At 61.3% G+C, this 41,634-nt stretch carries 35 protein-coding genes, 4 tRNA genes and 1 pseudogene (1 of these 40 running past the window's edge); 18 read left to right on the top strand and 22 right to left on the bottom strand.

The annotated features are described in order from the left end of the window. The 3 genes from BN1121_RS16845 to tcdA all read left to right on the top strand — a co-directional run. Nucleotides 1-690: the 3' portion of a glycosyltransferase family 9 protein gene (locus tag BN1121_RS16845; protein WP_081606461.1), read on the top strand. 393 nt of this gene lie to the left of the window's left edge; only the last 690 of its 1,083 coding nucleotides appear in the window; its start codon lies off the left edge, out of view; it ends in the stop codon at nucleotides 688-690. Between the two features lie 204 nt (nucleotides 691-894). Next, complete coding sequence (locus BN1121_RS16850; RefSeq protein WP_081606462.1) at nucleotides 895-2,094, top strand: 3-deoxy-D-manno-octulosonic acid transferase; 1,200 nt, start codon at nucleotides 895-897, stop codon at nucleotides 2,092-2,094. 70 nt (nucleotides 2,095-2,164) lie between these two features. Continuing rightward, on the top strand, nucleotides 2,165-2,980 hold the full coding sequence (gene tcdA / locus BN1121_RS16855; protein WP_005356321.1) for a tRNA cyclic N6-threonylcarbamoyladenosine(37) synthase TcdA: 816 nt from the start codon (nucleotides 2,165-2,167) through the stop codon (nucleotides 2,978-2,980). Between the two features lie 48 nt (nucleotides 2,981-3,028). On the opposite strand, the gene BN1121_RS16860 is transcribed toward tcdA, so the two are convergent. Together BN1121_RS16860 and BN1121_RS16865 are read right to left on the bottom strand one after the other, a co-directional pair. Then, the gene (locus BN1121_RS16860; protein ID WP_005356320.1) at nucleotides 3,029-3,454 is read right to left on the bottom strand and encodes a SufE family protein; all 426 of its coding nucleotides are present in this window, start codon (nucleotides 3,452-3,454) and stop codon (nucleotides 3,029-3,031) included. Then, entirely contained in the window at nucleotides 3,454-4,668 is a 1,215-nt protein-coding gene (locus BN1121_RS16865) for an aminotransferase class V-fold PLP-dependent enzyme (protein WP_005356311.1), read from the bottom strand. Before BN1121_RS16865 ends, BN1121_RS16860 begins: the two co-directional genes overlap by 1 nt. A gap of 128 nt (nucleotides 4,669-4,796) precedes the next feature. Between BN1121_RS16865 and rep the strand changes: the two genes are divergently transcribed. Continuing rightward, a complete protein-coding gene (gene rep / locus BN1121_RS16870) occupies nucleotides 4,797-6,809 on the top strand; it encodes a DNA helicase Rep (RefSeq protein ID WP_005356310.1) in 2,013 nt (670 codons plus the stop codon). Here rep and BN1121_RS16875 read toward each other — a convergent pair. The 5 genes and pseudogenes from BN1121_RS16875 to BN1121_RS16895 form a co-directional block, all read right to left on the bottom strand. Next, nucleotides 6,806-9,088: a putative bifunctional diguanylate cyclase/phosphodiesterase gene (locus BN1121_RS16875; RefSeq protein WP_005356309.1), complete on the bottom strand. Its 2,283-nt coding sequence runs from the start codon at nucleotides 9,086-9,088 to the stop codon at nucleotides 6,806-6,808. The two genes, rep and BN1121_RS16875, sit on opposite strands and share 4 nt — an antisense overlap. 85 nt (nucleotides 9,089-9,173) lie before the next feature. Then, the gene (locus BN1121_RS16880; protein WP_043157815.1) at nucleotides 9,174-9,629 is read right to left on the bottom strand and encodes a c-type cytochrome; all 456 of its coding nucleotides are present in this window, start codon (nucleotides 9,627-9,629) and stop codon (nucleotides 9,174-9,176) included. A 154-nt stretch (nucleotides 9,630-9,783) separates the two neighbouring features. Beyond that, a pseudogene (locus BN1121_RS16885) lies at nucleotides 9,784-12,866 on the bottom strand (multidrug efflux RND transporter permease subunit). Nucleotides 12,867-12,881: 15 nt separating this feature from the next. Then, nucleotides 12,882-14,015, bottom strand: a complete 1,134-nt coding sequence (locus BN1121_RS16890; RefSeq protein WP_005356307.1) for an efflux RND transporter periplasmic adaptor subunit — start codon at nucleotides 14,013-14,015, stop codon at nucleotides 12,882-12,884. Between the two features lie 24 nt (nucleotides 14,016-14,039). Then, nucleotides 14,040-14,597, bottom strand: a complete 558-nt coding sequence (locus BN1121_RS16895; protein WP_005356306.1) for a TetR/AcrR family transcriptional regulator — start codon at nucleotides 14,595-14,597, stop codon at nucleotides 14,040-14,042. Between the two features lie 219 nt (nucleotides 14,598-14,816). On the opposite strand from BN1121_RS16895, the gene BN1121_RS16900 reads away from it, so the two are divergent. The 7 genes from BN1121_RS16900 (at nucleotide 14,817) to BN1121_RS16930 (ending at nucleotide 18,411) form a co-directional block, all read left to right on the top strand. Further along, nucleotides 14,817-14,893: transfer RNA gene (locus BN1121_RS16900), tRNA-Arg, on the top strand. Between the two features lie 52 nt (nucleotides 14,894-14,945). After that, nucleotides 14,946-15,021, top strand: a tRNA-His gene (locus BN1121_RS16905). A gap of 20 nt (nucleotides 15,022-15,041) precedes the next feature. Continuing rightward, nucleotides 15,042-15,127, top strand: a tRNA-Leu gene (locus BN1121_RS16910). Between the two features lie 46 nt (nucleotides 15,128-15,173). Further along, nucleotides 15,174-15,250 (top strand) — tRNA-Pro (locus BN1121_RS16915). Nucleotides 15,251-15,422: 172 nt separating this feature from the next. Continuing rightward, the gene (locus tag BN1121_RS16920) at nucleotides 15,423-17,300 is read left to right on the top strand and encodes a methyl-accepting chemotaxis protein (protein WP_005356303.1); all 1,878 of its coding nucleotides are present in this window, start codon (nucleotides 15,423-15,425) and stop codon (nucleotides 17,298-17,300) included. A 101-nt stretch (nucleotides 17,301-17,401) separates the two neighbouring features. Continuing rightward, entirely contained in the window at nucleotides 17,402-17,875 is a 474-nt protein-coding gene (locus tag BN1121_RS16925; protein ID WP_081606460.1) for a ricin-type beta-trefoil lectin domain protein, read from the top strand. Continuing rightward, a complete protein-coding gene (locus BN1121_RS16930) occupies nucleotides 17,872-18,411 on the top strand; it encodes an RICIN domain-containing protein (protein ID WP_005356298.1) in 540 nt (179 codons plus the stop codon). Before BN1121_RS16925 ends, BN1121_RS16930 begins: the two co-directional genes overlap by 4 nt. Nucleotides 18,412-18,444: 33 nt before the next feature. Here the strand turns inward: BN1121_RS16930 and BN1121_RS16935 are convergent, their stop codons facing one another. The 8 genes from BN1121_RS16935 to BN1121_RS16970 form a co-directional block, all read right to left on the bottom strand. Further along, nucleotides 18,445-19,239, bottom strand: coding sequence for a Cof-type HAD-IIB family hydrolase (locus BN1121_RS16935; protein WP_005356297.1), 795 nt, complete (start codon nucleotides 19,237-19,239; stop codon nucleotides 18,445-18,447). Nucleotides 19,240-19,330: 91 nt separating this feature from the next. Next, nucleotides 19,331-20,359, bottom strand: a complete 1,029-nt coding sequence (locus BN1121_RS16940; RefSeq protein ID WP_005356295.1) for an alpha/beta fold hydrolase — start codon at nucleotides 20,357-20,359, stop codon at nucleotides 19,331-19,333. Then, nucleotides 20,356-21,018 (bottom strand): CatB-related O-acetyltransferase, encoded by a 663-nt coding sequence (locus BN1121_RS16945; RefSeq protein WP_005356284.1) that lies wholly within the window; start codon nucleotides 21,016-21,018, stop codon nucleotides 20,356-20,358. The genes BN1121_RS16940 and BN1121_RS16945 overlap by 4 nt, the downstream gene beginning before the upstream one ends. Then, nucleotides 21,018-21,749 carry a tRNA (guanosine(18)-2'-O)-methyltransferase TrmH gene (gene trmH, locus BN1121_RS16950; RefSeq protein WP_005356270.1) on the bottom strand — a complete coding sequence of 244 codons (732 nt, stop codon included), beginning with the start codon at nucleotides 21,747-21,749 and terminating at the stop codon, nucleotides 21,018-21,020. Before trmH ends, BN1121_RS16945 begins: the two co-directional genes overlap by 1 nt. A gap of 48 nt (nucleotides 21,750-21,797) precedes the next feature. Beyond that, a complete protein-coding gene (gene spoT / locus BN1121_RS16955) occupies nucleotides 21,798-23,915 on the bottom strand; it encodes a bifunctional GTP diphosphokinase/guanosine-3',5'-bis pyrophosphate 3'-pyrophosphohydrolase (protein WP_005356268.1) in 2,118 nt (705 codons plus the stop codon). A gap of 123 nt (nucleotides 23,916-24,038) precedes the next feature. Then, complete coding sequence (rpoZ, locus tag BN1121_RS16960; protein ID WP_005356265.1) at nucleotides 24,039-24,314, bottom strand: DNA-directed RNA polymerase subunit omega; 276 nt, start codon at nucleotides 24,312-24,314, stop codon at nucleotides 24,039-24,041. 49 nt (nucleotides 24,315-24,363) lie between these two features. Then, nucleotides 24,364-24,990 (bottom strand): guanylate kinase, encoded by a 627-nt coding sequence (gmk, locus tag BN1121_RS16965; protein WP_005356263.1) that lies wholly within the window; start codon nucleotides 24,988-24,990, stop codon nucleotides 24,364-24,366. A gap of 234 nt (nucleotides 24,991-25,224) precedes the next feature. Next, nucleotides 25,225-26,322, bottom strand: coding sequence for a glycosyltransferase family 9 protein (locus tag BN1121_RS16970; protein ID WP_081606459.1), 1,098 nt, complete (start codon nucleotides 26,320-26,322; stop codon nucleotides 25,225-25,227). Between the two features lie 83 nt (nucleotides 26,323-26,405). Here BN1121_RS16970 and BN1121_RS16975 point away from each other — a divergent pair, with 83 nt between their 5' ends. Further along, nucleotides 26,406-27,113 carry a 3-deoxy-D-manno-octulosonic acid kinase gene (locus BN1121_RS16975; protein WP_005356258.1) on the top strand — a complete coding sequence of 236 codons (708 nt, stop codon included), beginning with the start codon at nucleotides 26,406-26,408 and terminating at the stop codon, nucleotides 27,111-27,113. 77 nt (nucleotides 27,114-27,190) lie between these two features. Then, nucleotides 27,191-28,057, top strand: coding sequence for a sensor domain-containing diguanylate cyclase (locus BN1121_RS16980; RefSeq protein WP_043157813.1), 867 nt, complete (start codon nucleotides 27,191-27,193; stop codon nucleotides 28,055-28,057). On the opposite strand, the gene BN1121_RS16985 is transcribed toward BN1121_RS16980, so the two are convergent. Beyond that, nucleotides 28,038-28,892: a carboxylate/amino acid/amine transporter gene (locus tag BN1121_RS16985; protein ID WP_005356254.1), complete on the bottom strand. Its 855-nt coding sequence runs from the start codon at nucleotides 28,890-28,892 to the stop codon at nucleotides 28,038-28,040. The two genes, BN1121_RS16980 and BN1121_RS16985, sit on opposite strands and share 20 nt — an antisense overlap. A 37-nt stretch (nucleotides 28,893-28,929) precedes the next feature. Between BN1121_RS16985 and BN1121_RS16990 the strand changes: the two genes are divergently transcribed. Then, nucleotides 28,930-29,454 (top strand): DUF6314 family protein, encoded by a 525-nt coding sequence (locus tag BN1121_RS16990; RefSeq protein ID WP_005356253.1) that lies wholly within the window; start codon nucleotides 28,930-28,932, stop codon nucleotides 29,452-29,454. Between the two features lie 37 nt (nucleotides 29,455-29,491). Here BN1121_RS16990 and BN1121_RS20080 read toward each other — a convergent pair whose 3' ends face one another. Further along, nucleotides 29,492-29,659: a hypothetical protein gene (locus BN1121_RS20080; RefSeq protein ID WP_005356252.1), complete on the bottom strand. Its 168-nt coding sequence runs from the start codon at nucleotides 29,657-29,659 to the stop codon at nucleotides 29,492-29,494. After that, the gene (locus BN1121_RS16995; RefSeq protein ID WP_005356251.1) at nucleotides 29,644-30,540 is read right to left on the bottom strand and encodes a DMT family transporter; all 897 of its coding nucleotides are present in this window, start codon (nucleotides 30,538-30,540) and stop codon (nucleotides 29,644-29,646) included. The genes BN1121_RS20080 and BN1121_RS16995 overlap by 16 nt, the downstream gene beginning before the upstream one ends. A gap of 90 nt (nucleotides 30,541-30,630) precedes the next feature. On the opposite strand from BN1121_RS16995, the gene BN1121_RS17000 reads away from it, so the two are divergent. Further along, nucleotides 30,631-31,578 (top strand): LysR family transcriptional regulator, encoded by a 948-nt coding sequence (locus tag BN1121_RS17000; protein WP_005356250.1) that lies wholly within the window; start codon nucleotides 30,631-30,633, stop codon nucleotides 31,576-31,578. Here the strand turns inward: BN1121_RS17000 and trpS are convergent. Together trpS and BN1121_RS17010 are read right to left on the bottom strand one after the other, a co-directional pair. Continuing rightward, nucleotides 31,562-32,566, bottom strand: coding sequence for a tryptophan--tRNA ligase (gene trpS / locus BN1121_RS17005; RefSeq protein ID WP_005356249.1), 1,005 nt, complete (start codon nucleotides 32,564-32,566; stop codon nucleotides 31,562-31,564). The two genes, BN1121_RS17000 and trpS, sit on opposite strands and share 17 nt — an antisense overlap. 215 nt (nucleotides 32,567-32,781) lie before the next feature. Next, nucleotides 32,782-33,216 carry a universal stress protein gene (locus tag BN1121_RS17010; protein WP_005356248.1) on the bottom strand — a complete coding sequence of 145 codons (435 nt, stop codon included), beginning with the start codon at nucleotides 33,214-33,216 and terminating at the stop codon, nucleotides 32,782-32,784. A 327-nt stretch (nucleotides 33,217-33,543) separates the two neighbouring features. Between BN1121_RS17010 and fabV the strand changes: the two genes are divergently transcribed. The 3 genes from fabV to BN1121_RS17025 all read left to right on the top strand — a co-directional run bounded on the left by fabV (nucleotide 33,544) and on the right by BN1121_RS17025 (nucleotide 36,619). Beyond that, a complete protein-coding gene (fabV, locus tag BN1121_RS17015) occupies nucleotides 33,544-34,731 on the top strand; it encodes an enoyl-ACP reductase FabV (protein ID WP_005356245.1) in 1,188 nt (395 codons plus the stop codon). Between the two features lie 72 nt (nucleotides 34,732-34,803). Continuing rightward, nucleotides 34,804-35,334, top strand: a complete 531-nt coding sequence (gene ftnA / locus BN1121_RS17020; protein ID WP_005356242.1) for a non-heme ferritin — start codon at nucleotides 34,804-34,806, stop codon at nucleotides 35,332-35,334. Between the two features lie 100 nt (nucleotides 35,335-35,434). After that, nucleotides 35,435-36,619, top strand: a complete 1,185-nt coding sequence (locus BN1121_RS17025; RefSeq protein WP_005356240.1) for a BaiN/RdsA family NAD(P)/FAD-dependent oxidoreductase — start codon at nucleotides 35,435-35,437, stop codon at nucleotides 36,617-36,619. Nucleotides 36,620-36,622: 3 nt separating this feature from the next. Here BN1121_RS17025 and BN1121_RS17030 read toward each other — a convergent pair whose 3' ends face one another. Together BN1121_RS17030 and BN1121_RS20275 are read right to left on the bottom strand one after the other, a co-directional pair. Beyond that, a complete protein-coding gene (locus BN1121_RS17030) occupies nucleotides 36,623-38,134 on the bottom strand; it encodes a TolC family protein (RefSeq protein ID WP_005356238.1) in 1,512 nt (503 codons plus the stop codon). Between the two features lie 47 nt (nucleotides 38,135-38,181). Further along, on the bottom strand, nucleotides 38,182-41,634 hold a 3,453-nt coding region (locus tag BN1121_RS20275; RefSeq protein WP_156139408.1), incomplete at its 5' end, for a putative Ig domain-containing protein.

Here is a 41,634-nt window from a genome sequence, read left to right on the forward strand (position 1 = left end):
AACAGATTGAGAGCAGCGCATGTCATTGGTTTGGATGACCGTATGCGTCTGATTGACATCAAGCTGGGTAGAGCTTCTTTCGGACTTCATTTCGTTGATAAGTTCAAGCTGGCGCTTAATGAAATGGGGGTTGAATCCCCTGATTCATCTTATATCCTTCCTAAGGATGCCGATGCGATTCATACGATGTCAGAGTGGTGGCCAAATGAAGGGAGCACATTCTGTTTCAATCCTTTTGGCAGTGGTAATAGTCGCAAGATTTCCTGTGAGTTATCTGCAGCATTAATCGATGAGATGCTAAAGATTGATGGTGTTCAAATTGTTCTGTTGGCATCAGAAGATACGAGCGCTGAAGCGAATAAGATCGTTAATATGGTTGGGGAACGTCAGCGCTTGCATCTTTATGACGGAAGGACATCGCTGTCGATGCTGTTTTCTCAGCTCGAGTTGTGCTCCGGGGTGATTAGCGTCGACACGGCAACAGTACATATAGCATCGGGGCTGGGAAAGCCATTATTGGCTATATACAACAACAACCAAGATAACTATGGTGAGTGGCATCCCAATTCTGCTTTGGCAAGTGTGATATTTTCATCAGATGATACGAGAGAGGACGTAAACCTTCTCTCTCGAGAGAGATTTAGTGAACATTTCCATGCGTGGTATGAGCAGTATTTTAGTCAGAGATGAGGGTGCTCGTTAACTTTGCTGGTAGGACTCCAGTCTTTAAATACGATAAATATTGGCAACCTACATTGGATTTGCTGTTACTCACGTAATGATAAAGGGGACAGAATGCAGTTTGACTATCGATGGGGAGGGCTGTTTCTGACAGGACTGATTACATCAATCCTGTTCTTCTTGAATCAGCAGGTTTCTGGCGATCAGCTTCAAATGCTCTATAAGGGCTATCTGGGAGCTTACAATGGCATTTGGTTGAGCTATGGCAACGCCGCGAGTGCGGTGGGTAATGTTCCGGGGAGCCTCTCGGCCTGGTTGATCGGTGGCCCCTTGCTAGTGTGGGACTCGCCTTACGCCCCCATGTTGCTGCTGCTGGCCATGCGACTGGTCGGGTTCCTGCTGTTGGATGCCGTCATTCGGCAGGTGTTCGATGACAGGGTGCGGCTGCTTTTTCTGGTGCTTTGTTGGCTCAACCCCTGGTTCCAGTACGAGAGTCTGCTCTATAACCCCTCTTATCTCTTTCTCTTCTCGGCAATGCACTGTTGGTCGGCTTGGCATATGCGCGAGCGGGCTTCATTCTGGCATACGGTAGTCCATCTGCTGTCGATCGGAATGGCGATGCAGCTGCACTACTCCTGGCCCCTGTTGGCGGTGATCTCGGCCTACCTGTTCTGGCGTCGCGCTTTAAAGGTCAGTTGGAGCGGGGTCGTGGTGGCCGTGCTCCTTATCGGCGCATCCCTGATCCCCTATGCCATGGAGGTGATCAGCAATAGTCAGATCACCCAGAACGAGGACCCCGAAGCCCGTCAACGCTATATCGGTTGGGGGCTGGTCCATGTCTATCCGGTGCTGAAATCGGTGCTCTATTGGTTGCGCTACGGTTCTTGGCTGTTTGCCGGCAAACTGGTCAATGAAACTCAGTTTCTCTGGCTCTCCGGCAACGCCTATCTGCAGTTTGCGGCGGTATGGTTGTGGCGGGTCGCCATCTATGGCATCGGCTCGGCGACCGTAGTGCTGGCGGCGTACGCCAACTGGGATTTGTGGCGCACTTTGCGTCGGCGCCTGTGGCGTAGCGATCGTGCCCCGCTCGATGGGCAGAGCTGGCTCGGCCTCTATGCCATTGCGGCCTTGCTTGCCGTTTTGGTGAGCGCGGCGCTCTCTCCCATTATCTTCAACTACTGGCATCTGATGCTGATCTTCCCTTATGCCCTCTTCCCCGTGTTGCTGATGCTGGTGAAGTGGCGTGATGCCTACCCGCAGTGGCAGGCAAAGGTGCTGTGGGGGGCCATCGCCTTCTGTGTCGTGGTCAACCTGATTGCAGCCTGCGACAGCACCAAGTTCTCCTATAAGGCGGACTATAAGGGCCAAGTACTGGAGTACGTGCAGCAGCAGTTTGGCCGCACCACGCGCTGAGTTCGGCACGGGCGTGCATTGTGGTTATAATGCGCGCCCACTCCGTTTGGCCTTGTGCAAGGTGAGCAAGATGAACCCTGAGTATCAGCAACGCTTCGGCGGGATCGCCCGTCTCTACGGCCAGCCGGCCCTGGCCTCCTTCGCCCGTGCTCACGTCTGCGTGGTCGGCATCGGCGGGGTGGGCTCCTGGGCGGCCGAGGCACTGGCGCGTTCCGGCATCGGTCAGATCACCCTGATCGACATGGATGACATCTGCATCACCAACAGCAATCGCCAGATCCACGCCCTGCAGGGGAATGTGGGCCGCCTCAAGACCGAGGCCATGGCCGAGCGCATCCGCCTCATCAACCCGGATTGTCAGGTGACCGAGGTGGATGACTTCGTCACCGCCGACAACCTGGCCGAGCATATCCACGGCGGGTTTGATTACATCATCGACGCCATCGATTCGGTCAAGGCCAAGGTGGCGCTGATCGCGTTCTGCAAGCGGCGTAAGATCCCCATCATAGTCGCCGGCGGCGCCGGCGGTCAGATGGACCCGACCCAGGTGCAGGTGGCGGATTTGGCCAAGACCATCCAGGATCCCCTGGCTGCCAAGGTGCGCAGCGACCTGCGCCGGCTGCACAACTTCAGCAAGAACCCGGCCCGCAAGTTCGGGGTGGAGTGCGTCTTCTCCACCGAGCAGCTCAGCTACCCGGACGGCAGTGGCGGCGTCTGTCACGCCAAGGCGGCGAGCGACGGCACCATGAAGATGGATTGCGCCTCCGGCTTTGGTGCCGTGACACCGGTGACCGCCACCTTTGGCTTCGTGGCCGTCTCCCGGGTGCTCAAGAAGATCACCGAGCGCGGCGCCCGAGCCGACCAACCAGCTCCCGCCGCTGAATAACCGCGAGGGCAGATACAGAGAGGGCAGCCAATGGCTGCCCTCTCTGTATTAGCCGATCCGCTCGCTGATGGCCTGAACGATGGCGCGCAGCCCGTTGCCGCGCGAGGGGGATAGGTGTTTCTCCAGCCCCAGCTCGGCGAGGTAGGCCTCCATATCGAAGGCGCGGATCGCCGCGCCGCTCTGGTGGTTGAGGGCCGCCAGCACGATGACGACGAGGCCGCGCACGATGCGCGCGTCCGAGTCGCAGGCGAAGTGCCAGTGGCCGTCTTGCTCCTCGGCCAGCAGCCAGGCCTGGCTCTCGCAGCCGTGCAGGCGATGCTCCTCGGTCTGCCACTCGGCGGGCAAGGTGGGCAGCTGCTTGCCGAGCTGGATGATGAGGCGGTACTGGTTCTCCCAGCCCTGGGCAGCGGCAAAGGCGGCGCGGATGGCATCGGCGTCCGGCGTCTCGCCGATGGGGGTATAGGTCGCGAGCATCAGAAGAACTCCTCCAGCTTGTGGATGGCGCGGATCAGGGCGTCGACCTCTTCCCGGGTCGAGTAGCAGGCGAGCGACGCCCGCAGGGTGCCGCCGATCCCCAGGCTTTCCATCAGCGGCATGGCGCAGTGGTGGCCGACGCGCACAGCGACCCCCTGCAGGTCGAGCAGGGTGCCGGCGTCCTGGGGATGGACCTCATCGAGCAGGAAGGAGACGGCCCCGATCCGCTCCTTTGGCTCCCCCACCAGGCGCACGCCGGGGGTAGTCCGCAGCCGCTCGGCCAAGTAGTTGGTCAGCTCGTACTCGTGGGCGAGCAGAGCGTCCCTGTCCTGCTCTTGCAGGAAGTCGATGGCCGCTGCCAGGCTGACGGCGCCGGCGATGTGCGGGGTGCCTGCCTCGAACTTGAACGGCGGCTGGTTGAAGCTGGTGCCGGCGAAGCTCACCCGCTCTATCATCTCGCCGCCCCCCTGCCAGGGGGGCATTTTCTCGAGCAGATCGCGGCGCCCCCACAGGGCGCCGATACCGGTGGGGGCATACATCTTGTGGCCCGAGAAGGCGTAAAAATCGCAGCCGAGCCGCTGTACGTCCACTGGCAGGTGGGCGACCGCCTGGGCCCCGTCGATCAACACCAGGGCGCCGGCAGCCTTGGCCAACCGTGCCATCTCTGCCACCGGGTTAATGGTGCCGAGGGCGTTGGAGACCTGGCCGACGGCAACCAGCCGGGTGCGCGGGCCGAGCAGGGCCCGGTAGGCATCGAGGTCGATGTCACCGCGCGGGTCCAGGGGGATGGGGACGACCCGGGCGCCGCTGCGCTGCGCTGTCAGCTGCCAGGGGACAATATTGGCGTGGTGCTCGAGGGTGCTGACCAGGATCTCGTCGCCGGGCTTAAGGCTCTGCCCCCAGCTTTGGGCCACCAGGTTGATCGCCTCTGTGGTGCCGCGGGTCCAGATCACCTCGCGGCTGTCGGGGGCGTTGATAAAACGGGCCACCGTCTCACGGGCCGCCTCGAAGGCCGCCGTCGCCCGGGTGCTGAGTGCGTGAGAGGCCCGGTGCACATTGGCGTTGTCGCTCTGGTAAAACGCGCGCATGGCCTCCAGCACCGCCTCGGGCTTCTGGGTGGTGGCGGCGTTGTCCAGATAGACCAGGGGGTGGCCGTTGACCGACTGGTGCAGGGCCGGGAACTGGCGACGAAGCGTGGAAACGCAGAGACTCATGGCATGCTCGCAGGGACGAAAGGGGGCAACATGATCCTGAAAATAGCCGCAAAGCACAAGTTTGCAGCGGGAAAGCGCCCCTGCCTTTCTGCTACAATCTCGCCCCTCCTTGTGCAACGGAGTCCTTCATGAAGCTCAACCCCAATCAGAACGAAGCGGTCAAGTACGTATCCGGCCCCTGCCTGGTGTTGGCGGGAGCCGGCTCCGGCAAGACGCGCGTCATCACCAACAAGATCGCCTATCTGGTGCAGCAGTGTGGCTACAACGCTCGCAACATCGCCGCGGTCACCTTCACCAACAAGGCGGCCCGTGAAATGAAAGAGCGGGTGGGCCAGACCCTGGGCCGCAAGGAGGCGCGCGGCCTGATGGTCTCGACCTTCCATACCCTGGGGCTCGAGATCATCCGGCGCGAGCACAAGACCCTCAACCTCAAGGCCAACTTCTCCCTGTTCGACGATACGGATCAGCTGGCCCTGCTCAAAGAGCTGACCGAAGCCGAGCTCGACAATGACAAGGACCGGCTCTCGGCCCTTATCAGCCAGATCTCCAACTGGAAGAACGATCTGGTGTTGCCGGCGCGCGCCCTGCGTATCGCCCGCGGTCCTGACGAGGTGTTGATGGCCCAGCTCTACGAGCGCTATCACCGCCAGATGGTGGCCTACAACGCCCTCGATTTCGACGACCTCATCCTGATGCCGACCCTGCTGCTCAAGATGAACGACGAGGTGCGCACCCGCTGGCAGGCCAAGATCCGCTACTTGTTGGTGGACGAGTATCAGGACACCAACACCAGCCAGTACGAGTTGGTCAAACAGATCGTCGGCGAGCGGGCCCGCTTCACCGTGGTGGGGGACGACGACCAGTCGATCTACTCCTGGCGGGGGGCCAAGCCCCAGAACCTGGTGCTGCTGGGGGAGGACTTCCCCCATCTTCGCCTCATCAAGCTGGAGCAGAACTATCGCTCCAAGGGGCGCATCCTCAAGTGCGCCAACATACTGATCGCCAACAACCCCCACGTCTATGACAAGGCGCTCTTCTCCGAGCTCGACTACGGGGTGCCGGTGCGGGTGCTGTTTGCCAAGAACGAGGAGCACGAGGCGGAGCGTATTGCCGCCGAGCTGATGGGTCACAAGTTCATGAACCGCACCCGATTCAAGGACTACGCCATCCTCTACCGGGGCAACCACCAGTCACGCATCTTCGAGAAGGCGCTGATGACCAACCGTATCCCCTACAAGATTTCGGGGGGCACCTCGTTCTTCTCGCGCACCGAGATCAAGGACATCATGGCCTACCTCAAGCTGTTGGTGAATCCGGACGAGGACACGGCATTTCTGCGGGTGGTCAACCTGCCGCGCCGCGAAATCGGCCCCACCACGCTCGAAAAACTTGGCCAGTACGCCAACCAGCGTGGCAAGAGCCTGTTTGCCGCCAGTTTCGAGCTGGGGCTGGAGCAGCATCTCTCGGGGCGTGGCCTGGTGGCCCTGCGCGCCTTCACCGAGTGGCTGGTGCGCCTCGGGGACAATGCCGTGCGCGGCAACCCGGTCGAGGCGGTGCGCGACATGATCAAGGAGATCCACTACGAGGAGTGGCTCTACGAGACCTCACCCAGCCCCAGGGCGGCCGAGATGCGGATGCAGAACGTCTCGACCCTTTATCGCTGGATCACCGAGATGCTGGAAGGGGATGAGGTGGACGAGCCCATGACCCTGCCCCAGGTGGTCACCCGCCTCACCCTGCGCGACATGATGGAGCGCAACGAGGGGGAGGATGAGGTGGATCAGGTGCAGTTGATGACCCTGCACGCCTCCAAGGGGCTGGAGTTCCCCTATGTCTTCATGGTCGGCATGGAGGAAGGGCTGCTGCCCCACCAGACCAGCATCGACGAGGACAACGTGGAGGAGGAGCGGCGCCTGGCCTATGTGGGCATCACCCGGGCCCAGACCGAACTCACCTTCACCCTCTGCCGCGAGCGGCGCCAGTTTGGTGAGACGGTGCGACCGGAGCCGAGCCGCTTCCTGCTGGAGCTGCCTCAGGACGATCTGATGTGGGAAAACCAGAAGAAGGTGACGGCCGAGGAGCGGCAGATCAAGGGGCAAGTCGGGGTCGCTAACCTGCGCGCCTTGTTCAAGAAGGACTAACGCTTGACCGGAAACGGTCGTCCCAGCAGGGGCGGTATGTCGATGCCCTGCATGGGGGGGGCGATGAAGCGCCCCTGACCCAGTTCGCAACCCAACTCGACCAGTTTCTGGTACTCGGCCTGGTTTTCGATCCCCTCGACCACCAGATGGAACCCGAGATCCTGGCTGATGTCGCGCATGGCGCGGATCATCGCCAGATCCTTGGGGGACTGCAGCATGCGATGGGTAAAGCTGTCATCCACCTTGATGTAGTCCACCGGGTAGTGAAACAGGGCGTTGAGGGAAGAGAAGCCGGTGCCGAAGTCATCCAGGCTAATCTGAATGCCCCGGGCACGTAGCTCATGCAGTATGGTGAGCGTGTTGCCATCCTGCCTGGAGAGCTCCCGCTCGTTGAATTCGAACACCAGATATCGGGGTGAAAGCCCGCTCTCCTGTACTATGGTCAGCAGCTGCTCGACCTGCTCGCGGCTGGCCAGATGCTTGCCCGACAGGTTGAGGGCCACCTTGAACTTGATGGAGCCGATTTGCTCCAGCCAGTTGTTCAGCTGCTGGCAGGTGTGGCGCAGTATATGGCAGTCCAACTCGAGAATGAGCCCACACTGCTCGGCCAGCGGGATGAAGTCGAATGCATCCTTGAGCGCCCCCTCCGGGGTGAGCCAGCGGGCCATCACCTCCAGCCCTACCAGGCGGCTATCCTTGAGCCGGATCAGAGGCTGAAAATAGGGGATGATCCGCCGCTCCGTGAGCGCCTGCTTCAACTCATATTCCGGCGACAGCCATGCCTGGCTGCTGCACTCCTCCGAATAGACCACGATCCGGTTGCGCCCGTTGCGTTTGGCCTGGTACATGGCCAGATCTGCCTGGTGCAGCAGCTGACTGATGTCGCTGGTCTGCTCCGTGACCATGGCGACGCCAATGCTCATATGAATCGGCAGTTCGTTGCCGAGAATATGAAAAGGGGTTGAGTGACGCTCCATCAGGCGGTTGAGCACGGGGTTGATGCTCGCCTCATCCATGCTGTTATCCAGATAGATGACAAACTCGTCGCCCCCCAGTCGGGCCACCATGTCATTTTGACGAATGCAGGTGCTCAGCCGCAGGGCTAACTCCTTCAGTAGCAGGTCACCCACATGATGGCCCAGGCGATCGTTGATTGTCTTGAAATGGTCGATGTCGATGAAGATCAGGGTGAAGCCCGGACTCTTGTAGCGATGGAAGTGCTTCATCGACTGCTCCAGCCGGGTCATCAGGCAGGCCCGGTTGGGGAGACGGGTGAGGGGATCGTGCAGGGCATCGAACTGCAGCTTGCGCTCCAGCTCCTGATGGCGTTTGAGCTGCTTTTGCAGCCGCAGGTTGGCCTGGCGCAATTGAAGCAGACGCTGATTGAGGGTCTCTTCACTGTTGTAATCGACCAGCTGGTCGCGAATCCGCTGCAGCTCCATCACCATAGTGAGCTGCCCCTTGAGGAAATCGACCAGCAGCCTCTCGTCGGCTCCGGGAGGGGCCCTGCTGCTGAGCATCAGGTGGGCGAAGTAGGTTCGTTGCAGTCGTAGTGGATGGCTGGTCCAGAATAGCCCCTGCCGCTCGGCTTCGACCGGATGGTTGCGATGACACAGAGCCATCAACTCGGAGTCGGGGTGCTCACTGCGCTCCGGGTAGATGAGGTCGACCCCTCTCTCCTCGAGATGCAGCAAAATAAAATCCTGCACTCCCAGCATGAAACGGGCGGCCGCATCGAGCTGGGCATAGAGCGCCTGGGGCGGCAGGGTATTGGCCAGGCGCATGATGCGCGCCAGGCTTTCCACCTTCTGATGCCAGTCGGGTCGATGGTTGATGAAGGGAGAGGCCTCTTCACCGAGATGGGAGCCCGCCTGGGTTTCGCTCAGGCGATGGGCGAGGCACTCGAGCAGCAGGTGCAGGGTGGGTTGTTCGGCGGGTTCAGTTTTCGCCAACAGCCAGGTGATGGCGCCATTCTCGACGGGGAGCAGACACCATCCGGCATCTTCCTTGAGATGTAGCAGCATCTCCATCATGCGTTGGGGATCGGCTTTGACTTGCTCGCGCAGGGACGGGGGGAGACCGGATTCGTAGATCCATCGCAAGCCGGCGCTGCCATAACCGAGTAGCGCAAAATGGCTCAATGGACAGTAACCAGAGAGGCTGGCTCGCAGTTGTTCAAACTCGTCCGCAGTGGCCTGGGCCGGTGGCGGGAAGTTGAGAATAGATGACACCAGCGCCAACAGTGGCGTGGTGTGCTGCGTGCCTTGGGTATCGATCATCAAGGGTGCCCTGGTCTGTTGACCCTTTAAGCGTAGCCGGGCTCCCCGGAAGGGAAAGGGTCACCGAGGTGACCCGGATCATGACTCAGAGTTTGTCTGTCATGTAATGGATTGCGTTTTCGATCTCTTCATCGCTACAGGCGGCACAGGTACCGCGCGCAGGCATGGTGCCGTGGCTGCCGGTGAACCCTTCGATGGCGTGCTTGCGCAGGGTGTCGAAGCCCTGGGCGACACGCGGGTCCCAAGCGGCCTTATCGCCACGCTTGGGCGCGCCGGCGGCGCCGGTGTCGTGGCAAGCGAAGCAGGCGCCCTTGTAGACGGTTTCACCATCACGGGGGCCGGACGAGGCGCTGGCGGTCTGGTTTGCCGCCGGAGCTATGCCCTCCAGATCCTGGGCCGAGTAGACACTACCGACCGGCTTGGTGCGCTCGGCGATGGCCTCCGGTGACATATCCTGATTGGCGGCAAGGGCCGCGGTAGAAAGGCTGGCGGCGGTAATGCCGACGGCCAGCAGATAGCTCAGTTGTTTTAACACGCTCACATACTCCCAGCAGGCATTTATTATCCCTAGAAACGGCGTGATTATAACCGAACAGTTACAGCCATTTAAACGCTTGTGTGTGAAGTGTTAAGCAATCTCGGCATTAAAAAAGGGGAGCCTGGGCTCCCCTATGGTTTCGGTCGTATGCCGGAGGTTAGTGGCTTCCCGCCTTGGCCTTGGGCGGAATTGACTCGTCAAACTCCGGCAAGGGTTTGTGCTCCGAGGCCAGGTAGGTGTAGATGACCGGCAGCACGAACAGGGTGAAGAGGGTGCCGATGGCCAGCCCCGCCACGATGACGATACCTATGCTAAAGCGCTGGGCGGCGCCGGCGCCAGAGGCGTAGAGCAGCGGGATGAGACCGGCGATCATGGCCGCGGTAGTCATCAGGATCGGACGCAGACGCACCTTGGCGGCGGCCATCACGGCCTCCATCCGGTTGCGACCGTGCAGCAGCTGCTCCTCCTTGGCCACCTCGCAGATCAGGATGCCGTGCTTGGTAATCAGGCCAACCAGCGTGATGAGACCTACCTGAGAGTAGATGTTCATGGTCGCCGCGCCCCAGGCCAGGGCGATCAGGGCCCCGCTGATGGCGAGCGGTACCGACACCATGATGACCAGAGGGTCGCGAGCCGATTCGAACTGGATCGCCAGCACCAGGAAGATGATGGCCAGCGCCAGGGCGAAGGTGGCGTAGAGGGCGCTGCCTTCGGTGACGAACTGGCGTGCTTCGCCCATGTAGTCATAGCGATAGCCCTTGGGCAGCAGCTCCTCGGCCTTGGCATCGAGCCAGCCGATGGCCTCCCCCATGGTGGCACCCGGCATCAGTACGGCGCCTATGGTAGCCGAGTTGAGCTGGTTGAAGTGGGGCAGGGCACGAGGTTCACCAACCACCTCGATGGTGATGAGGCTGCCCAGAGGAATGGATTTCCCGTCTGCTGCCCGCACATAGTAACCCTTGATCGACTCGGGATTGAGGCGGTACTTGCGCTCCACCTGAGGGATCACCTCGTAGGAGCGGCCATCCAGGTCGATCCGGTTGACGTAGCCGTCAGCCATCATGGTTCCCAGCGTGATACCTATGTCCTGCATGGTGATGCCGTAGGCCCCGCCTTGTCCTTGTCGATCTTGATCTTCATGGTGGCGGAGTCGTAGTTCAGATCCAGGGTCGAGTAGACGAAGCGACCGCTCCCCTGTACCGCTGCCAGCATCTCGCTTGCCACCTGATAGAGGCTCTCGAAGTGGTTCGGCGTGGTGATGACGAACTGCACCGGCAGGCCGCTCGAGGCACCAGGAAGCTCGGGGAACTGGAAGGTGGTGATCGACATGCCGGGCACGTCCTGCACCAGTCCGGCGACCCGGTCCAATACCTCCTTCTGACTGGCGTCACGCTGGCTCCAGGGCACCATGGACGCGATGCCGAAGGCCTGGTTGGAGTCAAACACCCCGGAGAAGACCTGAGAGAAGGCCACTTCAGGTTGTTCGTCGAGCACCTTGTTCACCTGCTCCATGGTGCCCTGGATGTAGTCCAGGTTGGCGTTGGAGGGGGCGGTCCCCAGCACCGCCATCACCCCTTTATCCTCGCTCGGAGCCAGTTCGCTCGGGATGAACTTGAACAGCAGTGGCAGGCTGGCAAAGACGATGACGGCAAAGGTCACGATCACGATGCGCTTGTGCATGATGGCGTGCAGCATGGCGTCATAGCGGGCCGTCATGCGATCCAGCAGGTGGTGAACCTTGCTCTCGAACTTGCCCGGCGCCTCGTTGGCCTTGAGCATCTTGGAGCACATCATGGGTGAGAGGGTCAGTGCCACCACGCCGGAGACAAACACGGCACCCGCCAGGGTCAGGGCGAACTCCTTGAACAGGGATCCGGTGATCCCTCCCATCAGGGCGATCGGCGCGTACACGGCGGCCAGGGTCAGGGTCATGGCGATAACCGGGACGGCAATCTCGCGGGTGCCTATGATGGCGGCGCGGAACGGGTCCTCGCCCTCCTTGACGTGACGATCCACGTTCTCCAGCACCACGATGGCGTCATCCACCACCAGGCCGATGGCCAGCACCATGGCGAGCAGCGTCATCAGGTTGATGGAGAAGTCGAACATCTGCATCACCATCACCACGCCGATCAGGCTGAGGGGAATGGTGATGATGGGGATCAGTACGGCACGGAAGGAGCCGAGGAACAGGGTGATCACCACCAGAACGATGAGGGCCGCCTCGACGATGGTCTTGATAACCTCGTGGATCGACTCGTTGATCGCGACCGTGGAGTCATAGAGGACGTTGGACTCCATGGTGCTCGGCATGTTGCGCTTGAGCTCCGGCAGCAGCTCCAGCACATCGTGGGCGATGTTGATCGGGTTGGCGGTCGGCGCGGCGTTGACGGCCAGCACCACGGCCTCACGGCCGTTGGCGGTGGCGCGATAGACGTCGTGGCTCTTCTCCATGGTCACCCTGGCGATGTCGGCCAGGCGGATCACCTTGCTGTCGCGGGTGGCGACCACCAGGCGCTTGAGCTCCTCGGTATCATTGACCTGAGTCTCGGCGTTACCGTTGTAGAGGGTGAAATAGCCGATGGCCTGACCGGTGGCCGACTGATAGTTGTTGCTGTTGAGCACGCCCATCACGTCGGCGGCGGTCAGGTTGAAGGCCGCCATCTTGGCCGGATCCAGCCACACCCGCAGGGCGTACTTGGTGCCGCCGTACATGTCGACCTTGGAGACCCCGCCGACGGTGAAGAGCTGGGGCTTGATGACCCGCTCAAGATAGTCGGTGATCTGACTGGCGTTGAGCTCCGGACTGGTGAAGCCGATGTAAAGCACCGCCGTGGTCGAGCCGGTGGACATGGTGACCGAGGGGTCTTCCGACTCCTTCGGCAGTTGGGAGCGTACCGAGTTAACCTTGGCCAGAATATCGGACAGGGCAGCGTTCGGGTCGGTGTTGAGCTTCATGTATGCCGTGATGGTGGAGCTACCCAACTGGGTCGACGAGGTCATGAAGTCGATGTTGTCGGCCTGGGCGACGGCCTGCTCCAGTGGCTGGGTGATAAACCCCTGGATCAGGTCGGCACTGGCGCCGTAATAGCTGGTGCTGACCGTGACGACCGTGTTGGTCATCTCCGGGTACTCGCGCACCTGCATCTTGAAGATGGCCTGCAGTCCCAGCAGCGCGATCAGAAAACTGATCGAGATCGCCAGGATGGGGCGCTTGATGAATATGTCGGTAAAACGCATCTGTCTCTCCGCGTGTTACAGCATGGGGGTTTGTGTCGGGACAGCAAGCCCCTTGTCGTCCACGATCTTCACCCTGGCGCCGTTGCTCAAACGTACCTGGCCAGACATGACCACTTCGTCGCCGGCCTGGATGCCAGAGACCACATGGGCATCGTTACCCTTGCGCTCGTTTACCCTGACCACGACCTGCTCGGCCCGTTTGACCTTGACCGCGTTGCCTTCCTTGTCCTGTTCCTCGCTCTCGCGCACCACATAGACGTTTTCGCCGTAGAGGGTGAAAGAGATGGCTGTCTGGGGCAGCACTATCTGTTGCTCGATGGCGGGCAACAGGATGCTGGCGCGGGCAAACATGCCGGAGCGCAGCTGGCCATCGTTATTGGGGATGTCGGCTTGCACCTGGATCAGACCGCTCTGGTAGTTAACGGCGGGTTCGATGGCGCTGATATGACCCTTGAACGGGCGGCTCGGGTAGGAATCGACGTTGATCAGGATGGGCTGCTGCAGATGGATGCGGGAGATATCGGTCTGCGGCACGGTGAAGCGCAGGCGCATCACGCTGGTGTCCTCGAGACGCACTATGTCGTTACCCGGCTGCAGATACTGGCCGAGGAAGACGTTGCGCAGACCCACCACGCCGGCAAACGGGGCACGGACCTCACGGCGGGCGATGGTGGATTTCAGGCTCTCGATGTCCGCCAGCAGCGACTTGTAGGTGGCCTCGGAGTCATCCAGCTGATCCTGCGAGATAGAGCCCTTGGCCAATAGGTTGCGATAGCGCTCGTACTTGGCCTTGGCGGCGGGCAGCTTGGCCAGGGAGGCGCTCAAATTGGCCTTCTCGACGCTGGCATCCAGGCTCAACAGCAGCTGGTCGGCCTTGACGTTCTGACCCGACTCGAAGCTGATGGTATCTATGGTTCCCGACTGTTCGGTGGTGAGGGTCACCCCCTGATTGGGTTCGATAAAGCCGATCGCCTCTATGGTCGGTACCCAGGCCTCTGTAGTGACCTTGTGCACCGTCACCGGAAATTCGGGTTCTGGCCGGTTTGCCATGAAGTTGGCAATCATCTTCTGTTTGAACAGATTGAAACCGATCACGCTGCCAAACAGGGCCAGCGCGATGAGCAACATGATGCCCATCCACTTTTTCATGAGCTCTCACTCCTGGGGGTTAAGTTAAGGAACCAAAATGGCTCGCCAGCTGGCGAGAATGATCGTATTGATTTGCTGCTCGTTGATGCGGGGATCCTGCAGACGAGCCAGTTGGGCAATGTGTACCACCGAGTCCAGGCTCAAGGCGCTGAGCAGGCGCGGGGGCAGGTCGATAAACAGGCCCTGGATGCGCCCTTGTTCGAAGAAGTCGAGAATGGGTTGCCACAGGTCCCACACATCCAGCTCGATCTCGGGGTAGTTGGGGGAGGCCTCATACTGCGCCTTGCAGCGCAGGGCGTCGGGATCCTCGCTTAACACCCTGAACGCATTCAGCCAGAGTCGGCGGTACTGCTCGAAAGGGGGTTGGCTGGGGTCCTGGTCGGCCAGGATAATCGCCAACGCCTGAATATGGACGTGGCGGTGGAGCTGGCGCAACAGATCGTCTTTATCGCTGAAGTAGCGATAGATAGTTCCTGTTGCCACGGAGGCCTGTTTGGCTACCATAGACATGGAGAGCCCGTGAAAGCCCTTCTCTGCCAACAACTCCTGAGTGGCTTGAAAGATACGCTCGCGTTTGTCCATGATGCCAGCCTAGAATGAACGTTCATTCATTCTAGGTGGGGCGTCAAACATGTCAAGCCGTAACGAGGAGCGAAACTGAGTGTTCGGCGGCTATTTTGGCGGTTTTTGTCTATCGCGTGTGCGTTGTGTTGCAAAAAGCAGCAGTCGCATGAGTGAAAGAAAAAAAAGCTGGACAGGATAGGGGGGCGTCATTAATATTGCGCCCCGTTCGACAGCGTGGCGCCCGTAGCTCAGCTGGATAGAGCGCTGCCCTCCGGAGGCAGAGGTCACAGGTTCGAATCCTGTCGGGCGCGCCATTTATTTAGCGTGCCGTATTGCGGGTGAAGACGTTGTCGAATAACAGCAGTGGTGGTTGTAGCTCAGTTGGTAGAGTCCCGGATTGTGATTCCGGTTGTCGTGGGTTCGAGTCCCATCAGCCACCCCATTATTTTTGCTGTGCACTGTGCGAAGGTGGCGGAATTGGTAGACGCGCTAGCTTCAGGTGTTAGTGCCCCCCGGGCGTGAGGGTTCAAGTCCCTCTCTTCGCACCATATTTCTGATTGACCCTTAAGGGTCTTTTTGTTTATCTCTCTTCATCGGTGATTAGCGCAGTCTGGTAGCGCATCTGGTTTGGGACCAGAGGGTCAGAGGTTCGAATCCTCTATCACCGACCACTTCGTTGTAAAACCGGCTATCGAGGCCGGTTTTTTCGTTTTTACCCTTCCTTGCCTTGTTTCTGCTCCTGCCACATGTGGCTTCAAACGGACATGACTTAAATCTGTATTACGCTCAAATAGGTTTTCGGCAAGCCACACAAGCGTTGTGCAGTAGACAAGGAAGTTTTCTATGAAGATGTCCCACAAGATAGGGCTGGCGGCAGCCGGCATCCTCTTTCTGGCCATCAGTACCCTATCCTGGGTGCAGGTCAGTCAGGTCAAATCGACCATGAGTCATCAGGTGGAGGCAGACATCGGTGAGACCAGCGATGCGCTGGCTCGGCAGATCGAGAACTGGCTTGGCAGCAAGCTGGCTCTGATCGACATGATGTCGCAACAGATCGATGGCGAGTTTACCCCGGAGAGAATCCAGGCCACCTTCGATACTCCCTTGCTCAAGCAGGAGTTTCTGCTGATTTTTGGCGGGCTCGATAGCGACGGGAAGCGGATCACCAACAACCAGAGTTGGGATCCCCCCAACTGGGATGCCCGGCAGCGCCCCTGGTACGGGGTGGCCAAGGCCGGCAACCAGGCCATCTTGACCGAGCCCTATCCTGATGCAGCCAGTGGCGAGATCCTGATTTCGGCGGTGGCCAAGCTGACCAACAAGGGGCAGTTCATGGGAGCCTTTGGGGGCGATCTCAGCCTCAAGACGGTATCGGATGCGCTGAATACCGCCAGCTTCAATGGCGCCGGTTACGCCTTCCTGCTGGCTGGGAATGGCAATATCGTCTCCCATCCCGACAATCAGTGGAACGGTAAGAGTTATACCGAACTGCTGGGGGCGCGGGCACCGCTCGAGAAAAATTTTACGACCATAGAGCATGCCGGTCATGAGCTGATGCTCTCGTTTACCCCCCTGCGCAATCTGAAAGGGGTGGACTGGTATATCGGTGTCGTCCTCGATGCTGAGAAGGTCAATGCGGCGGCATCGGCGGTACAGGCCAGGGCGATGGTGGGTATTATCATCGGTGTTGTGGTCAGCCTGCTCCTGCTCGGGATGCTCACCAAGGCGCTGCTGCATCCTCTCGATGCCCTGAGTGGTTCGCTGCAAGAGATGAACCGGGGTGAGGGCGATTTGACCCGGCGCCTGCCGGATCGCAGCCAGGATGAGTTTGGTCTGGTTGCCCGGGAGTTCAACGGTTTTGTCGGTTATCTACAGGAACTCATCAGCGATGTGATGTTCAGTGCGACCCAGATAAAGGGCAGCTGCCAGCAGACATCGGACGAGGCGTATATGGCAGCCGACCGCCTGCAGCAACAGTTACAGGAGCTGGACCAGCTGGCGACGGCCATGAACGAGATGGCCTCGACCGCCAGCGAGGTGGCGCAGCATGCCCAGGCAGCAGCCCATGCCGCCAATGCCGCCAATGACGAGACCGAGCAGGGGGTCACTGTGGTATCTCGATCTACCTCGGCCATTCAGCGGCTTGCCGACGAGATGGAGCAGACCGGCGCTGCCGTGAATGATCTGGCCCGTTTCAGCCAAAATATCGAGTCAATTCTGTCGGTTATCACCAGTATCGCCGAGCAGACCAATCTGCTGGCCCTCAATGCGGCGATCGAAGCTGCACGAGCCGGGGAGTCTGGACGCGGGTTTGCCGTCGTGGCCGACGAGGTGCGCTCACTGGCCTCCCGTACCCAGCAGTCGACCCGCGAGATCCGCGAGATGATCGACCAACTTCAGGTGGGGGTGCGGCAGACCGAAGAGAAGATGCGGATGAGTCGTGACATCGCCAGCCAAACGGCCCAGGATGCTCAGGAAGCCAATGAGGTGTTGGGGCGGATCCGTGATGCGATCAGTCAGATCAACGACATGAACCTGCAGATTGCCGCCGCCGCCGAGGAGCAAAGCTCGACCACGGAGGAGATCAATCGCAACACCACCAACATTAGGGACATCAGCCAAGAGGTGTCGCAGGGGGCCGAGCAGCAGGCGCAGCACTGTCTCGCCATGACGCAGCAAATCGAGCAACAACTGGCTCTGTTGGGACGTTTCCGGGTCTAAACGGTCACGTTTGTTTACATTTCCTCCCTTGGTCCCGAGGGGGGAAATGATATAACTCAAGCTTTCCGGCATCGCGCCGGCGTGGTTCAGGCTTGATCATAATGACTACTACCTATCTTCGTTTTGGGATGAGCCTGGGCTCTTCCCTCATGTTGGCGGCCTGTGCCTGGCAGCCACCGACCCAGGATCTCGTAAATCCCTATCTACATGAAGGCGAGATCGTCGCACCGGCAGGGCCGAGTGTGCGGACCAGTGCCGGGTTTTGTCTCGAGCCATTGGCGCAGGGGGGCGTGGTGACCCAGCGCTGCTATAGTGACCCCGTGACACAACTGGTCTGGTGGCAGGGGCAGCTGCGTAGTGGTGAACGCTGTCTGGACCATAATGGCGGGCTCCTGAGGCTGACCCACTGCGATCAGGCCCTGCGTTGGGTCTGGCGTCTCGGTAGCCTGCAGGCGTCCAACACCAAGCAGTGCCTGGATGTAGCGGGTAATCGCAATCGAGAAGGTACACCGCTACGGCTGGCCGACTGTTACGGTGGTGCCAATCAGAATTTCTCGCTCGGGGAGGCAGGATGAAGCGTCCCTCTCCCTTGATTGCCGCTTGTCTTTCCCTTTCTCTGGGAGGGTGTCAGAGCCTGGATGCCAGTGATCTCTTGCTGGGGGCCGTGGTGGTCGGCGCCATCGGGGCCGCCGTTTATTACGATCAGAAGCAGGAGAAGAAGGATCGCCGTGAGCGAGAAAAGGGTGGCTCAATCGTCGCAAGCAACGGCAAGTGCCTCGATATCGCCGGCGGGGTGCGCCAGGGGAATCGGCTACAGCTATGGGAGTGCCACGGTGGAGAAAACCAGCGTTTTCGTCTCGACGGCGAGCGCGTGCGCGTGGGGGACAAGTGTCTCGATGTCGCGGGGGATCGGCGTGAACCGGGGGCCAGGGTGGTTGCCTGGGAATGCCACGACGGCAGTAACCAGCAGTGGCGGCGCGAGCGCGACCGGCTGATAAGCCGCAGCAGCGGCCTTTGCCTCGATGTCGCTCAGGGGCGAAATGACAACGGCACGCCGCTCATCCTGTGGCAGTGCCATGGCCGGGACAATCAGCGTTTTCGTTGGCAATAACGACAAGGGGAACCGCAGGGTTCCCCTTGTGCATTAGCGTGCGAAGCAGCGCTCGAGGTAGTGAGCGACCCCATCCTCGTCCGAGGTGAGGGTGCGCTGGTGGTGCGGCAGTGCGTTGAGAAGACGATCGTGGGCGTTGCCCATCACCACCCCGTGACCGACCATGCTGAGCATCTCGAAGTCGTTCATGCCGTCGCCAAAGGCGATGGCCTGCTCCAGGTTCAGGCCGTTTTGCTCCAGCACCGCCTTGACGGCACTCCCCTTGTTGACCTCGCCGTGCATCACTTCGAGGCAGTCGGGCAGGGAGAAGGTGACGTGCAGCAACTGGCCGTAGCGGGCCTTGAGACCTTGCTCGATCTCCACCAGCTTCTCATGCTCGCCGATATAGAACACCTTATTGACCCTATCGAGGGGGTGGCTGGCGAGATCCACCTTGCGGTAGCTGAAGCCCGACTCGTGATGGAATTGCAGCAGCCAGGGCATCTCTGCCTCGACCAGCCACTCCTCCCCGTAGTAAACGTTCAGGTGGATGTCGCTGTCGCGCTCCAGGGTGACCAGTTCGCGTGCGATGTCGGCTGCAATCGTCTGGTTGAATACCAACTGGTCTTGCTTGTCGTGGACCACGGCACCGTTGGAGGTGATGAGGTAGATATCGAGCCCCAGGGTGTCGCGAATGTGGCGCACGTCCACATAGTGGCGGCCTGTGGCCATCACGAACTTGACCCCTTGCTGCACCAGATTGTGCAGGGTGGCGCGAGTGCGTGCGGAGATCTGATGGGCACTGTTGAGCAGGGTTCCGTCGAGATCGGATACAACGACCTTATACATCATCACCTCGGGGTTACGAATGAAAGCGGGAGCAGTGTACAGCAACCGCTCCCGCCACCCCATTTATTTAGCAGCCCAAAAAATAGGCGGATTAGTAACGCCCGAGGAAGGTGAGCGTGGCCTGCAAGGCCGACTGGCGCAGCTCGTCGCGCTCGATGAAGAGCTCGTGCCAGGCGCCCTCGATACGCAGCGGTTTGCCACCCTCGCAGGGGGCGGTGTGGCAGAAGGTCTCTTGGGCTGCATTATCCACCACGCTGTCCTCACCCGCCTGCAGTAGCAGGAGCGGAGTCTTGATCTTGTCTGCCTCGGCGATGGCCTGTTCACCGGCCAGGATACCTTCACGGATCCAGTGGGCGGTGGCACCGCCCAGTTTCACCTCGGGGGTGCGCTCATACTGCTCGCGAAAAAGGCGGTAGCGCAGTGCACTGTGGGTCAGTTCGTTGTCGGTGAAGCCGTGATCGGTGTAGGGCCCCTGGCCGGGCCCATAGGGGGGTTCGCCAAACCAGCCACCGACCGTGTCTATGGTGCTTGCCAAGCCCTTGGCCAACCAGACCGGCAGGCCGCCCAGGTTGATGCCCATCATGGGTGAGGAGAGCACGGCGGCCTGAACGTCGTCAGGCCAACGCTCGAGATAGCGGGCCGAGATGGCGCCACCCATGGAGTGGGCCAGTATAAACACCTTGGCCGGTTGGTCTGCCTGTACAACCCGATCGTGGAAGGTTTTGAGATCCTCCACATAGTCTTCGAAGTGGGCCACGTAGCCTTTCTGGGGAGCGCCGAGCATTCTGCCGGAGCGGCCCTGGCCGCGGTGGTCGATGAGGTAGAGGCTGTAGCCCTGATTCCACAGATCCCAGGCTAGCTCCTGATACTTGAGATAGGTCTCGACTCGGCCGTTCACCACCATGATAGCGCGTTCACTACCCGGGTGGCGCAGCACGGCGTAGCGGATGGGCACCTTGTCTTTGCCGATAAACTCCCCCTCGCGAGCGTGCTCCTGCCAGAAGGTGGGCAAGACGTCACGGTGCAGGAGCTCGAGGCGGGTTTCGGAACTGAGGGGGGCGGTCACGGCGAATACTCCGGGGGTTAACAGGGTCAGCAGGAGCAACCAGCAGGGCTTCATGATGCCATCTCCGTTTGCCAGATATGGTACAGGTGGTCTATGTCGCCCGAGCAGAGGCTGGGCATGTGGTGGCGGATCTGCGTCAGCGGCCAGTCCCACCAGGCCATTTCCAGCAGCATGGCGATCTGCTCTTCGTCAAAGCGCGCGCGCAGCGGCGTGGCTGGGTTGCCGCCGACTAGGGTGTAGGGCGGCACATCCCGGGTAACCACGGCGCGGGAGGCGATGACGGCGCCATGACCAACAGTGATGCCGGGCATGATCATCGCCTCGGTACCGATCCAGACGTCATGGCCGATGCGGGTATCCCCCTTGCGCCGGAAGCCACTACGAGCCCCTTCGCCGAAGCGCTCGGCGTCGAACGGGAAGGTGGAGACCCAGTCCATGCGGTGCCCCTGATTGCCGGCGAGCAGGAAGGTGGCGCCCGAGCCGATCGAGCAGAACTTGCCGATGAGGAGGCGATCCACCTCACCCCACTGGCCACTCTCCCAAGCGGCGCGGGTCGAGCCGTCGCCCAGCAGGTAGCGCACGCAGTGATCCTCGAACGGCTTACCGTGGTAGTAGCCGGAGTAGTAGCTGTACTCACCGGCCTCGATATTGGGGTTGCTGAGGTGATCGCGGATCACCTGAGATTCGAGCCAGCTGCCAAACGGGTTGTCCATTACTCCTCCAGCGACTCTTCCTCGTCGTCCAGATGTGCCCAGCTGTCGCGGGTCATCTGTACCTTCTGCCACCAGGCCTCATCGGCCAGGATCTCTCCTTCGGGCCCGAGCTGGGGATAGGGGAGATCCTTTTGTTTGCAGATCCTGGCGAAGATGGGGTGCCCTCCCTCGAACAGGATGGCGTTCTGCTCCTCGGCCTCCAACGGGCAGCCACGGCTGTAGCAACCGGCCAGCTCACGCTGGCGCTGCGCCTCGTAGAGGATGGCGGCGGCGGCCACCGAGACGTTGAGGGATTGCACCATGCCAACCATGGGCACCACGATATGATGATCGGCCAGGGCCAGCGCCTCGTCGGTGATGCCGAACTTCTCCTGGCCAAACAGGATGGCAGTGGGCCTGGTGTAGTCGATGGCACGAAAGTCTACCGAGCTCTCGGATAGGTGGGTGGCCAGGATCTGCATGCCGCTGGCCTTGAGTTCGGCCACGGCGGTGTGAATGTCCTGATGCAGTTTCACATCGACCCAGTTCTGGCTGCCCCGGGCCGTGCCCTTGCGCTTGGCGATGCGCTTGCGTGGCCATACAGCGTGCACCCGGTGGATGCCAATGGCATCGGCGGTACGCACTATGGCCGCCAGGTTGTGGGGTTTGTGCACCTCTTCCAGACAGACGGTTAGGTCCAACTGACGCATTGCCAGCATGTCGGTGATGCGCTTGAAGCGTTCGGGGGTCATGGCTCTTCTCTTGTCTAAAGCAGCGGGCGGCTTGCGCCGCCCGTCTGGTCAATTTTTTTGCCGCCCCACGCGCAGCACGTCCGGCATGACCCGGATCTTGCGCATGATGTTGGCGAGATGGATGCGACTCTTGGTGGTGATGAGCAGGCTGACCAGGTAGACCCGTCCATCCTTCTCCTCGGTACTGATGCCGTGGATGTTGGCACCGGTCGCCGCGATGACGTTGGCCAGTTCGGCCAGGGCACCCTGGTGGTTGACGATCTCGATGTTGACGCCGGTCTTGAACTCCTGTTCCTGCTCCTTGTCCACTTCCCACTGAACCGGTAGGTACTTGTCCGGCTCCCTGCTGTAGCCCTTGATGTTGCGGCAGGTCTCCTGGTGGATCACCAGACCCTTGCCGGGGCTCACGTGGGCGATGATGGCGTCCCCGGGAATGGGGCGGCAGCAGTTGGCGAAGGTGACCAGCAGGCCGTCGGCCCCCTTGATCGGCATCTTCTTGTTATTGCTCTTGGGCTGCTCCTCGGGGGGCAGGGTGTCGCCCAGCATGCGGCGCGCCACCATGACGCTCATGGCGTTGCCGAGGCCGATATCGGCCAGCAGTCCCTGCAGGGAGTCATGTTTGGTGTCGGTGAGCACCTGCTTGACCCGCTCCTCTGGGATGTCCTCGATGTTCTTGGCGCCAAGAGCATGGTTGAGCAGGCGTCGGCCCAGCACGACCGACTCCTCGGTGCGCAGGTTCTTGAGGAACTGGCGGATCTTGGAGCGCGCCTTGGTGGTCACCACGAAGTTGAGCCAGGCCGCGTTGGGGCGGGCGCCGGGGGCCGTGATGATCTCGACCGTTTGGCCCGAGTGGAGCTGGCTGCTCAGCGGATAGGGGTGGCGGTCTACCCGGGCACCGACGCAGGAGTGGCCTATGTCGGTGTGCACTGTGTAGGCGAAGTCCACCGGAGTGGCGCCGGCGGGCAGCTCCATTATGCGGCCCTCGGGGGTGAAGACATAGATCTCGTCCGGGAACAGATCGGTCTTGACCCCTTCGATGAACTCAAACGAGCTGCCGGCACTCTGTTGCAGCTCGAGCAGGCTCTGCATCCAGCGCTGGGCACGGATCTGGGCCGTGGTGCCCGAGCTGTCACCGTCCTGTTTGTAGGTCCAGTGAGCGGCGACCCCCTTGTCGGCCATCTGGTCCATGAATTCGGTGCGGATCTGCACCTCTACCGGTACCCCGTGCGGCCCCACCAGAGAGGTGTGCAGGGATTGGTAACCGTTGGTCTTGGGGATGGCGATATAGTCTTTGAAGCGACCCGGACGCGGCTTGTAGAGGCTGTGCATCTGGCCCAGCACCCGGTAGCAGGTGTCGATGTCCTTCACCTTGACCCGGAAGGCGTAGATATCCATCACCTCGTGAAACTGCAGCTCCTTTTTCTCCATCTTGTTGTAGATGGAGAAGAGGTTCTTCTCGCGGCCGCTGACCTGGGCCTCAATGCCAGCCTCGCCGAGACGCCCTTCGATCTCGCTCTGGATCGACTCGATGATCTCGCGGCGGTTGCCGCGGGCGCGGCGCACCGATTCCCGCAACACCCGGGAGCGCATCGGGTAGAGCGCCTCGAAGCCGAGCTCTTCCAGCTCGTTCTTCATGGTGTGGATGCCGAGGCGGTTGGCGATGGGGGCGAAGATCTCGAGGGTTTCGCGGGCGATGCGGCGGCGCTTGTCCGGGCGTAGTGAGCCCAGGGTGCGCATGTTGTGAGTGCGATCGGCCAGCTTGATCAGGATGACCCGGATATCCTGGGTCATGGCCATCATCATCTTGCGGAAGTTTTCCGCCTGGGCCTCTTTGCGATCGCGAAACTTGAGCTTGTCGAGCTTTGAGACGCCGGCAACCAGCTCGGCCACGGCATCGCCAAAGTGCTCGGCCAGATCCTCTTTGGTGACCGGAGTATCCTCGATGACGTCGTGCAGCACGGCTGCCATCAGGGTTTCATGGTCGAGACGCATGTCACCCAGGATGCGGGCAACCGCCACCGGGTGGGTGATATAGGGTTCGCCACTGGAGCGCATCTGTCCCTGATGGGCATCCCGGGCCATCACATAGGCTTGCCTCAGCTTCTCCACCTGCTCGGACGGCAGATAGGAATTGGCTACTTCTTTAAGACTTTCAAATAGATACAAGGCAGCCCCACAAGCAGTTAGCGGTTATCCATGGCAGGGTGGTTGGGCTTGAGTGTGCGAGGTTTTTGATCGCTTGTAAATGGGGCAAGGGCCCTGAGATGGGCCCTTGCGAGGAGGGGTGGCTTAGCCGCGTCCCTCGGCGATGGCAGCAACGGCGGCCAATTCGGCGGCTTCCTGTTCCTGCTGCTCGTAGCGATCCTGGGCGTCCATGACCTGGTTGTTCACCAGACCTTGTTCGATCTCACGCAGGGCGATCACGGTCGGCTTGTCGTTCTCTTCGTCTACCAGGGGCTCTTTGCCTTGAACCGCGATCTGGCGGGCGCGGCGCGCGGCGACCAGCACCAGGTCAAAACGGTTACCCACCTGTTTTACAGCATCTTCTACAGTAACGCGTGCCATGCAGGACTCCAGTGTTTAAAAATGACGCAAAATAGTACTTGGTTTTAGCTTATTCCGCCAGTAGCTGTTGCAGCAACCCCTGCTGCGCCAACTGCTGGTTTGCCAGGGTCAGGCGCTGGCTCTCGAGGATGGCGCGCAGCTGAAACAGGGCCTGCTCGAAATCCTCGTTGATGATGACGTAGTCGTACTCGTTGTAGTGCACCATCTCGGCCGTGGCCTTGGCCATGCGGCCGGCAATGATCTCGGCGCTGTCCTGACCGCGACCGATGAGACGGCGCTCCAGTTCGGCCCGGCTCGGGGGCAGAATGAAGATAGACTTGGTGGGCATCAGCTCGCGGATCTGGCGAGCACCCTGCCAGTCGATATCGAGGAAGACGTCGATGCCCTGAGCCAGGCTGGCTTCAATCGCGGCACGAGAGGTGCCGTAGTAGTTGCCAAACACCTCGGCCCACTCCAGGAAATCGCCCCGCTCGATGAGCGCCTTGAACTGTTCCACCGGCACGAAGTGATAGTGCTGCCCGTCGACCTCGCCCGGACGCGGCGCCCGAGTGGTGTGTGAGACCGACAGCATCATATTGCCAGCCTCGTTGTGCTGGGTCAGCAGGGCGTTGATCAGGCTGGACTTACCCGCCCCGCTCGGGGAGGAGATGATGTAGAGGGTGCCTTGCTGCGCCATGGCTCACCGTGCTCCTGAAACAGATACTCTGGTTGTAGCAAACCCGGCGGTCATTTGCCCTATGAGGGGACTGCCACGCGGATCGACCAGGGGATATAAAGGGGGCGCAATTCTAGCAGAGTGGTGCGGATAAAAAAATGGCTGGAGTGACTCCAGCCATAGAAACAAATTGGCTTGCTGCGGGATCGCTCTCCACGCAAGGGCCATTCTCGCCATCCGCGATTGGGGTGGCTATCAGGTTATTTCTGACGGTTCATTCGGTTTAGCCGAAGGATCTTGTTGGGTCTTCAGCCACGTATCGAACACATCGACGACCCGTGCCGGGGGAATCAGTGCCATTGCCCTGGGATCCTTGAGGCGGGTCCGCCAGTCCAGTTGCTCCGGAGGGCGCCCGGTTTCCCGCTCGATGCACTCCCGATAGACGCTCACCACCCACTCCCGGCAGTGATAGGGGCCGGTACGCTCGGGGTTATGGTGGGCATAGAGGCCGATCACCGGGGTACCTGTGATGGTGGCCATATGGGCCGGCCCCGTATCCGGGGAAATCACCAGGCTAGCCTCGGCGATGAGAGCCAGCAGCTGGGGCAGCCGGGTCTGGCCCACCAGGTTGCTGGGCTGGGTGCGGCAGCGGGTCTGGATGTCGTGGGCGAGATCCCGCTCCAGCTGGGCGGGGCCGCCGCACAATAAGACCTGAAAGCCGCGTTCTGCGGCGTGGTCGGCCACGGCGGCATAGCCCTCTGCGGTCCAGTTCTTGAACGCCTTGCTGGCGGCGGCGCAGATGAGCAGGGTCGGTTTGGTCCCCAGCGTCTCTCGCGCCCAGGCTCGGTCCTGGGGGGCGATGGGCAGATCCCAGCTGGGCTGAGGGTCTACCACACCGAGCTCGCGGGCGAAGGCGAGAAAGCCGTCGAGCACATGGGGGGAGGTCGGCGAGGGGACCTTATGGTTGGTGAAGAGCCACTGGCCGTCGCTGGCCCGCGACCGGTCGAAGCCGAGTTTCACGTCGGCGCGGATGCCCAGGGTGGCGATGCTGGCCCTCAGGGCCGCCTGCAGATGAAGCAGGGCATCGAAGCGATGGCCCTTAAGCTGTTGCCAGAGCTTGCGATAGCCACGCCACCCCTCTTTCTTGTCGAAAGGAATGATCTCGACCCCGGGCAGATGGCTAAACAGGCTGGCCTCCAGCGTGCCGACAATCCAGGTGATGCGGGTCTCGGGCCAGGCGCGACGAATCGCGCCGATCAAGGCCAATGCGTGGCAGCAGTCACCGATGGCGGAGAGGCGCAGTATACACAGGGAGCGTGGGGGAGTCTGAAACAGCGGCATGGCGTGACGCATTTGGGGAAAAAGGGGTTTGCGGCATTATGCAAACTCCCCCCTGGATTGTAAAATCGCGCCGACTCATCAGCCGGAACCTAGCCATGCGTGTCGTCAATCATCACCGTCAGATCTGCTGGTATGCCGATCAGGTGTTTTCAGATCCCCATCCTCATCTCTTCGACCCTCAGTGGTGGCAGGCCCAGAAGGCGGTGATCGGCTCGTCCCAAGGGCGGGGCGTCACCTGGTTTGTGAAGCTCGATGGCAAGCACATGGTGCTGCGTCACTACTACCGTGGTGGCATGGTGGGCAAGTTGGTGCGCGATCGCTTCTGGTTTGAGGGGGTGGAGGGAAGTCGCGCCATGGCCGAGTTTGCCCTGCTCGATCGTCTGTGCGAGTTGGGTCTGCCGGTGCCTAGGCCCTATGCAGCTCGGGTGAGCCGCGGTGGCCCCTTCTATCGTGCCGATATCATTCTGGAGCGGATCCGCGGCGCCAAGGACCTGGTGGCGCTGCTCAAGAAAGAGGCCATCCCCAGAGAGACCTGGTTGCAGATAGGTGCCGTACTGCGCCGTTTCCACGATGCGGGCGTTTATCACGCCGATCTTAACAGCCACAACATCCTCATCGATCGGGATGGCAAGGTGTGGGTGATCGACTTTGACAAGGGCGCCATTCGGGCGCCAGGCTCCTGGCAGCAGGCCAATCTGGAGCGGTTGCTGCGCTCTTTTAACAAAGAGGCCGGACTCCATACCAGTTTCCATTGGGTGCCGGATAACTGGCAGAGTCTGATGGAGGGATATTCGAGGGGCTGAATGGCGCCCATTGCCCCCTTGTTGAGGGGGTGATAAATATGATGAGACATTGCCAGCTCCCCTCTGTGAGGTCGGTTATGAGTCCGCTTCATCTTCCCCTGATGCACGTGGTTAAGAGTCTCGATTTACACCATGCCTGGCAGGCGCTCGGTCTGTTACAGGCGGGCCTATGGCTCTGGGATCCCCAGAGTGGGCTGAAGCGAGATCCGGCCTGTCTGGCCCTGTTGGGCTTGGAGGGGGAGCCGCTGGATGATCTGAGCTGGGTCGACAGGGTGCATCCCGATGACAGTGCCTCTCTCATCGAGGCGCTCAACGGTTGCTTCTCGGGCAGCTTCCCCTCAATGCATCTGGAGTACCGTATTCTGCATCACGACGGACACTATGTGCGCGTCGAAGAGCGGGTGCAGCGTACCGGAGAGCAGCAGCTGTTGGGGGTGGTTCGCCTGTGTGCCCCTTTCCATTCCCGTCTCGACCCCGAGATGGAAACCGATCCCCTGACCGGCCTCGACAGCCGGATCCGTTTCGAGCAGCAACTGGCGGTGCGTCTGCATGAGCCACAGAATGCCCCGTTTTGCCTGTTGCGCTTTACCGTCGATCACAAAGCAAAGATCCAACAACTGTTTGGTGAGGCCGACTGCGACGCCATGTTGGCCAAGTTGGCCCGTCTGGTGCGCAACGAATTGGTGGGGGAGGAGCCCTTCGCCCGTTGGGATGAGGACTCCTTCATCCTTCTGCTACCCGGTGTCGAGCGCGAGAGCGCCCTCGCCATGGCCGAATTGCTGCGTTTGGCGATTGCCGATGCCAGTCTGTTGCCGGGCCGTCCGGTCACGGTGAGCTGTGGACTGGTGCAGTCCCAGGCGGGGGAGCAGATGGATCATCTGTTGGCGCGCCTGGCCGGTTGTCATGGTCAGGCACGCCGTGCATTCAACTCGGTCGTTGGTTAGCCGGTCGGCAGACCAGCAGGGAGAGGGCGATGACCAGTCCACCAAGGGTGAGGCGCAGCAGGTCGGTTCCCTGATTCCAGAGCAGCAGGTTGACGATGAGTCCAGCCGGGATCAGCGCATTGTTCATGATGGCGAGTACGCCGCTGCTGACCTGGGTTGCCCCCTTGTTCCACAGGAAGTAGCCGAGTCCCGAGGCACCGATCCCCAGCCATAGCAGGATCCCCCACTGTAGCCCGCTGGTGGGGTACTTGGGTTGCCCGAGTAGCAGCCAGGCAGGCAGGGCGACCGCCAGGGCTCCCAGATAGAACCAGCCGAAGACCCTCTGCTGCGGCAGGGGGCTCTGTTCTCGCGCCAGCAACACCTTGTAGCCGACCTGTCCCAGCGCAAAGCAGAGGTTGGCTCCCTGCACCACCAGAAATCCCAGCAGATAATTGCTCGTCAGACCGTTGAACCGGATGATGGCTGCACCGGCCACTGCCAGCACGGCCCCCCACAGGAAGCGGGGGTTGAAGCGTCGTTCCATCAGGTCATAGAGGGCGGTGACATAGAGAGGGGTGAAGATGGTGAAGATCAACACCTCGGGCACTGTGAGCAGCAGGAAGGAGTGATAGTAGAAGAGGTACATGACCCCGAGCTGAGTCGCCCCGAGAGCCATCAGCCGGAGGATGAAAGCGGGACGCAGTCCGCGCACCTTCAGGAAGGGGAGAAACACCAGGCTGGCCAGCACGATGCGGGTCAGCACCGAGAAGTAGGCATCCACCTGGCCGGCAAGATAGACGCCGATCAGGCTGAAGGAGAAGGCCCATAGCAGGGTCACGCCAACGAGATAATTCATGAGGATGAGAAGTGTTCAGTTGTAAAGGGTGGGCGGCATGATGACGGATGAGACGGAAGAGATCCACTCCCTGTGGTGCTGTTTGGCGCAGATCGCCTCATTTTCCTTCGAGGCGCGGCAGGGAGAGGGTTCCCGGACCGATTGGTCCGGCCAGGGACAGGGGGGCGTGACCCTGCTCCCCTGGCAGGGGGGGGTGAGATTTGAAGAAAGCGGACACTACACCACTCCCCATGGTCAGGTGCTGGCCATGAGCAACAGCTACGGTTGGCAACGGGGGGAGGCAGGCATCACCCTCTGTCACCTTCGCTTCGGCTCGCCGGTCCATCTGTTCGAGTTAAAGCCGATAGCGGCAGGAATATGGGAGAGCGATGAGCCTCACCAGTGTGGCGCTGATCGCTATCAGGCCAGGTTAGTGCGCCACGACGCCGGCTTCGATCTAAGCTGGCAGATCCATGGACCGCGTAAGAACGAGGCGTTGGCATACCGCTACCGGATCGCAGAGACAAAAAAGCCGGTGCAAGGCACCGGCGAAGGGACAATCGGAGGTTCAATCCCAAAATAAGGGGGTATGGCGACCCCCGTAAGCACACATGGAGTGTTCAGGTGCCACTGCCGATGGCGTAGTTGGCGATGGCCTGAAGCTTGGCGTCGAAGAACCAGGGCAGCAGGGTCATGGAGAAGCCGAGCAGCGCCGCGCTTCGCAGGCGATACTGGTAGGCCGCGATCAGCACCAGTCCGCCACACAGGCTGATCAGGATGCCTGACATAGGGACTCCTGTCGGGCCCGGCGCTGCTGGGCCCACTGGTTCATGGCGACGGAGCCGAGGATCAGGGCCAGGGCAACCCCTGTGGTCTGCTGAACCTGCTCACCCAGGAACAGGGCGCCGAGCAGGACGCCAAACAGGGGCACCAGATAGTTGCTGAAAGAGGCAAAGGTCGGGCCGGCCTTCTGGATCAGGGCCATGTAGAGGTAATAAACCAGGCCAGTGCAGAAGATCCCCAGGGTGACGACGGCACCCACCGTCTTTTCACTTGGCATGGCGAGGCTGGCCAGATCGGTGACGAAAGGAGCCGCCAGCAGCAGTTGCACGGCCGACGAGAGCAGGATGTTGCGAGCCACCACGACCGGATGATCCTTGGCGAAACGCTTGATCATCAGCAGGCCGATGGCGAAGCAGCTGGCGCCGAACAGGATGGCCAGGGAGCCAAGCAGGCCGGCATTCATCCCTTGGGAGAGCTTGGGCCAGAACAGCACCACCACGCCCACGAAGCCGAGCAGCACAGAGAGCAAGCCACCCTTGGTGATTCTCTCACCGCTGATTAACATGGGCGCCATCAAGATGGTTACGAACGGGATACATCCCATCACCACGGCGGCGATGGCACTGTCCACGTATTGTTGGCCCCAGGCCACCATGATGAAGGGGATGGTGGCATCGAGCAGGGCGATCAACATATAGGTGCGCCACGGGGTATGTTCGCTACGCAACTTCAGGAACCAGCAGAGCAGGCCCAGCGTGATGGTACCGCACAGGGCGCGACCGGCTGCGACCAGAATAGGGGGCAACTCGGTGACGGCCTGGTGCATGAAGATAAACTGGGATCCCCACAACAGGCCGATCGCCAGCAGAAGCAAATAACTGCGCATGATTGGTCTCCAATGAATAACGTGGGGATTCTAAGTAATTTGGTAGTATGTAAATAATGAATTGTCATCATCAATGTATGGCCAATATCGATGGAACCAGCCCTTACCCGCCTCGACCTTAATCTGCTCACCGTCTTCGATATCCTGATGCAGGAGCGCAATGTGACGCGCGCCGCCGAGCGGTTGCACCTCTCCCAGTCCACCGTCAGTCACTCCTTGGCGCGACTCAGGCAGGCCCTCGGCGATCCCCTCTTCGTGATGACCCGGCGCGAGATGGTGCCCACCGAACGTGCACGAGCGCTATCGGGGCCGGTTCGCAGTGCGTTGGCCATGCTGGAGCAGGGGTTGCGTCAGGCCGAGGGGTTTGACCCGGCGACGGCGCACCGGGTATTTCGCATCGCCGCCCCCGGCTCGGTGGAGCACGGACTCTTGCCCTCTGTGGTGGAGCGCTTGTGGCATCAGGCCCCCCATTGCCGGCTGGAGATGTGTGAACTGGCCGACAGTGACTATGAACGCGAGCTGGAGAAGGGTGAGCTGGATCTGGTGATCGGCTTCGCCGGGGCCAACCATCTCTCACCCCGGCTGTGGCAAGAGGAGTGGTTTTGTGATCCCCTGGTCTGCCTCTCACCGCTCGGCAGCCATCTGCCCGAGCAGGTCACGCCGTGCGATCTGGTGGCGCGGCCCCATATCCACACCTCCAGCTGGGGTCACAGTCAGGCCATGGTGGATCACTGGCTGGCGGATCAGGGTGTGGAGCGGGCCCTCGGGGTCAGGGTGCCAAGCTTTATGGCGGTGCCCCAGCTGATGGCGACCGGCCGCTATCTGGTGGTGGTGCCCGAGATGATAGGGCGTCACTTCTGCCGCTACTACCCATTGAGGATGCATCCCCTGGTACCCCCCATTCCTATTACCTACCTGATGGCCGGCCACCGTCTCACAACCCATGACAGCGCCATCAACTGGTTCAAGACGCTGCTGCACACCCTGGTGCGTGAGCGTCTCGGACCATCGGCGCTGGCCTTTAGGAAAAGTAGTTGAGCCCCATGGCGCGTTTCACATCGTGTAGCACACCGTCGGTGATGTTGCGTGCTTGTTCGGAACCTTGGCGCAGCAGACTCAGCAGTGCATCCTTATTGGCCATCGCCAGCTCGCGTCGCGCCCGCATCGGCGCCAGCAGTTCTTGCAGGCAGTCGTTGAGGATCTGCTTGCAGCGAATGTCGCCGACTCCTCCGCGTTGGTAGTGGGCCTTCAGTTCGGCAATCAGGGCGAGGTCCGGGTGGAAGGCATCAAGGTAGGTGAAAACGGCGTTGCCCTCGACCCGGCCGGGATCGCTGGCTCGCAGGTGATGGGGGTCTGTATACATCGAGAAGACCGCCTGACGCAGGGCGTCGGCATCCATGCCCAGGGTGATGGTGTTACCGAGGGACTTGGACATCTTGGCCTGGCCATCGAGCCCGGGTAGGCGCCCCTGATTGCCGAGGATCGGCTGGCATTCGATCAACACAGGTTCATCGACCATGGCGTTGAAGCGGCGCACGATTTCATTGGTCTGCTCCAGCATGGGGAGCTGATCCTCCCCCACCGGCACGTGGCTGGCGCGAAACGCGGTGATATCGGCCGCCTGGCTGACCGGGTAGACCAAGAAGCCTGCCGGCAGCGAACGCTCGAACCCCTTCTGCTGGATCTCGGCCTTGATCGTCGGATTGCGCTCGAGACGGGCGACGCTCACTAAATTCAGGTAGTACAGGGTCAGCTCGGGCAGGGCTGGCAGGGCACTCTGCAGGCAGAAGCTGGTGTGAGCCGGATCGAGACCGGCTGCCAGATAGTCGGCCATCACCTCGAGCACGTTGGCGGTGACGCTGGCGGGATTGTGGCCGTTGTCGGTGAGCGCCTGCAGATCGGCAATCATGACAAACTGGTGATAGTGGTGCTGTGCCTGGACACGCTGTCGGAGTGAGCCGACATAGTGGCCGATGTGCAAGGGGCCGGTGGGGCGATCGCCGGTCAGAATGGTGGGTTTTTGCATCTTGTCTCTCCTGTGGGGTGACCGGGAGACGAGTGGATGCACTAAGGGCGACTCGCCTCGCGGCGGTCACTCTGTTTCTGTTAAAAAAGGAAATAGAAAAGCGGTGCCGCCAGGTTAGAAGCGGCACCACCAGGAAGTCAGGGTGAAAACGGTCGTGTCCATGGGGTCAGACATTACGCTCGTCTGAACTGGCTGGCAAGCCAGTCGGGGGGCCATCACTTTTGCAAAGGAACGACCAGCAGATCGCACGGTACCGTGTTCATCAGTTGGCGTGCACTCGAGGTAAGCAGGCTCCAGAAGCTCTGGCGATGGCCACACACCAGCAGGTCGACCTGATAGTCGCGCACCGCCTGGTTGACCCGCTCGCTGAGATCGCCGCAGATCACCAGCTTCTTCTCGATGGGGAAGTCGACGGGAGCGAGGAAGGACTCCAGCTTCTCCTTGGCTTCGGCAATCACCTGATCCTGCACGTTGTCGATGTCGATATCGATCATCTCGGTGTAGAGATCCTTGAGATCCACGTCCACATAGATCACCGACAGCTTGGCCTGGTTGGAGCGGGCCCGATCCACGGCCTTCTCGATCACCTTGCGATTGTCCTCGGAGAGGTCGATGGCGGCGAGTACATGCTTGTAATAGGTACCAGTCATGGCTAACTCCCTGATTGCTGCAAAGCAGTCTCTTATGAAACTTGACCCTATTGTGCGCCTGTTAAGCCGTCATGACCATGGCCAATTCCGGTTGGGCCAGGGTTGTCGCATTTTTGACCGGCTTTTTGACGCCGGTCACAGTGGCCTCTTGTGGTCGGATCGGCGCGGGCATACCATGCCTCTGTGCTCCGCAATGGACACCAAACAATAAAAGCATCTGAATACCGCTTTAGGGAGCATTCGCTCCCTTTTGTTTTTCCTGCGGCAGGTCATGGCCTGCCCGCCTCGCTCGGTTATGCTGTGGACTCCACGCCAGAGGAGGCCGAGATGATCATTCAACCCCACATTCAGGGCTGTGTGGCCCGCAACTGTCACCCCCTGGGTTGCCGCGCCGCCGTGCACGAGCAGATCGAGCGCGTCCGCGCCACCGGTACCTTCGCGGGGCCAAAACGGGTACTGGTGATCGGCGCCTCCTCAGGATTTGGCCTCGCCTCTCGCATCGCGCTGACCTTCGGGTCCGGCGCAGACACCATCGGCATCTCCCTCGAGCGAGGCCCCTCCGAGAAAGGGTTAGGCAGTGCCGGCTGGTACAACAACATCTGGTTTCGCGAGGCCGCCGAAGAGGAGGGGCGGGTGGCCCTGAACCTGATCGGCGACGCCTTCTCCGATTCCATGCGCCAGCAGAGCATCATGGCTATCCGCGAGCGGCTCGGTCAGGTGGATCTGGTTGTCTACTCCCTAGCGAGCGCGCTGCGCATTCTGCCTGACGGCACTCAGGTGCGTTCCGTGCTCAAGAGCACAGGCAGTCCCTTCAGCGGCCTGGGCTATGACCTGGAGCACGATGCCCTGATCCCCCAGAGCCTGGACCCCGCCAGCGAACAGGAGATCCGAGACACCGTGAGCGTGATGGGGGGAGAGGATTGGCAGATCTGGATGCAGGCCCTGGCCGAGGCGGGTTGTCTCGCACACGGTGCCCAGACGGTGGCCTACTCCTATATAGGGCCCGAATCCACCTACCCCCTCTATCGGGATGGCACCATTGGCTATGCCAAGGAGCATCTGCACGCCAGCGCCGAGGCGATCAACCTGCAGCTGGCGGGGATGGGTGGTCACGCCTGGGTGGCGGTGTGCAAGGCGCTGGTGACCAAGGCGAGCGCCTTCATTCCGGTGCTTCCCGTCTATCTCGCCGTGCTGATGCAGGTGATGAAGGAGCGCGGCACCCACGAGGGGTGCATCGAGCAGATGATGCGCCTCTTCGGCGACAAGATGTACGGTGGCCGAGGGGTGCTAGCGGACGGTCACCGCCTGATCCGGATGGATGACTGGGAGCTGGATCCCCACACCCAGGCGGCGGTGGCTGCTCTCTGGGCACGGGTGACGCCGGAGAACTTCCGCACTCTGGGAGACTTTACCGGGCTGCGGCGCGACTTCCTCGCCCTCAATGGCTTTGGCCTGGCGGGGGTGGACTATCAGGCGCCGCTGGAGCCGTCATCCCTGTTGGCCCTGCACCCCTGATGGGCAAGATGACTTGATCCCACCCCGTCGATGGGAAACAATCGGCAACATATTACAAGCGGAGAGAGTGCCATGCTGGCCCAAGCCATGATCGACAAACTGAACGAGCAGATTAACCTGGAGTTCTACTCCTCCAACCTCTACCTGCAGATGAGTGCCTGGTGTGAGGACAAGGGGTTCGAAGGGGCCGCCACCTTCCTGCGCCAGCATGCGGTCGAGGAGCGCCAGCACATGGAGCGCCTGTTCACCTATGTGAGCGAGACCGGTGCCATGCCCAAGCTGGGTGCCATCGAGGCGCCGCCCCACGAGTTTGAATCCCTCGGCGCCGTGTTCCGTGCCACCCTGGAGCACGAGTTCCACATCACCAAGTGCATCAACGGTCTGGCACATGTGGCCTTCACCACCCAGGACTACTCCACCTTCCACTTCCTGCAATGGTACGTGGCCGAGCAGCATGAAGAAGAGAAGCTGTTCAAGAGCATCGTCGACCGCCTCAACCTGGTTGGTGAAGATGGCAAGGGTCTCTACTTCATCGACAAGGAGCTGGCCGAACTGGCCAAGGGCGGTACTCCGGCCAGCATCATGGATGCAGCCAGCGCCTGAGGCGTGGACACTTCTCGTCCAGCCAGTACAATAACGGCCCCTCGCGGGCCGTTTTTTATGGGCGCCGGCGGGACGTTTTTCTTTTGATGGGTGAACGATGATGAAGCAGGTGGATGTGGTGGTGATCGGGGCGGGAGCCTCGGGGCTGATGTGTGCGGCCCAGGCGGGCTATCGGGGCCGGCAGGTGCTGCTGCTCGACAACGCCAAGAAGCCGGGTCGCAAGATCCTCATCAGCGGGGGCGGGCGCTGCAACTTCACCAATGTACAGGCCAATCACCAGGCCTATCTCTGCGACAACCCCCACTTCTGCAAGTCGGCCCTGGCGCGTTTCACCGCCCAGGACTTCATCGATCTCGCCGATCGCCACGGGGTCAACTACCACGAGAAGACGCTCGGACAGCTCTTTTGCGATGAGAGCGCCAAAGAGATCGTCGATCTGCTGCTCACCGAGTGCGACTGGGCCGGGGTGACCCTGCAGACCCACACCGAGATCCTGGCCGTACACAAGGAGTCAGAAGGCTTTCGTCTCGAGACCAGCCAGGGGGAGGTGCGTTGTGCCTCCCTGGTGGTGGCCACCGGTGGCCTCTCCATGCCCAAGCTCGGTGCCACCCCGTTTGGTTATAGGCTGGCGGAGCAGTTCGGTCTCACCGTGCTGCCGACCCGTGCCGGTCTTGTCCCTTTCACCCTGCACCAGGCCGACAAGGAGGCGTTCGCCGATCTCTCCGGGGTCAGTCTGGAGGTCGAGGTGAGCGCCGAGGATGGCACCCGTTTTCGCGAGGCCATGCTGATCACCCACCGCGGCCTCTCCGGCCCGGCCATGTTGCAGATCTCCTCCTTCTGGCTGCCGGGACAGGCGCTATCCATCAACCTGCTGCCGGGGCGCGACATCGCCGCCACCCTGCAGGAGTGGGTCAGGGCCAACCCGGCCCAGGAGCTCAAGACGGTACTGGGGCGCGAGCTGCCCAAGCGCTTCGTCGAAAAGCTGGTCGAGCTGGGTCAGCTGACCAATAAGCCTCTGCGTCAGTACAACGGCCCTGAGCTGGCCGCCGTGGCCGAACTGCTCGGCCGCTGGACGGTGCGCCCCAACGGCACCGAGGGCTATCGTACCGCCGAGGTGACCCTGGGCGGGGTCGATACCGACGAGCTCTCCTCCAAGACCATGGAGGCGCGCAAGGTGCCGGGTCTCTACTTCGTCGGCGAGGTGGTAGATGTGACTGGCTGGCTCGGCGGCTACAACTTCCAGTGGGCCTGGGCCTCGGGTTGGGTCGCCGGCCAGTTCTGCTGAGGTTTACGAGGCGGGTTGCATGGCCTCAAACTTGCCATTATCCCAGGCCTGCTCGGTTTGGCTGAGCGTCTGTTCGATCGCGGACAGCGAGGCCGACGGCAGAGTCTTGGGCAGAGGATCGAGGCCCACTGTCACGAAGATCTGTCCGTAGGCGTTGCGCAGTTCGGCATAGGCGAGGTCTCGACGCAGTGAGGCGCTCAGGGCATTCAGCTCACCCTGGATCAGTTCCAGCTCCCCTATGCCGCCACTCTTGAAGCGGTTGCGAAGCTGATCTGCTATCTGACCGTCGAGAGACTGCAGCTCTGTGCTGGTGAGGAACTGGCGGTTGGCCTCGTTGAAGTTGGCGCGGGCTACATAGAGCTGGGCCAGTATGGCCATCGACATGGCCTGGCGTTTGGTCTCTGCGACCCGCTCACCCGCCTCGGCCGAAGCCTTGGCTGCCGGACCCGAGAAGAGATTGAACAGATTCCAGGTTACTTTGGCACCGGCATCGGCCCAGCTCTGATTGACGAGGAAGGAGTTGCTGTCGTAGTGGCCTCCCAGGGCGAACTCCAGTCCTGGCAACATACGAAGCATGGCCTTGCGGGTTTCTGCGGCGCTGATGCGGGTCTGGTAGTCCTGCTCTCTCAATTCGGGGCGGTTGATCAGGGCCGCCTGCTCCAACTGGGCAAAATCCAGATTCAGTGCCGGGATCGGCATCTCGGTCTCGCTCGGCAGAGCCAAGGTGTAGTCGGTGCCCAGCGGCAGGTTCATCAGGGTGGCCAGCTCAGTCTTGGCCAGTGACAGGGCCCGGCGCTGCTCCTCTAACTGGCGAGTCGCCTCGATCAGGGCGCGCTGATAGCTCAGTACTGTGATAGGGTCACCGACTCTTTCCTTGCTCATCTTCTGGCTTGTCTCACGCGCCATCTTGACCCGATCCAGCAGGGCGTCGATGCGCCCCAACAGACGTTCGGCCGCCACGGCACGCCAATAGGCGGAGCGCACATCCTGAATGACGGTTTGTACCACCTTGCGACGCCGCTCTTCCGCTATCCAGCGGCGATCGGCCTGCTGCTTGGCGGTGACATAGCTGACCCCGAAGTCCAATACGTTCCACACCATGTTCAGGTCGGCCACCCGGCGGTGACGGTCCTGCGAGGTAGAGGGTTCGAGTGACTGCAGCCCGCTATCGACGCTCTGGCTGCTCGAGGCACTGGTGTTATTGCGGCTCACGTAGCCGGCGTCCATGGCCAGTCGGGGCAACATATCGAAGCTGGCGAGATCGATCTGTTGCTGCGCCAGCGCTTCTTCCCGGATCTTGAGGCGACTCTCCAGGTTGTAGGTCAGGGCTCTGGCCATGGCTTCGTACAGAGTAATGGGTTTGCTGACGGGATCCTGGTCCTTGAACATGGCCGAAAGGTCGGCAGACACCCTCTGCTGACTCTGTTGTTGGCTAAAAGGATCGCTGCTGACGGCGCAGCCACCAAGCAGCAGGGTGGCTACGCTCAGGGCGAGCAGCGTGGGCACATGTGGCACTCTGAATGTCCTTATTGTCTTGCTGATGCGCATTGCTATTTCCCTCATTAACGCCCTTGCAGGGCCTGAGCCAGGGTCGTGGCCTGACTTCGTTCGGTTTCTTGTAGTGTCGCGAGTTGTTGGGTCAGGGTTGGCGAGGCCGCGCCAGTACCGAGAACCTGGCTCCAGCTGCCGCCACTGAAGAGTTCCAGTGGGCGGTGCTCTGACAAAGAGGAGGGCCAGTAAGCACTCACCCCATTGCTCTCAGCGCCGGTCCAGTTAAACCCTGTTTGTCCGCTGCCGGGGCTGCCATCCCGGTTGGTGCCGAAGACATTGGCCAGCGCGCTCGAATGGGACAGGGTGCCGGCGGCGAAGTTGACGCTGGTACTGCCCGCACTGGTTGTCAGCAAGGATTCGCTCGGCAGCAAAGCGTCTTGCTGAAATGGGGGTTGAGTCGTCAGGGGCTGTGTACTGAGGGGCGAGGAGTTTGTCTTGTCGTTGCCATCCGTCACCCTGAACTCTGGATCTCCCTGGGTCTGGCCCGACTGGGCGACAGTCAGGGTGAAGGTGCTGCTGGCACTGGTATTGGCGAGGTCAGTCGCGGTAACCCGGATGCTGAGGCTACCGACGTCCCCATTCGATGGTGTCCCCGAGAAGGTACCGGTGGCCGGATTGAAGCTGAGCCAGCCGGGCAGGGCAGATCCATCGGCCAGGGTGGCGCTGAGGGTCAGGCTGTCGCCAGCATCGACATCGCTGAAGCTGCCCGACGGTAATGAAACGCTGAACGGGGTGCCGCTGGTGGCGCTCTGGTTGGCGATGTTGCCGGCCGTGGGGGCGTCATTGGTGTTGACCACGGTGAGCACGAAGGTGCTGCTGACCGAGGCGTTGGCACTGTCGGTGGCGGTGACCCGGATGCTGATGTTGCCGACGTCCCCGTTGGCCGGGGTGCCGGAGAAGGTACCGGTGGCCGGGTTGAAGCTGAGCCAGCCGGGCATGGCAGAGCCGTCGGCCAGGGTGGCGCTGAGGGTCAGGCTGTCGCCGGCATCGACATCGGCGAAGGTGTTGGCCGGCAGGGTGAAGCTGAAGGCCGCGTCCTCGTTGACGCTCTGATTGGTGATGCTCCCTGCCGTGGGGGCATGATTGTCAGTCGTAACAGAGAGAACGAAGGTGCTGCTGGCACTGGCGTTAGCGAGGTCGGTGGCGGTGACCCGGATACTGATGCTGCCAACGTCCCCATGAGTCGGTGTGCCCGAGAAGGTGCCGTTGGTCGGGTTGAAACTGAGCCAGCCGGGCAGAGCGGAGCCGTCGGCCAGGGTGGCTCTCAGCACCAGACTGTCGCCGGCATCGACATCACTGAAACTGCCCGACGGTAATGGAAAGCTAAACGGGGTGCCGCTGGTGGCGTTCTGGCTGGCAATGCTGTTTGCCGTGGGGGCGTCATTGGTGTTGACCACGGTGAGAACAAAAGTGCTGCTGACCGTAGCGTTGGAGCGGTCGGTGGCGGTGACTCTGACGCCGATGTTGCCGACATCCCCGTTGGTTGGAGTGCCGGAGAAGGTGCCAGTGGCCGGGGTGAAGCTGAGCCAACCGGGCAGGGCTGAACCGTTGGCCAGGGTGGCGCTGAGCACCAGACTGTCACCGGGATCGTTGTCAGTGAAGGTGTTGGCCGGCAGGGTAAAGTTAAATACGGCGTCCTCACTGACACTTTGGTTGGCAATGCCAGAGGTTACGGGCGAGGTGTTGCTGGGGGCCACTGTGATGGTCAGGGTGTCGGTATCGGACTGGGCTCCACCACTGCCACTCGAGCCTTGGTCATTGGTCACTATTTGCAGGCTGGCTGCGCCTTGATAACCCGAAGTGGGGGTGAAAATCAGACCATTGAGCGCCGTGTTGATATCGGCCTGGCTACCGGTAAAAGTCATGCTGCCATCGCCGCTGCCGTCACCCAGTGTGAAGCTCAGGCCGGCAATGGTCGCCAGGGTCAGGGTCCCCTGACTGGCCGTCAAGGTGACCTGCAGCGACCCGGTCGCATCGGGGTCGCTCAGGCTGATCCCATTACCGTTGGCTGTGCTAAACACCAGTTGACCATTCTGCGGAGCAGTCTGGTTAGTCGGCAGGTTGTTGACCGGCGCATCGTTGACCGCAGTTACGCTGACGCTCTGGGTGGCGGCGCTGCTGGCGTCGGTGCCATCGTTGACGGTGAAGCTGATGGTGCGGGTACTGGTGTTGGGGTTCTCACTGCTGTTGGCGTAAGTGACGGCGCGCAGGGCGGCCTGCCACTGGGCCAGGGTCGCGCTGGCGCCGGCCGAGGTGAGGGTGAGCACCCCGGTGCCGCTGTTGTAGCTGGCGGAGATGTTGCCCATGGTACTGCCGTCATTGGTGAAGGCGAGCAGGTCCTGGCCGGACTGGAAGTTACCCGTGATGGCGACGGTGGCGCTGGCCAGGGTGGTGCTGTCGACGTCAGACAGGGTCAGGCCGCTGTCGATGGCGGCCGGCGTTCCCTCGGTGAAGGGGGTCGTGCCGCCGGCTGTGGTGACCTGGGGCGCATCGTTGACCGCAGTCACGCTGACGTTCTGGGTGGAGGCGCTGCTGGCGTCGGTGCCATCGTTGACGGTGAAGCTGACGGTGCGGGCGCTGGTATTGGGGGTCTCACTGCTGTTGGCGTAAGTGACGGCGCGCAGGGCTGCCTGCCACTGGGCCAGGGTCGCGGTGGCACCGGCCGAGCTGAGGGTGAGCACCCCGGTGCCACTGTTGTAGCTGGCGGAGATGTTGCCCATGGTGCTGCCGTCATTGGTGAAGGCGAGCAGGTCTTGGCCGGACTGGAAGTTACCCGTGATGGTGACGGTGGCGCTGGCCAGAGTGGTGCTGTCGACGTCAGACAGAGTCAGGCTGCTGTCGATGGCGGCCGGCGTACCCTCGGTGAAGGGGGTGGTACCGCCAGCTGTGGTGACCTGGGGCGCATCGTTGACCGCGGTCACGCTGACGATGCGGGTGGCGGCGCTGCTGGAGGTGACGCCATCGTTGGCGGTGAAGCTGACGGTACGGGCGCTGGTGTTGGGGCTCTCGCTGCTGTTGGCGTAAGTGACGGCGCGCAGGGCGGCCTGCCACTGGGCCAGGGTCGCGGTGGCGCCGGCCGAGGTGAGGGTGAGCACCCCGGTACCACTGTTGTAGCTGGCGGAAATGTTGCCCATGGTACTGCCGTCATTGGTGAAGGCGAGCAGGTCTTGGCCGGACTGGAAGTTACCCGTGATGGCGACGGTGGCGCTGGCCAGGGTCGCGCTGTCGGTGTCAGCCAGGGTGAGGCCACTGTCGATGACTGTGGCGGAAGCCCCCTCGGTGAAGGGGGTGGTACCACCGGTAGTGGTGACTTGGGGTGCATCGTTGGCCGCGGCTACACTGACATTTTGTGTGGCGGCGCTGCTGGCGTCGGTGCCATCGTTGACGACGAAGTTAACTGTGCGGGTACTGGTGTTCGGGGTGCCGCTGCTGTTGTCATAGGTAACGGCGCGCAGGGCGGCCTG

This window comes from Aeromonas diversa CDC 2478-85, from assembly GCF_000819805.1.
In the GTDB taxonomy this organism is placed as follows: domain Bacteria; phylum Pseudomonadota; class Gammaproteobacteria; order Enterobacterales; family Aeromonadaceae; genus Aeromonas; species Aeromonas diversa.

Coding starts and splice junctions, on each gene's coding strand:
- BN1121_RS16995 (WP_005356251.1), bottom strand. CDS start 30,540: ATGCGCAGTTATTTGCTTCTGCTGGCGATCGGCCTGTTGTGGGGATCC.
- BN1121_RS16970 (WP_081606459.1), bottom strand. CDS start 26,322: ATGCGTCACGCCATGCCGCTGTTTCAGACTCCCCCACGCTCCCTGTGT.
- ftnA (WP_005356242.1), top strand. CDS start 34,804: ATGCTGGCCCAAGCCATGATCGACAAACTGAACGAGCAGATTAACCTG.
- BN1121_RS16990 (WP_005356253.1), top strand. CDS start 28,930: ATGATGACGGATGAGACGGAAGAGATCCACTCCCTGTGGTGCTGTTTG.
- BN1121_RS16985 (WP_005356254.1), bottom strand. CDS start 28,892: ATGAATTATCTCGTTGGCGTGACCCTGCTATGGGCCTTCTCCTTCAGC.
- BN1121_RS16935 (WP_005356297.1), bottom strand. CDS start 19,239: ATGTATAAGGTCGTTGTATCCGATCTCGACGGAACCCTGCTCAACAGT.
- BN1121_RS16975 (WP_005356258.1), top strand. CDS start 26,406: ATGCGTGTCGTCAATCATCACCGTCAGATCTGCTGGTATGCCGATCAG.
- BN1121_RS16860 (WP_005356320.1), bottom strand. CDS start 3,454: ATGCTCGCGACCTATACCCCCATCGGCGAGACGCCGGACGCCGATGCC.
- BN1121_RS16895 (WP_005356306.1), bottom strand. CDS start 14,597: ATGGACAAACGCGAGCGTATCTTTCAAGCCACTCAGGAGTTGTTGGCA.
- BN1121_RS17000 (WP_005356250.1), top strand. CDS start 30,631: ATGGAACCAGCCCTTACCCGCCTCGACCTTAATCTGCTCACCGTCTTC.
- BN1121_RS17010 (WP_005356248.1), bottom strand. CDS start 33,216: ATGACTGGTACCTATTACAAGCATGTACTCGCCGCCATCGACCTCTCC.
- trmH (WP_005356270.1), bottom strand. CDS start 21,749: ATGACCCCCGAACGCTTCAAGCGCATCACCGACATGCTGGCAATGCGT.
- trpS (WP_005356249.1), bottom strand. CDS start 32,566: ATGCAAAAACCCACCATTCTGACCGGCGATCGCCCCACCGGCCCCTTG.
- BN1121_RS16850 (WP_081606462.1), top strand. CDS start 895: ATGCTCTATAAGGGCTATCTGGGAGCTTACAATGGCATTTGGTTGAGC.
- rpoZ (WP_005356265.1), bottom strand. CDS start 24,314: ATGGCACGCGTTACTGTAGAAGATGCTGTAAAACAGGTGGGTAACCGT.
- BN1121_RS16865 (WP_005356311.1), bottom strand. CDS start 4,668: ATGAGTCTCTGCGTTTCCACGCTTCGTCGCCAGTTCCCGGCCCTGCAC.
- BN1121_RS16980 (WP_043157813.1), top strand. CDS start 27,191: ATGAGTCCGCTTCATCTTCCCCTGATGCACGTGGTTAAGAGTCTCGAT.
- BN1121_RS16875 (WP_005356309.1), bottom strand. CDS start 9,088: ATGATCGATACCCAAGGCACGCAGCACACCACGCCACTGTTGGCGCTG.
- BN1121_RS16890 (WP_005356307.1), bottom strand. CDS start 14,015: ATGAAAAAGTGGATGGGCATCATGTTGCTCATCGCGCTGGCCCTGTTT.
- BN1121_RS16920 (WP_005356303.1), top strand. CDS start 15,423: ATGAAGATGTCCCACAAGATAGGGCTGGCGGCAGCCGGCATCCTCTTT.
- gmk (WP_005356263.1), bottom strand. CDS start 24,990: ATGGCGCAGCAAGGCACCCTCTACATCATCTCCTCCCCGAGCGGGGCG.
- BN1121_RS17025 (WP_005356240.1), top strand. CDS start 35,435: ATGAAGCAGGTGGATGTGGTGGTGATCGGGGCGGGAGCCTCGGGGCTG.
- tcdA (WP_005356321.1), top strand. CDS start 2,165: ATGAACCCTGAGTATCAGCAACGCTTCGGCGGGATCGCCCGTCTCTAC.
- BN1121_RS16945 (WP_005356284.1), bottom strand. CDS start 21,018: ATGGACAACCCGTTTGGCAGCTGGCTCGAATCTCAGGTGATCCGCGAT.
- BN1121_RS16940 (WP_005356295.1), bottom strand. CDS start 20,359: ATGAAGCCCTGCTGGTTGCTCCTGCTGACCCTGTTAACCCCCGGAGTA.
- fabV (WP_005356245.1), top strand. CDS start 33,544: ATGATCATTCAACCCCACATTCAGGGCTGTGTGGCCCGCAACTGTCAC.
- BN1121_RS16925 (WP_081606460.1), top strand. CDS start 17,402: ATGACTACTACCTATCTTCGTTTTGGGATGAGCCTGGGCTCTTCCCTC.
- BN1121_RS20080 (WP_005356252.1), bottom strand. CDS start 29,659: ATGTCAGGCATCCTGATCAGCCTGTGTGGCGGACTGGTGCTGATCGCG.
- rep (WP_005356310.1), top strand. CDS start 4,797: ATGAAGCTCAACCCCAATCAGAACGAAGCGGTCAAGTACGTATCCGGC.
- BN1121_RS16930 (WP_005356298.1), top strand. CDS start 17,872: ATGAAGCGTCCCTCTCCCTTGATTGCCGCTTGTCTTTCCCTTTCTCTG.